We start from the raw sequence: 56,241 nt of genomic DNA on the forward strand, positions 1-56,241 counted from the left end.
GGATCACCACATCGACGCTGTGCGCGCAGTAGCGGCGCACCTCTTCGAAGCTCATGTTGAGCCCGGTGCCGAGCACCATCATCGCCAGCCGATCGATGGCCTTGAGCGCGGTGTCGGCGTGAATGGTGGTAAAGGATCCGCCGTGGCCGGTGTTGATCGTTTCGAGGAAGGTGAGGGCCTCAAAGCCGCGGAGCTCGCCAAGGATGATCCGATCGGGCCGCATCCGCAGGCTGGATTCCAGGAGCTTGGCGGGGGATTTTTCCGAGCCCGGCAGCCGGTCCGATTTCATGGAGACGGTGTTGGCGTGGGCCGGGAAGAGCTCGAAGGCGTCTTCGATGGTGACCAGCCGTTCGCGCGGATCGACCATGCCAAGAAGCGCGCGGGCGAAGGTCGTCTTGCCGGTGGAGGTGCCGCCGGAGATCACCACGTTGAGCCGGTCCTCGATGCAGAGCTGCATGGCTTCAGTCACCTTGCCCGCGCCGGTCAACTCTCGCACCTGCTGTGCTCGGTCGCGACGGCGCTTGTCGAGATCGACGAGCTCGCCATGCAGCAGGGCCATGTCCCCGATCTCGAACTTGGACTGCGAATACCGCCGGAAGCAGATCGAGGGCGCGCCTTCGATCACTGGCGCCGCCACAACCTGCGCGCGCAGCGGCGCGCCGCCATGCGTGATCTTGCCCGAGACGATCGGTTTTTTCGCCGAGAGCGGCACATCGACCTCCGAGGCGATCGCCTTGGCGAGGTCTGCGGCCTGGGCCGGCGCGAAGCTCAGCGCTTCGGCCCGCTGCATGTGGCTGTCGCCCTGCCGCTCGACCCAGACGCCGCCATCGGGATTGATCACCACCTCCACCACGTGAGGGTCTCCAAGATAGGGGCACAGAGGCACAAGGTAGCTCGCAAGGAAGGAGGCGCGCGGCGGAGCCTTGTTCATCAGAAGAACTCCAGGTCGCGGTCGACCATAACGGTGATGGCGCTGCCTTGCTCGACTGTGATGATCGGGGGCAGGGTGGCGTAGTCCGCCGCCGCAGAGCTGGTGGCATCGCCAAGATCCTCAGTGACATCGCGGGCAATGTCGGAGGTGGTGTCATCGTCGATCTGCGCGGCGGCAATGCTGGGCCCCGCGCCGATGAGCGAGATCAGCGCGGCATTGCCGAAGCGCGTGCCAAAGCGCGTGTCGACCTGCCCGCTGATGCCGGAGCGGCCCATCTGGTCGCCGCCAAAGGCGGAGAGCTGCACCGATTGGCCGCCCGGTGTCACGAGGCGGGTCCAGCCGATGAGGATGCGGCCCTGGCCGATGTCGATGTCCGAGCTGTAGGAGCCGAAGAGGCGGGAGCCGGAGGGGATCAGCACCTGGCTCTGATCGAAGGACCAGACCGGGTAGTTGACCACGGCCGAGACGGCGCCGGGCAGGGAGGAGTCGACGGCGTTCTCTAGGCTGGCCTGGATCATCGTGCCCTGCAGGACTGTGTAGGACGGATTGGCAATCTCCGTCGCCTGCTCGGTTGGCGTGGCACCGCCGGTGTTGCCAGTGCCGCCGGCACCGCCGGTGACAAAGGCGCGCAGCGCGCTGTCGCGCGACTGCCCGCGCGGGCTCAGCTGGCCGGCTGTGTCCCCGGGTCCGCCGCTCGCCGGTTCTGCGCTGCCGGAGCTTGCGCCGCTGTCGTAGATCACCGCCTCGGACTCGACGCGGGCCTGCAGCTCTTCCTGCTGCTGGCGCCGACGTTCGGCCAGCTCGGCCTCGCGCTCAGCTTGCCGGCGGCGCGCGGCCTCGGCGTCCTGAGCCTCCTGCGCGGCGTCATTGCTGGCGGTGGTGATCTCGGTCTGCAGCGCCAGATTCTCGCGGCGCAGCGACTCCAGCGTCTCTTCCTGCTGCGTCATGCGCTCTTCATTGGCCGCCTGCAGGGACTTCAGCTGGTTGGCGAACTCCTCGCGCATCTGCTGCGCCATTTGGGCATTCTGCTCCTGCGTTTCCTGCAGAGCGCGGGAGAGGTCCGCGACGACGGCGCTATCCTCACTGCCCGCACGACCGGACAGATCGGCGAGGCTCTTCTGCAGCTGCTGCACCTGTTCCTGCAGAGAGGCATTGCGCTCTTCGAGCGCGCTGCGCTGACTGTCGAGCTGGTCCTGGATGAGGCCGAAGTCAAACCCGTCTTCCTCGGGCTCTGGCGCCGCGGCGGGCGCGATATTGCCAAAGCCGCTGCCGCTCGCCCCGTCCTGGAATTCGGTGACATTGGAGGTTTCCACGGGCGCGCTGTCCTCTTCGCCCGCGACCATGGCGTAGGCCAGCACCACGAGCAGGCAGCCCGCGATAATGCCGGAGACCAGTTTGCCGGCGAGCGAGGTCAGCCCCTTCGCCGCGCGGCGGGGTTTGCGCTCAACGTGGTAGGCTTTCTCCTGCGGTGCGCCTTCTGCCTCGAAGTCGGTGTCCTCGAAAGACTGATCGTCGGTGCCTTTATGCTCGGCCATCTCAGAACTCCTTCCCGGCAAGGCTGCGGAGGATGAAGGGATCCACGGTCTTGCCGCCCGCCACGTGGCGGATGCAGATCACCTCGTCGCCGATCCGGATGGTGAAGGCCTCGGCCACACCGCCAACGCGCACGACCCGGCCGCGGGTCTGCGAGTTCACCGTGAGCTCATAGCCCTCGCCGTCGACCGCGAAGATCGAAGGGCGGACCCCCTGGCGGAACTCGAAATACGTCGCATGCCCGTCGTTCCAGACCGCCGTGGGCCGGGCCTGACCGCCGCCGGCGTATTCGTAGCCGGTGTCGCGGGTGCCGATCGCCTTGGGCGTACTCGCGGTCCGGGCCGGCTGGTCCTCGGGATATTTGACCGCGACGCGGTAGGTCGGGGTCTTGCTGCGGCCCTCTGTGAGGACAAAGGCAATCGCGCGGCGCGAGGTGTAGATGGTCATGTTGCTGTGGGCGCTGCCGATGACCGGTTTTACCGAGACCGTGTTGCGGTTGGACAGAACCTCGACATCGAAGGCTTCGGAATCCCCGAGAAGCACCTGCTCGATCCGCTCGCCGCGGCCGAGCTCGAGCGCGGTGTTGGTCCGCAGGTTGGTGTCCACACGGATCACATCGGAGGGGTTGTACCAGACCGAGCGCACGCGGGCGTCCTGGCCCATGGTCTGCGGCGCGCGTTCGGCCAGCGCGGGGAGGGGCAGGAGGAGAAGGGTGGCAAGGGTGAGAGCTTTGGCGTGTCGCATGATCAGCCTCCCAGCGTCTCGGCCGAGACATTGAAACTGGTCACCGTAAAGCCGAGCGGGTTTTCCCAGACCCGCGCGAGGGCGCGTTCCTCGCGCGGCTGAAACTCAAAGCCGATGACCGCGACGAAAGGACGGGTGACGCTGTCCTGCCGCGGCGTGCGCAGGGTCTTTTCATAGCGGACCTGGGCGACGGTCGGCTCGAGGAAGGTGATGGTCTTCACACGCACGGTCACCTCCGCCCCCTGCCCATAGAGGCGGGGCGGGTAGGTCTCGTTGTCGCTGTCGTTGCTCCAGAGCGCCACCAGCGAGCGCCGGGCGCCGCCGGCCGAGCGGCGCTGCACGCTTTCGAGGCGCTCCTGAATGCCGGCCATGAGGAAGAACTCGCGGTCCGAGACGTAAGAGACCAGCAGGCTTTCCTTCACCGCCTGCTCGTCTTCGATGCCGGTGGGCTGCACCTGCATGATGCGCTCCGCCGCGCCGGTGTCGCGGTCCACCAGCACGGTGAAGACCTCGGTCGTCTTGAGCGGCATCATCGTGGCGATGGAGAGGGCCATGAGGACCGAGATACCGGTGGACACACCCGCGACGATCCAGGCGCGCTTTTCGCTGCGGCGCGGGGCCATGATGATGTCCGTATCTAAGCTGTGTTCTTTCACCAAAACCTCCTTCGCGGGCCGATTACTTGCCGCCCTTGGCGACCGATTTCTGCGCCAGGGACACGGCGAGCCGGGCGGCCGCCGCCGCGCTGCCAGGCGCGCCGCCCGCGGCGCTCGAGATTGCCGCGCCGACCGCATGGCCTTCCCGGCGGGCGCCGGAGCTGATCCCGTATTTGGGTTCCTTGCGCCCGGTCATGCCCTCGGCCATGCCGCGGGCGCCGGCCACGGCGCCATAGCTGTGGGACTTGGCCTGCTGGTAGGTGCCGGAGGCAGCTTGCCCGAGGCCGATGGCGGTCGAGCCGAGGGATTGGGCAATGGTTGGGACCATGAACATGAGCCCGGTGCCGAGCATCATGACCACCACGAAGCCGATGATGTCGCCAATGGTCTCGGCGCTCGCGGGATCGGGCGCGAGCATCTTGCTGGTCGCAATGGTGAAGCCGGCCATAGCTGCGGTCAGCAGGGGCACGAAGGCGAACCCCAGGGCGAGCTTTGCGTAGGTCTCGAAGATCGGCGCTGACTGCTTGAAGAGCGTGCAGGCAATCGCCAGCGGCCCCACCACGATCAGCACCGCGATCATCAGTTTCGCGGCGCAGATGACGACGATGGAGATGGTCGCCATCAGGGCTGCGATGAGGAACATGAGCAGGCTGGCGAGGGCGCCGGAGATGTAGGAGCCGTTTTCCGAGACCGCTTGCCCAAGGTCGAGGGCCCGTATGTAGAGCGTATCGAGGCCGTCGTAGAGGTCGGTGACGCTGTCACCTGTCGTGGCTGAAAGCACGGTCCCGCCCAACTGGCTCGGGGTTTCTGTCAGAACGCCGTAGACCGCATCGAAATTGGCAAAGGAGGACAGGAAGATCATGACCAGGGCGATCCGCGTGATGAGGCTCAGCCCATTGCGGAGCGTCATCGGGACGGCCTGGATGGCCAGGTTGATCCCTGTCATCGCCACGAGGAGCACCGCGCCGACGCGGAACACCGGGATGACCGAGCCAGCCACCTCGTTGTAGGCCGCGGCACCAACAGACGCGGCCGTCGTATCAACCGCCGAGAGGACATCTGCAATGATGGCCATCAGGGCGCGTCCCGGCAGGATTCATTGCGGAAAGTTCGGTAGTCCCGATACACCGCGTTCTCGTTTGCGATGTTGTACTCGCGTAGCTTTGCCATTTCGGTCTCGGAGATGTCCTCGGGCATCACGCCAAGGAATTCGACAGAGAACTCTTCGAAGGACCGCGCGGCCTGCGGGCAGGTGCAGGTCTGCTCCTCGAGGCGCTGGACCTTATTGAAGGTCTGATAGGCGGTGCGGGCCGTGCCGAAGTTGAAGCCCGGTTTGGCGAGCAGCCCGACCTTTGGCGGCTCCCGGCGGCAGAGTGCCTCGTCGCCTTCGAAAAAATACATGCTGCGGCTCTGCATCTCCTGCATGATCGCCAGGAGCTCATCACCATCTTCAGCCTCCACCGCCGCAACGGCCGCGGCGCTCAGCTCCGGTGCGGAGGCGGCGCTGTAATCCTCGGCCCAGGCGACACCGCTCGCACCTGCCAGGACGAGGCTCGCCGTCAGGCCCGTGATCATCTTCGCAAACATATCGGTCTCCTCTTTCAAATCGCGTGTGGGGCGCCGCTCAGTCGGCGGTGCCCGAGTAATCAAAGAAGCTGCGCTCCTTGGCCTGCTCGGCGGCCCAATTCACGCCGGTCTGGCCCTGCGCGAGGCCGGCGGCGGCGTTGAGCCGCCACATCTGGCCGAGCATGAAGTTGGTCTCGGCTGCCATGCGGGTGTTGAGATCGACGCTCTCCTTGAGCGTCTCCTGATTGGCGATCTCATCCACGAGCCCGTTGACCCGCTCGAGGCTGGATTCCGCCTCCTCGTAGGAGAGCTGCGCCGCGGCAATCGCCGTCGCGCTGGTGCCGGCGGTTTGGGCGATGACCTTGTCTTGCGGGTTCTCCGAGGAGGAGAGCTGCGAGAGCCGGTCGGAGGTCAGCCCGGCCGAGGCCAGCGTCTCGCGCATCTGCTCGGCGGCGTGCTTTTCGCCCATGGTGACATCGCCATCGAGGAGATTGTCGAGCAGGGCGTCGAAATCCCCCATGGCCAGGTCATCGGCAAAGCCACTGAGATCGGTGATCTTGGCCGCGCGGTCCCGCAGGTCTTCGGCGCTGTTGTAGAGCGTGGCGATGTCATTGAAGCCGGTCAGCGAGTCCCCGATGAACTCGAGGCTGGTGATCTGCTCCATCTGCAACTCGATCTGCTTTTTCAGCTGCTGGATTTGCTCGATCTGGTATTCGGCATCCTGCAGCGCCTGCTGCAACTGCTCGACGTTCTTTGCAAGGTTCGAGCCGTCGATGACCGGCACGCCCTGCGCGAGACCTGGCGCGGCCAGGTAGAGGGTCGCGACGCTGGCGGTGCCGAGGCAGATGGCAAGGCGGCGCAGGGCCGTGCGAGCGGTCCTTTCACTCATCGCGATACTCCCAGAAATTCGTGGCCTGCAGCCCCTGCGCGGCGTCTGAGATGCCGCGGGCGGCTGCAACCTTCACCTGCGCGGCGCGCAAGCGCAGGGTCAGCGCCATGAGACGAGCCCGCTCGGCCATCATGTAGGTGTTGTGATCGACGGCCTGCTTTTCGGTCTCGGTCCTGGCATGCTGCAGGAGGCCATAGATGCGCTGCATCGCGTGATCGATCTGGCTGTTCACCTCGCTGGCGTAGCCCATGGAGGCATCCGACCAGTTGCCCCATTGCGCCGAGGCGCCATCGACCCCGGCCAGGGTTCCCGTCTGATCCTTGCCGGTGATGAGCGAGAGATAGCCATCATAGTAGCTGCGGATCCGGCGAACGTAGTTCTGGGTCTCATCGAAGGGCGGCACGCCGCCGTATTTGTCGACATTGCCGGGCCCTGCGTTATAGGCGGCGAGGGCAAAATCGATCCGACCATAGGACTTGAGCTGGGCGAGAATGTAGCGCGCGCCGCCGTCGAGGTTCTGCCAAGGATCGCGCGGATCCACGCCAAGATCGGCGGCGGTGCCGGGCATCAGCTGGCAAAAGCCCATGGCGCCTACATGCGAGACCGCGGCGTTGTTGAAGCGGCTTTCCTGCTTGATGAGGGACTGGAAGAGGATGCGCCAGGTCAGCGGGGTCAGGCCCGCCGCGCCGACACCCGCATGGCCCTCGTATTTCGCGGCCGTCCCGATGATCATCTGCTCGACGCTGGCATCGTCACCAAAGAGCCGCTGCGCATCGGCGCTGCTTTCCTCCGTCACCGGATAGGTCTCCGCGGCACCCGGGAAACCTCCCGCGCCGTCTTCGAAGCCCGAGACATCGGTCGTGCCAGTCGTCTGCTCGAGGAAGCGCGCGTAGGCTTCGAGCTGCTCCTGGTGCAGATCCTGTTGCGCTTCGCGGCGGCCCAGCTTGTCCTGCTGTTTTTCAAAGTCGCGCTCGCCTTCGGAGAGTCGAGAGATCGCATTGGCGAGGTTCGAGCCGTCGACGATCGGCACCCCCTGCGCCAGAGCGCCGGGAGCGGGGACTGCAGCCAGTATCAGCCCGGCCACGCCCAGTCCCGCCGCCCCGGTCTGCGATGCGGCTGATCTACGTGCGGAATTAGAGCGGGGAGAACTGGCAATCATCGCTCCCCTCCGCGGCAAAACTCATTTGGGACGGGGATGCGACGCCTCGGCTCACCACGGCGCCGCGCGTTGCGGTGGCCGGGATGACCGCGTAGCTACCGTCGGTCCGGAAGGCGCCGGCGCAGGGCGACTTGCGCCCGGTCGAGACGCCAGCCGCGCAGCCGGCGAGGGCCAGCATCAGGGCAGCGGTGGAGAGGAGCTTTGTCATGCCATGTCCTTCCAGAAGTCAGGGTTGCGGCGCCACTCGAAGGGCGCGCGGTCTTCGCCCTTGGCCCCGCCGCCGAGCACGGTGACGAGATCCGCGCCGAGGCCCGAGAGATCGAAATTGACGAAGAGGCTGTCGCCGGCCGAGCGCAGCAGCGCGAGACGTAGACCGCCGGTGCTTTGCGAGACAAACTCCGCCTCGCGGTCATTGAGCTTGAGGATGCGGTAGTCCTCGGGATGGGCCGCGGGGTTCGGAAACAGGATCTGCGTCGAGACCATCTCGGAGATGATTGACCCAACGCTCGACTGCGCGAGGTGGCCGGGCGTCTGGGTCAGCATCATCACCACGCAGTTCTTCTTGCGCATGGTGACCAGCCATTCCTGCAGACGCTTCACGAACATCTCGTCGTTCAGCATTTTCCAGGCCTCGTCGATGACGAGGATGGTCGGACGCCGGTCTTCGATGACCCGCTCGATCCGACGAAAGAGATAGGCCAGAAGCGCGGTGCGCTCGGTGCCGAGATCGAGCAGCTCGCTCATGTCGATGCCGACGACGTCTTCGCCGATTTGAATGCCGGTCTCGGCCTCTTCATCAAAAAGCCAGCCAAAGCGGCCTGCCGCGGTCCACTCGCGCACCCGGGCGACGAGATCACCATCGTCGTCGGTCTGGTTCACCGCCGAGGCCAGGGCCGAGAAGCTGCGCAGTTCGGGCTCGGCGGCCACCACGCGGCGGATCGCGTCATTCAGCGCCACGGTCTGGAAGGTCTCGAGCGGGCGACCGCTCCGCGAGAGAATGTCGGCGGTCCAATCGGTGAGCCAGGCCGCGCCGCGGCTGTCGGTCTCGGTGAGGAAGGGATTGAAGCCCGTGGGCTGGCCGATGCGGACCGTGCTGTAGGTGCCGCCCAAAGCGCGCACCGCCATCTCAAGACCGAGGTCCTTGTCGAAGACCACGATGCGCGCGCCGACGCGGCGGGCCTGCGCCATCAAAAACGCGGTGCCGAGCGTCTTGCCCGAGCCGGGGCGCCCCAGCACAAGCGTGTGCCCGCCGGAAGGTTCCGCGGTCCGCGATCCCGGCTCGTGGAAATTGAACCGGTACTGGCAGGATGAGACTGAGGGCAAAACCGTGATGGTCTCGCCCCAGGGCGACTGGTGCTTGTCGCGCCCGGGCGCGCCGGCATGGAAGGCGGCAAAATCGGCGAAGTTGGTCGAGGTGGTCAGCGCCGCCCGGTGCCGGTAGCGCCAGTTGCCCGGCGCCTGGCTGAAGAACATGGCGCGGGCGGCAAAGCTCTCGCGCACCAGCGTGGCGCCCGACTCCTGCCCGGCGCGCCAGACCTCGGAGGCAGCCTCTTCCAGGGCCTTTTCGCTATTGGCGGTGACCATGACGGTGAGCTGGTGCTTGCCCAGCACGCCGCGCCCGGAGGCGATGTCGTCGAGCAGATCGTAGAGCCCTGCCCGCAGGGATTGCGCAGCATCCTCGGTCGCCCCCATCTGCCGGGCGGTGCGGGCGATCTTTTCTTCGGCCTCGTTGTTCCGGATCGGCGTGAAGCTGTTGGTGACAACGATGTCGTAAGGCAGCTCCAGCGCGTCGAGCACGGTTGGCAGCGACTTGTTCGGCCAGGCCTTCACCCCGAAGATCGCGCCGAAGCGGCGGGACATGCCGTTGTCGATGGCAAAGCGCTTTCCCTTGAAAAGGTATTGCGCGTTGGTCATGGAGGCCGCGAGAAACTGGCCGGGATGGCCGTGCATCGGCTGAAACTCCTGACCCTGCACCGTGCCGAGATAGCCCAGCCAGTCGCCGTCCGAGACGCGCAGGCGACGGAAGCCCACGGCGTGATACATCGCCTGCAGCAGGCCCATGGCCTCGGCAATGCGCTCCTTGCGCAGCGCGAGGTCGGCCTCGAAACTCGATTTGACAGCCCGCCCCAGCCCCATCTTCTGGCTGGCGCTCGGGCGCATGGCGAGGGTGAGCAGCAGGACCCGGCGCTTGAGGGATTTGGCCCTTATTGTCTCGCGCCAGCGCCGGTCGATTTCCGCAGCAAAGCCGCCGTCGTCCATGGGGGCGAGATCGAGTGCTGCGGGGATGGTGATCTTGTTCACATAAAAGCCGAAGCGTTCGCCAAGCTGGCCGACGAGGGGGGCAAAGCCCTGCGTCAGCGCCTCGATCTCCGGCGCCTCGGCGGTGAAGCTGTCGATGCCGCCGATGACGGCCGAGGCGAGAAGATCACCCTGCCGCGTGAGGATGAGGTCATCCTCGGGGGCAGAGAGATAGGGCAGGTGGCGCGCCACCGGCTCTTCGGCAAAGAGGCTCTCGGGCAGTACCGAGCGCAGCAGGGCGCTGTCTTCGAAGAGGGCGGAGAGGCGGTTAAGAGACATAGCGATCGCCCCCGTTTCGCTTGTAGGTCCGGGTGCGCGGGGTGGTGGAGAGAACGCCCGCGACGATCTGGAAGAGATGCGGGTTCCGGTCGGCGACGAGCCAAAGGGCCGGGTAGGCGATCAGGGCAATGCCGAGGAACCGCACATCGTCGAACGCTACAAAGGGGATCACCGAGCCGAGCGCCAGGCTGATGAAATAGCCCAGCGGCAGCCCGAAGAACTTCGGCGGGCGTGTCAGCCCGAGAAACAGGGGGTGCTCTTGCATCGGCATGCGCTCCAACGAAGAAGGCCTCCCGCGCCACACGGGGCGGGGAGGCTCATGGCGTCAGGTGGCCGTGAAGCCGTCGATGATGGTTTCGGCGGAGAAGACGATGACAACGCCGACGAGAATGACGAGAAAGAGCGGCCAGTTGAGGCGGCCGGTGAACATCATGTAGCCGGACCCCACGAGGGCGAGGATCGCGATCAGTCGGCCGATGGGCCCCGTCAGCGCATCGACGATCGTGCCGAGCATGTTCTCGAGCGGGTCGAGGTTTTGCGCCAGCGCGGGCTCGGCGATGAGCGCGAAGATGGGAAAGAGGTAGAGCAGCCCTTTCCAGTTGAGGGAGGTGAGGCGGCCTATAAGCCCTTTGCTGATCGTGGTCATATGCGGTCCTTACCGATGGTTGCCAGGTAGACGTCGAGCACCTTGCGAACGTGCCCTTGTGTCTCCCGGTAGGGAGGAATGCCCTGGTACCGGGCGACGGCATCCGGACCGGCGTTGTAGGCGGCAAGCGCCAGGGGCACCGATCCAAATTCTTCGAGCTGCATGAGGAGGTAGCGGGCAGACCCGTCGAGGTTCTCGCGCGGGTCGTGCGGATCGACCCCGAGGACCTGCGCGGTTCCGGGCATGAGCTGGCCAAGACCGATCGCGCCCACATGCGAGCGGGCCGATTGCCGGAAATTGCTCTCGATGGCGATATTGGCCCGGAAGAGGGCGATCCACTCGACAGGGGAAATGCCCGCGCGGCGGAGGCCGGGATGGCGAGCGTGGGCCTGCGCAACGGTGGAGATCAGGCGCTCGACCTCAGCGGAGCCATGAAGGCGCGAGAGGCCGGGGCGGGAGGGCGCGACGGCGGCAGCAATTGCCTGCGTGCCCCCGGCTTCAGAAGAAAAATCCCTCGGCTTGCCGAAGTCGAGAACCGAGGCGGTGAACCGCCCCGCGTCTCGCGGGCCTCCGAGGTCGATGACCTCGGCATGGGCCCAGGATGCCATCGCCGCGAGCGCGGCGGAGGCACAAAACCGTCTAGTCCTTTGACGTGTCCTCATAGGTTTTCCAAACCGCGCGCTCTCCTACGTGACGCGGAACGGAAATGGGGGAGACGCCGAGGTCCATGCCGAAGGACAGGAGGCCTGTCAGGGTTCGGATGGTCCTCGTCTTGATATCCCTACCGTGGACAAGAAGCAGTCGGTGCGTTTGACCGTCAACCTCGGCAACAGCGTAGAACTTCCACGCGGCCTGGAATTGGTTGCTCACGCGCGCTGGCGCTTCGATGCACTCGACTTCAACTGTCCCACCGGCTTCCAGGGTTTCCCTCACTCCCGCAAGCGTAATCACTGGTGAAACTTCTCTCATTTTTTTGCCTCGTTCCTGGGGTCGTTCGATGTGTCGAGTGACATGGAGGAGGCATACACATTTTTTGGGTAGCGTGAAACAGAAGATGGTGCAATACGTAATTGGTAGATACTACAAGCGTAAAAAGTGCCACATAGTGATGTACAAGACATGATGCGGATGTTTGTGCATACCACCCGCTGCGCCGGAAGTGCTGCCTCTGGGGCGGCCTTGGTTGCGGCGAGTTTTGCAAACTCGGCCGTAGCGCAAACGACAGCGCTGGACTGTGTGCCGCCGCCGGTCCCCAGTGCCGACCTGCCGCAGGACGTCATCGAGGAGTACCGCGATGAGCTTGGACTGGAGTTCTCGAATTACTTCACCGAGGCGCAGCGCTACCTGCAGTGCCTGGAGATGGCGGAGGAGACGGCGCGGCAGGACATCGACGCCGCGCTTGAGGCCTACGCGCGCCTGCAAGCTCTTCATTCAGATCAGAAACATATTCAAGAATGATGGATCGAGCGCAAAACCCGCTGGACATCCAAAGAAGTGATGTGATTGGTTGCAGGCACACTTTTAACGGGAGTAGGGCGATGAAGCATCTCCTCGGCGCTGCGGCCACGGCTGCCGTGGCATTTGCCGGAAGCTTGGCCGTGACATCGCAGCCGGCGCGCGCCTACCAGATCGATTGCGCGATCCTGCTCTGTCTTTCCGGCGGCTGGCCCGCTTCGGCGCCCTGCGTTGCGTCAAAGACGGAGTTCATCCGCCGGATCACGCCGTCGCCGATCGAGCCGCCGCTGCAGATCTGGCGCTGCCCGATGCACGCGGCCTATCCGGGAAACGCGGGGCAAACGCCGGCGCAGCGCCTCTATGATGTTGCCTTTGACCGAGGCGCGCACCCGGTCCAATCACCGTCGCAATCCAGCGGGTTCCACGCTGGCATGGGTGAAGGTGCGGTGCCGCTGGACGCGCTCATCTCTGCGGTGCTGAATGAGGCTGGGGTAGGGGGCGCCCCGAGGCGCGCCCTCTTGCAGCAGATCGCCGACTACACCTCCGAAAATGGCGTGGCCGACATCGACATCAGTGATCCGGTCTTCGACTTCGTGCGCTCGATCCGGGTCTACAGCGTCGAGGTCATGCGCCAGCGCGAGCGGGGCAGCGACAATGACCATTGCGAGCGCTCGAGCCGCGTGCGTGTCGGTCGATATGGCTTGCAGGGCGATTTCTACTGGCGTGACAGCAGTCCCTCGGCGCTACCGGCTGCCTTTGTCGGCGATGAGGGCTGGGGTGAAAGCTGCCCTTACATCTCGCGCCGGTCGGTCTTCGTGGACTGGTCGGACTACCAGGGCAACTACGGCTACGAGCAGGTGAATTACTAGCGGACCGTTTGCCGCGCGAGGCCGCGGCTTGCAGAGCGGACCAAAAGAGGCAGGCCCGTCGCCACATGCGGCGCTTGGAAAGAAAGGAGCAGTTTTCCCACCCCCCAAATAAGAAACCCCGCGAAGGCGGCAACCTTCACGGGGGGAGCTCTTAGAACAAGGGTGTGCAAACCCTTGGAAGCAAGCCTCATCACTTGCGACTCTATCAGCCTCCCCCATTGGCAGACAAGGAAAAACGCACCTGTGCGAACGGGTAAATCTTGTCTGGCGCCGCCTCGCCAATACCGGACGAGGAATACAGACCGATGCATATGGCTGAAGCCATTTTAGAGGCCCGACAACACATCTCCTTCCCCTCTTTGCCGCAGGGCATGGAGCGCGACGGGTTCGTTGCGCTGATTGACGCCGTGGCGCCGCTGCTCGGGGTCAGAAGCGCTTCGCTCGCGACCTTCCGCATCATGGTCGCTGCCACCCGCCCCAGCGCCTTCAAGAGCGGCGAAGAGGAGCCCTGCTGTTATCTCGCGCAATCCGAGATCGCCAAGAAGCGGAAGGTCTCGCCGAGCCGGATCCGGGCGGACGAGGCGCAACTGGTCGCGGCCGGGCTGATCGAGAAGCGCACCATGGGAAACGGCGCGCGCTCGGGCTTTGTCGGATGCGGCGTGTACTTCTCCGTGGCCATCAAAAGGTGCCAGGAGTTCCTGGCGCTCCGCGAGGGCATCGAAGAGGGACGCCAGCATCACGCGAAGCTGCGCGGGCTTCGCAGCATCCACAAGAAGCACCTGAAGAGTTGCCTCGCCGAGCTGATCGCGGAGCATGGCCGGACGGGCGAGGTCGAGGACATTGCCGAAGCCTTCGAGGCCTGGCCAAGCGCGGACAAGCTGCACCGGATGCCCGTGGAGGAGCTCGAGGCGCATGTCGCCGAGGCGGACGTGCTCTGCACTGCGGCGCTGGATCTGCTGCAAGCGATGTCAAAAACGCACGGTCGACCGCACAAAAACGAGCGGTCCTATATACAAGATACAACTCAAGATTTTAACGAAGTACCTTGTAACGCCAGCGTTGATCAGCGGAGCGCGGGCAAGCCCGCGCACACGAATGTAGAGGACGCCTCGCCTAGCGGCGCGCCGTCTTGCCGAGAAGAAAAGGCTGGAGCGGGGGACGCCGAGCACAAGTCCAAAATCCTCACAAACATCCCGATCCAGACATTCATCCCGCTCGCTTCCGAGGAGATGCGCTTCTACTTGGATGCCCGCCGGCAGGGCCGGGGCGGCTGGTCGAGCCTGCACCTGCATGATTTCACCGTCGCCGCACTTTGTCGCCTGCCCGAGCTCGGCATCAATCGCTCCGCCTGGAACGATGCGGTGCGCAAGATGGGGGTGGAAGACGCGACCTGGTGTGTGTTCATCCTCGATGCCAGGGCCAGCGATCCCGAAACACCGATCCTCAGCCCCGGAGGGTATCTACGGGCCATGACGCGCCGGCACGAGGAGGGCACGCTGAACATCGTTGGTGGGCTCATCGGGCTGTCGATGCGCCAGAATGCACAGTAGCGGCGGGGTCGCTGCGATGCGGCAGGGCGGGCAGGGCGGCGGCTTTCCAGCGTGAGGAGGTGAGTTCGGGGCGTTGGCCGCTGGCGTTAGGGCAAGGCGCGTAAGTGACAGAAAACGCGCGCAATTGCGCCCGTGACGTGGAGGGTGAAGCCGTAAAATGGCCGCAGTTACGTAAGGTAAGCAAATTCCCGCTCAGGTTGAGCCATTCGCATTGCAGTCAACGTGTAAGCTCTTGTTACTTCCCGTCATGGCGCGACCGAGTGCGCCGCGAAAGACGGCAGGCCGCGTGTTGGTGGGGTCCGCCGGGAAAGGGAATGCAATGAACCAATTCAACCACTCCGCCTATGAACAGGAGATTGGATCGGTCGAGGAGGAACCTCGACAACGGACGCGACTTGAGACCCTCGCCAAGGCGGGCGTCCTATGGGCCGACCCCTTGGTGCCCAAGAAGCAGGTGATCGCGGAGACGGGCTTTGACGCACGAGAGTTGCGCCGCCTCTTCGGCAGGAGACGCCGCCCGCCCGTGTGCGACCTTTAGTTAGGCCCGCATCCTCGATGCAGTTCCTTCGCGCGCCAGCTCGTCGCCAGAGCGCGCGAACGGTTTGCGGAACAAGGCCTCGGAAACCTGTCGGCCGTCGTCGATGTGGGGCGGGCCGGCAGGAGATAGCGGATTTTTCAGGGGTCGGATTTTGGCACCCCCTCAGGGACTTCGAAGTTCGTGGCGTCTGGGGAACATGCGATATGCAAAGGTTGATCTTGCCATGAATACAGAAACTCAGGAGCTGCTGCGCGAGTTGGCCCAGAACGCCGAAAGTGTGTGCCGTCACTATCTCTCCGCCGGGCGGCGTGAAGGCGGGTACTGGCTGGTTGGCGACCTGCAGAACACGCCGGGGCGCTCGCTTTACGTGCGCCTCACCGGCCCTGATGAAGGCAAGGGCGCACGCGGCCGCTGGACCGATGGCGCGACCGGCGAATACGGCGACCTGCTCGACATCATCAAGGCGCGGACTGGGATCGCCCGGTTTCCCGATCTGCTGGCGGAGGTCCGGGCACACCTCGGGCGGCCCATGCCGGCGGCGCATCCGAGCACGCCTCGAACGCGCAAAAGCGCATCCGGCAAACGGATATCCGCAACGCGTCTCTATGAGGGGTCGGTTCCACTTTCCGGGAGCCTGGCAGAAACCTACCTCCAGCGCCGTGGCATCACCCGCGCGGCGTCCGCGACAGCGCTGCGCTTTCATCCGCGCTGCTGGCATCGCGATCACGACGAGGCCGGATCCAAGCCGCGTCCCGCGCTGATCGCGGCGGTGACCGACAGGGCAGGGCGCCTTCGCGGCGTACATCGCACCTGGCTCGCGGAGGACGGATCGGACAAGGCACCCGTCGAGGTGCAACGCCGGGCCATGGGCGAGCTTCTGGGCAATGCTGTGAAAATCGATGCCCCGGGTGAGTGCCTTGCGATCGGCGAAGGTCTCGAGACCATGCTGTCGCTGCGCGAGGCCCTCCCGGGGCTTCCGGTCTGGGCTGCGCTTTCGGCTGCGCATCTCGGCGCCGTCGATCTGCCCGAAGGAATCCGCCAGCTCTACATCGCGCGAGATCTCGACGATGCCGGCCAGGCCGCGGCAGACAAGCTGAGCGCGCGGGCCAGGGACGCAGGTATCTCGGTTTTGGTGCTCGAACCCCGCCTCGGGGATTTCAACGATGACCTGCAGGAGGATGGCGCAGCCGCGCTGCGGCAGCGGCTTCTTGGCCAGCTTGAGCGCGCCGATCTGGTCCGCGTTGCGCTCAAGAGTTGATGGACCGAAAGCGCTGAGCGCCATGAAATTGTCACCATCCACGCTGCCACGCGCGGCAATCGAAGATTGATCGCGGCGCGCCACCTGCTCGGGAGCATGGCGAAGAGGCTCCGACCTAGGGGCCACTCGTGGTCCAGATTTATTCGGTGGCGCATCTTGGTTTTTGTAGATACATAAACTATATTGAGGATGCAGGGTGCGCTCATGATGATCGTCTGGGACGAGCCAAAGCGGTTGGTCAATCTGGCCAAGCATGGGCTCGACTTTTCCGACTTGGACGAGGCTTTCTTCCTGTCCTCGTTGGTCGTTCCGGCGAAGGAAAACCGTCATATGGCGATCGGACGGCTTGCTGATGGAACGATCGCAGTCGTCTTTGCTGTTCTGGGAAGCGAGGGCGTTTCAGTGATCTCGATGCGCCCCGCAAGCCGGAGGGAAAGGGAACTGCTATGACCAAGAAGCCACTTAGTGAAGCCAAGGTGCAAGCTATGATCGCCAGCGATCCCGATGCTCCGGAGGCAACGGATGCACAGCTCGCGCAGGCAAAGCCCTTCACCGAAGCATTCCCGGCGCTTGCCGAGAAAATGCGCAAGAGTGCAGGCGGGCGTCCGAAGGCGGCGAACCCGAAGGTCGCGGTCTCCTTGCGCCTGGATCCTGAAGTCGTGGCGCGCTTCAAGGCAGAGGGCCCCGGGTGGCAGACGCGGATGAACGAGGCATTGCGACACGCTGCCGGGCTTAGCTGAGCGTTTATGCGGCGCCATGGGCATCTTGCATGCCCTGCGGGCCGGGACATACCAAAGTCCGCGGGTGTCTATGCGGGCAGTTCTTTGCCAGCGTAGGTGCGATGTGGACCAACAAGGAAAAGGTCGAGCTCTCCGGGGTCGGTAATCGGGAAATTCCGGGTGCCGACGGCCGCCGCGGTGTCGCGGATGTTGTCGCCTTGGGCAATCCCGATCCGACGATCCCGGCGCTTGCAAGGCGTAAAGCTGCGACAAGCAAAATCGACAGGCATCGTCACTTTGGCCCAGTCTCTTGCCTCGCATCGACGCGTTCACAGCCCTCGGGCGCGGTGTCCGAGGCCCCGCGTTCAAGAAAGTACTGTCGGGCCTTATCGCTGAGCCCGTACCGGCTGATGTATTCCGCGAGCACGTCGCTCAAGGAGACTGCATTTTCCATTGTGTGTGTCCTCCGTTTCAGCTCAGCGTGCCGCAGAAGGATGAAAGGAGCGTTAATTGCCCGGTAGATGTCGCGGCATTTTTGGGCCGCGACTGGCGAGGCAGCCAAAGATCACTCTTTTCAGCGTGCGCATCTGAGCAGCGCGGCGCTGTTGAACCGGCGCGACCGTCAATGTGGAGATAGTAGCTGGATGCGGGAGTGCGGCGACCCCAAGGGAGGAGGAGAGGGGCCGCCGCTGAAATGCAAGGCTCAGGGAGGAGGAGAGAGCCCGGCAAATTCCGCCAGCACTGTGCCGTGCTGTGACGTCTAGATAGGAATTGCTGCGGCGCAGCGCAAGCTTCCCTGGCGCAAACCTGTCCTGCGCCAGATGCATGGGACGCTCGGCGCCGAAGTTACCGGCATGGCCCGGGCTTTCGCGGCGTGCACGAAACCTTGCGTACCGGCCCCGCTCGCGATCAGCCTGTCTGTTCGGAGCGCGGACGCGGACCCGGGTGACGGGTATGCGGCATACGCATGCTGCTTCTTATTGAGAGGCTTTCATTTCGCCCATAGATAGGGCGCAGGGTTCGGATTTGAGCTGAAAAGCTCATCTTTCCCTACCTCCCTGTTGGACTTCGGCCGAGCTTGTCTCGGCCATTTTTTTGTCTGCAGGCTTTTTCCTGCGGCGATCTCAGCGGTGCCGCAGCGCCTGCCGCGCCAGCGCCGCGATCAGGTCCGTGCGCGTGACGATGCCGACAATGCGTCCGCGCTCGAGCACCGGGATGGCATCGACGTCCCCATCCGCCATCATCGGCAGCAGCGCGGCGACAGGGGAAGCGCGCGTCGCGCGCGGGCCGGCGACCTTCATGATGTCCGAGGCGGTCACCGGCGTCTCGCGGCCTAGATCGACGAGCCGCCGGAAGGCGGGCAGGAAGCCCCGCTCAAGCCGCTGCGCATCCTCGCGGGCGCGGGTGATCAGGTGGATCTGGAAAATCACCCCGAGAAACCTCTGCCCCGGCCCGACCACCGGCAGCGAAGCGAACCGATGCCGGCGGAACAGCTCGGCGACCTCGGAAAGGGTGGTGTCGCCGCCGACGGTGACCAGATCGCGCGACATGATGTCTTCTGCCGTGAGTGGGCCTGCATGGTGGCTCGCGGCTTGCAATTCGGCGGCGCCGATGAGCCGGGCCAGATCCTCGACCCCGAGGTTGAACGACTGCCGGTAACGCTCCAGCAGCCCGGAGAGCTCGGCTTCGGAGAGACCGAGACGCTCGGAGGGGGCACGGTCCTCGGTGCCGTGCTGGCCGGGGGCGTCGAACTGCCGGAGCGGGTAGTGCCGCCCGGTCAGCCGGGCGTAGAGCGCGGCGAGGACGACCAGCGCGGTGGTGCCCGCGGCGATGGGGGTCAGGGCGAACCAGAAGCCGAGATGGTCGATGGCCTCGGGGCTCATGGCGGCGGTCATCGCCACCGCTCCCGCCGGCGGATGCACCGCGCGGCAGACGATCGTCGCGGTGATCGCCAGCCCGACGGCAAGCGCGATGCGCAGCGCCGGATCGGCGACCAGCAGGCAGGTGGCAACGCCCACCAGCGCCGCGGCGGTATTGCCGACGATGGCGGACCAGGGCTGGGCGAGAGGGCTGTTGGGCACCGCGAAGAGCAGCACCGAGGTCGCGCCGAAGGGCGCGACGAGATAGAGCCCGAGGCTCAGGTCGACCTGCGGCGAGAGTAGGAAGAGCCCGGTGACGCCGAGGCCGAGCAGCGCGCCGAAACCGGCGCGGAGCGCCTCGCCGAGGGAAACTCGCGCCACGGCCGGCCCGAGGGAGCGGAGAATGTGCATGGGGGACTGCCTTCTGTGCCTGCCGCGCAAAAATTCAGCATTCTGCGAAAAGTTCAACCGTAGGCCTGCGCGAAGAAGACGATGGTGGTGACCAGCCCGACGGTGACGATGAAGGTCCGCAGCAACGACAGGTCCTGCACCCTGCGGGCCATATGCGCCCCGACGTAGCCGCCCGCGGCGCAGCCAAGACCGGTGACGACCAGCGCGCTCCACTCGATCAGCCCGGCAAGGCTGTAGGTGACGACCGAGACAGCCGACAGCACCAGCGAGGCCAGCGTCTTCAGCCCGTTCATCCGGTGCAGGTCGCTCATGCCGATGAGTTCGAAGGCGGCCAGCAGCAGGATCCCGAGCCCGCCGTTGAAATAGCCGCCGTAGATCGAGACGAGCAGCAGCAGCGTCAGCGAGACGGCATCGGGCAGGCGGCGGCCCGAGGCGAGCAGCCCGCGCAGCAGCGCGGGACCGGTGGCAAAGGCCAGCGTGGCGATCAGCAGTAGCCAGGGAATGACGCCGGAAAACAGGTCCTCGGGGGTGACCAGCAGCAGCAGCGCGCCAAGGATCCCGCCAAGCATGGCGGTGACGACGAGCGCGCCCAGGCTCGGCCCATCGCCTGTCTGGGTGTCGCGGCGATAGGCCCAGCTGCTTCCGGCATAGCCGGGCAGCGCGGCGAAAGTGGCGGTGGCATTGGCCATGATCGGCGGCACGCCGACCCAGACCAGCGCGGGAAAGGTCAGGAATGTGCCTCCGCCGGCGATGGCGTTGAGTGCCCCGGCGCCGAAACCGGCAAGGGCAAGGATGGTCGTGGTCAGCATCTGGGTCCTCCTCGAGAGGCGCGCGGTGTTGCATGGCATGGCATTGGTCTGCAAATTGGTCTGGGTTTGGCCCGGAGCGGGAGGCGCGGCATGACATCGAAGCGGGGGCAGGTGGTCCTGTCGGATCTGCGCGGGCTGGTGGCCGATCTGGCCACCAAGGTCGGCGCGCGCCTGCCCGCGGAGCGCGCGCTTGCGCGTCAGCTCGGCTGCAGCCGCGAGACGCTGCGCGCCGCCCTGCAGGTCCTCGAGCACGAGGGGGAGATCTGGCGGCATGTCGGGCAGGGCACTTTCTGCGGTCCGCGGCCACTCGGCCATCCGATCCGCGAGCAGATCCTCGTACAGGGCGCCTCGCCGATGCAGCTCATGCAGGCGCGGCAGACCATCGAGCCTTCGGTGGCCGCCGAGGCGGCGCGGCTCGCTACTGCAGAGCAGGCAGCCTATCTGGCGGACCTGGCGCGGCGTGGCCGCAGCGCGCGTACGCGGCCGGAGAGCGAGCAGCTCGACGCGGCCTTCCATCGGGGCATCGCCGAGGTGACGGGCAACCCGATCCTGCTGGGACTGCTTGATTTTCTTGCGGGGGTGCGGCGTCACGCGGCCTGGCAGTGCGAGTGGGAGCTGACCTATCGCAGGCTCGGCGTCAGCGCGTTCACCGAGCGCCACAGCGCCCAGCACGAGGCCATTGCGTCGGCGATCTCGGAGCGCGACCTGGAGCGCGCGGCGGCGGCGATGCGGGCGCATCTCGAGACCATCTCGGAGGCGATGCGCGGGGCCGGGCTGCCGGGGGCGGGAGCGCGGGACGCGGCGCCGCGCGCATGATCGGCAAGGCGGCGCCGGTCCGCGGAAACGATCGGACACGAGTGCGCCAGACCCCCTTGAGCCGGGTCCCCCGGTGCCGCAGGCTGGCCGCGATTGCCACGAGAGGAGGACACCCTGATGGTCGATTTCGCCCGGACTGTCGTGCTGCTTGCCGCGCTTGCCGGCGTTGCCGCCTGCGCCGAGGGCCCGCAGATTTAACCGCTGACCAAGGGCTTTGTCGAGGGCAGCTTTTCCGCGAGCGACGCGGCCGTGGGGGCATGCCGGGCCAAGCTGGCGGCGGAAACCTCGGGCAGGCTGAAGGTCGTTGGATCGCAGTCCTCGGGCGCGAGAAGCTCGGTCTACATGCGGATCGGTCCGAGCGGCGCCCCCTGGCGCTGCCAGGTGGGGTCTGATGGCAGCAACCCGACCGTCGGCTTCATGGGCTACGGCGGGATGGGCTGAATTCGAAGGCAAACCTCAATCGAGTGGCGCCTATGCGGTTTCGGGGCGGGGTAGTGCGACATTCAGTCGGTGGTGGGGCCTGACCAAACGTCTGTTCAGCGCAGGAAGCCGACATAGCGAAGGGACGACCAGTGATCGCCCCTCATGACCTGACCGGCCCACACCGGCCGTTGGCCAGGATCACGATTGCCGCAGCGCAGCTTCCCCATACCGGACCTCCATGGCATCAAACAGCAGGATCGGATGGGCGAAGGTCCGCAGTGCGGACATCGCCGATCTTCGAGCCGATCTCGCCGAAACGCCTTGAAGCGCATCTGGATTAACTGACTTGCCGCCGGCCCCGCAAGATCAAAATCGCCAGCGCGGCGAGGGCAAGGGCCGACAAACCAAGTGCCACGACCAAAGCGAGGTCGTAGCCAGAGAGGCGCCAAAGCAAGGCGGCCGCCTGAGGGGCGATGGCTCCGGCGATCAGGAACAGCACCGCCATGAACCCAGCGATCATGCCAAAACCGCGACGGCCGAGGACCTCTGCCATCACGACCGGCTTCAGGATGCTGATGACGCCAAAGCTTGCCCCGAAAAGAAGCGCAAAGGCAAAGCCAGCTTGCGGCATGGCAGGCACTATGAACAACAAAACGGCGATTGCGCATGTCACACCGACAAAAGACATCGCGGCCACCGTCACGCCTGTCACCCGGTGCCCCGCCGCCATCATCGCAAGACGGCCTACAACCTGCATCGGTCCAAATAGCGAGGCCGCCAGCACCGCCTGTCCAAGGGTGAGCCCGCGATCGGTCAGGATCGGCATGACATGGGTTATGATCATCGCATAAGCGAGGCCGATCAGCGAAAATGCCAGCAGGATCAGCCAAAATTCCGGTCGGGCACGTGCGGCAACAAAGGCGGCGCGATCCCCCGCTTTGCGCTCGGTCGACTGCTCGTCCTCAGGGCAGCACTCCAGCATCGTGGCCCCGGCGAACATGGCGGGCAGCCCGACCAAGGCCACCGCCCCGGCAAAGCACAGCACCGCTCCGCGCCAGCCCAGGGCCTCTGCCAGGAAGGCCCCCGCCGGATAGGCAAGGGTCGAGGCAAAGCCCGCCACAAGGGTGATCCGCGTGATGCCTCTGCGCGCGCGATCATGGGCGGTGCGGGTCACGAAAGCAAAGCAGGGCTCATAAAGGCACAGCCCCTCGGCCACGCCAAGACCCAGCCACGCGAGGAAAAAGACCGGGTAGCTTTGTGACCCGGCCAGCAGCAGCAGCGACAGGGTGCCAATCACCAGCCCGCCAGTCAGCAGCCAGCGGCCCCGGCCCGCGTCGATCATGCGCCCGGCAAATGGCGACACCACGGCCGCCGTCAGCGTGGCGCACATGAAGGCGAAGGCCAGCCAGCCCTTCCCGTAGGGCAAGGCCTGCTCCCAGGCCAGAAGCAGCGCCGCAAAGATATAGAAGAAAGCGCCGTATCCAACTGTCTGAGCCACGCCCAGCAGCCAGAACGCCAACCTTTCCGCCCGTTCAGGTTGGGCCAGGGAAAAACGATGCGGGTCCAGTCCAATCACTGCCAGGGCCCGATCAATCCCCGCCGCCAAGCCGGTCATCACACGGCCTTGGTCTGATTGACCCGGGCCGAGAGCGTCGCGTGGTCCTCGACCCGTTCGGAATAGCGGTCCACCAGATGGTCGCGGATGTCGCGGGTCAGGAGGGTGAACCTGACCAGCTCCTCCATCACGTCGACGATGCGGTTGTAATAGGGCGAGGGCTTCATCCGGCCGTCCTCGTCGAACTCGTTCCAGGCCTTGGGCACTGATGACTGGTTGGGAATGGTCAGCAGCCGCATCCAGCGCCCGAGGATGCGCAGCTGGTTGACCGTGTTGAACGATTGCGAGCCGCCGCAGACCTGCATCACCGCCAGCGTCTTGCCCTGCGTCGGACGCACCGAGCCGAGCGACAGCGGGATCCAGTCGATCTGGCTCTTCATGATGCCGGTCATCGCGCCATGGCGTTCGGGCGAGGACCAGACCATGCCCTCGCACCAGCTTACCAGGTTGCGCAGCTCGGCCACCTTGGGGTGATCGGTCGGGGCGCTGTCGGGCGCGGGCAGCTCGCGCGGATCGAAGATCTGCACCTCGGCGCCGAAACGGGTCAGGATGCGGGCGGCCTCTTCGGCGGCAAACCGCGAGAAACTGCGTTCGCGGAGGGAGCCATAAAGGATAAGGATGCGCGGGGCGTGGGTGCTGCGCGTCGTGTTGAAGAGTGCGTCCGCGTCGATCGGCACGAAAGCGGCATCGGTGATCTGGGGTGTATCGCTCATGAGCGGTTTCCGGTTTCGTCAATCACCAACTGGCCATCTTCCTTGTATAGCGGGCCGGGTGGCAGTCGGTCGAGCAGGTCGAAAACGGCCTCAGAAGGGCGGCACAAGCGCACGCCTTTGGGCGTGCAGACGATGGGCCGGTTCACCAGAATCGGATGTTCCAACATCGCGTTCAGGATCGTCTCGTCCGAAATACCGTCTGCCAAAAGCCCCATCTCATGCGCCGGGGATTTCGTTTCGCGCAGCGCCGCGCGCGGGGTCAGATCGGCGGCGGCAAACAGCGCCAGAAGCTGCGGGCGGGTCCAGCCTTCGGCCAGGTAGTCGATGACGACCGGTTCCACCCCGGCGGCGCGAATGAAGGTCAGCACGTTGCGCGAGGTGCCGCAGTCGGGATTGTGATGAATGACGATCATGGCTCAGGCTCCGTCTGCGACTTCGGGAAACCGCGCCCGGGTGCGATTGGCGAAAGCGACCAGCGACAACATCACCGGCACCTCGACCAGCACCCCCACCACCGTGGCCAGCGCCGCGCCGGAATTCAGGCCGAAAAGGCTGATCGCTACGGCCACCGCGAGTTCAAAGAAGTTCGAGGTGCCGATCATGGCGCAGGGCGCGGCGATCCGGTGCGGCACCTTCAGCAGGTAGGCCGCGCCGTAGGCCAGGGCGAAGATCCCGTAGCTCTGAATCAGGATCGGCACCGCGATCAGCGCGATGATGCCCGGGCGCGACAGGATTGTGTCGCCCTGCAGGCCGAAGAGGATGGCGACCGTGGCGATCAGCCCGATCATCGACAACGGCTTGATCCGCGCGGTAAAGGCACCGATGGCGGCCTCGGATCCTGAACGCGCGACGGGTGATCAGGCCCGCAACGAGCGGCAGAACCACGTAGAGCACCGTCGCGAGGACCAGCGTGCTCCAGGGCACCACGATCTCGGTCACGCCAAGCAGCAGGGCGACGATAGGCGCGAAGGCTACCACCATGATCAGGTCGTTCACCGACACCTGCACCAGTGTGTAAGTCGCATCGCCCCGGGTCAGCTGGCTCCAGACAAACACCATCGCGGTGCAGGGCGCGGCCCCCAGCAGGATCAACCCGGCGATATACTGCGCCGCATCTTCGGGCGCGATCCAGGGCGCGAAGATATGTTCAAAGAACAGCACCGCCAAAAAGGCCATGGTGAAAGGCTTGATCAGCCAGTTTACGACAAGCGTCACCAGCAACCCCTTCGGCTGCCGTGCCACCCCGGCAACTGCGCCGAAATCGACGCTGACCATCATCGGGTAGACCATCGCCCAGATCAGCACGGCGACGACAAGATTGATCGACGCCACCTCGGCCGCGGCAATGGCATCGACCAACTCCGGCGCCACGGTGCCGATGGCGATACCGGCCACCATGGCGATGGCCACCCAAAGGGTCAGAAGGCGTTCAAAGCGGCCCATCGGGGCGGCGGTGTCGGACATGGTCAAACTCCGGTCTGTCATCAATCTGTCATTTCGCCTATTTACGAATTGAGCGATAGGTAAGTCAGCACAGGCTGGCTGGTCAATACGCTTAATTTCGCGTAATGACGAAATATGGACCAGCCTTCCGCCATTGACGCTTTCAGCGCCCTCGCCCATGACACCCGGCTCGAGATCTTTCGGCTGCTGGTGCAGCGCGGGCCCGAGGGAACACCGGCGATGGAAGTGGGGCGGCTGCTGGACATCAAGCCATCGACCCTGTCGGGGCATCTGGCGACCCTGAAACGCGCCGGGTTGGTCAGCACCGAACGCCAGCACCGGGAAATCCAGTATGCGCCACGTCTTGACGCGGTGAATGGTCTGGTGCGGTTCCTGCTCGAGGATTGCTGCGGCGGCGATCAAAGCGCCTGCGCGGGCATCGGCCTGCCGGACTAAGGCCGATGCCAGGGGTGCGCGGGGCACCTTGAGGCGATTGCGTCAGATGATCGCGCGGCGGACCGCGGCCGAGATCCATTCGCTGACCACGACGGTCGCGAGGATCAGCAGAAGGATCACCGTCACCTGGTCCCATGCCAGCACCGCCATCGACGCGTTCAGCTTCAGGCCGATGCCGCCCGCGCCGACAAGGCCGAGGATGGTGCTTTCCCGGATGTTGATGTCCCACCGGAACACCGAGATTCCCCACAGCGCGGGCATGACCTGCGGGACAACGCCATAGGTCAGAACCTGGCCCGGGCCCGCGCCGGTGGCCCGGATCGCCTCGACCTGCTTGGGGTCGGTCTCCTCGATCGCCTCGTAAAGCAGCTTTCCGACAAACCCGATGGATCGCAGCGCAATCGCGATGATGCCCGCCAGAAGGCCCGGCCCGATGATCGTGACCAGCAGCAGCGCCCAGATCAGCGAGTTGATCGACCGCGATGCGACGATGATGAACAGCGCGACGGGCCGCAGGAAGGCCGCCGACGGCGTGGTATTGCGGGCCGCCAGCAAGGCCACGGGCAACGCAAGGACTACCCCGCCGACCGTGCCGAGGGTTGCGATGTTCAGCGTATCCCACAGGGGCCGCGTCAACTCTGGCAGATAACCCCATTCAGGGGGCAGCATCCGCCCGCCGATGTCGCCGGCCTGACGTGGGGCGTCCCAGACAAAGGCCCAAATGGTGGTTTCCGTCATAACCTGCCAGCACCAGACGAACAGCGCGACAAGGCCAAGCCAGCCTGCCCAGATCGCCAGTCGCGTCGCTCTGCTGCGATAGGACCACTCGGCCGGTATGGTGAAGGTATCGCTCATTGCAGGAACTTTCTGAGATAGCTGGAGCTGTATTCCGCCACCATCACGATGGCGATCACGATCAGCAGGATGGCTCCGGCGCTGTCGTATTCATAACGGTCGATGGCGGTGTTCAGCGTCGCCCCGATCCCGCCCGCACCGACGATGCCGATCACGGCGCTTTCGCGGAAATTGATGTCGAGCCGATACAGCGACAGGCCGATGAGACGCGGCATCACCTGCGGCTGGATGGCGTAGTTCAAGAGCTGGAACCAGCTTGCACCGGTGGCGCGGATCGCCTCGGCCTGGGTCTCGTCGATTTCTTCGATGTCGTCGGCCAGCAGCTTGGCGATGAAGCCAATGGTGGCAAAGGTTAGGGTCAGGAAACCGGCGAAGGGTCCAAAACCGAACATCGCAACAAGAAAGATGGCAACGATCACTTCCTGCAACGAGCGGCTGACCGCAATGATCGCGCGGCAGACCAGATAGACAGGGCGCGGCACAAGGTTGCGCGCCGCGCCGATGCCGATAGGGACCGAGAGTAGCACGCCAACGACTGTTGAGGTCAGCGTCATGGTCAGGCTTTCCACCAGACCTTGGCTAATGTCGCGCCAGCGGCTTGAGAAGTCCGGTTGAAGGAACCCCATGACGAACCGCTGGCCGCGTTCGAGTCCTTCGGAGACACGCTGCCAGTTGATGTCAATGCTGCTGAAGGCCAGCACGAGATAGACCAGTACCCCGATTTGCAACGCGATGCGCCACCGTCGGTTGGTGATGATCTGCGGCGGGCGCCGCCATGTGGTGGGATATTGGCCGCTCATGCGGAGACCTCGGCAAGCTGGCGCATCGCATCGCTTTCGGCTTCGGCTTGTTCGGTGTCGTTCTTGCGCATGGCGTCCCAATCCTCGGCCCCGTAGATTTGGGTCAGGGCGTCTTCGGTCAGGGCTTCGGGGGAATTGTCAAAGACAACCTGCCCCGCGCGCAGGCCGACAATGCGCTGCATGAATTGCCGCGCGAGCGGTACGTCGTGGATGTTGACGATGGCGGGGAGGTCCCGTTCTTCGCAGATTTCTGTCAGCAGGCGCATGATCTGGCGGCTGGTTTTGGGATCAAGGCTGGCGGTGGGTTCGTCCACCAGCAGCAGGTCTGGGTCCTGCGCAAGCGCGCGGGCGATGCCGACGCGCTGCCGCTGACCGCCAGACAGCGCATCAGCGCGCTTGTTGGCATGCTGAAGCAGGCCGACACGGTCAAGAAGCTGATATGCGCGCTGGATGTCCGCGGCGTCGAACCGGCGCAGGAAACTGCGCCAGAAGGGCACATAGCCCAGCCGGCCGGAGAGAACGTTTTCCATCACGGTCAGTCGCTCGACCAGCGCATATTCCTGAAAGATCATGCCGATCCGGCGACGCTGCGTCCGCAGGTCGCGCCGCCCAAGCGTCACGAGATTGTCACCGCCCAGCAGGATCTCGCCCGAACTGGGCTCGACCAGCCGGTTGATGCAACGGATCAAGGTGGACTTCCCGGCCCCGGACGGGCCGATCAGCCCGATGATCTGACCCTTGGGCACCTGCAGGGACACATCGGTCAAGGCGGCGTCGCCGGTTCGGTAGGTCTTGGACAGGGATTTGAGTTCGAGCATGGGCAGGTCTTTCAGAAGAAAGTCAGGCGGGACGATTCCCGCCTGACACTTGGTGCGACACAGGTTGGGCTAGCGTTATTGGCAGTCGTAGGCGACGCCGTTGGCTTCATCGATCTTGCGGATGACCGACCAGTCGTCCTGAAACGAGATTTCGATGAACTGCGCTTCGCCGTTCTTGCCAAATTCCTCTTCCAGCCCGGTGCCGGACCAGTCGAAGGAGAAGAACGCCTCGCGGATGCTGTCCTGCAGCTCCGGCGTCAGGTTGTGGGCCACGCCGTAGCCCGTCGTCGGGAAGGTCTGCGAGGTGTAGATGACCTTCAACTGGTCTTCGGACACCACCTCGCGTTCGATCATGCGGCCCTTGACCGAATTCGCGATCGCCGCCGCCGGGTAGTCCTTGTTGGCAACGCCGAGGATCGAGTTGTCGTGCTTGCCCGAGAATGCCGGTTCAAAGTCGCGGCCCGCTTCCATGTCGAAATCGGCCTTCAGGATCGCGGACGGCGCCTTGAAGCCCGAGTTCGACGTTTCCGAGGTAAAGGCCATCTGGCCGCCCTTGATGTCTTCGACCGTTGCAATGCCCGACTCGGGGTGGGTGATAATCTCCATCTCGTAGCCGAAGGAGCCGTCTTCGGCGGCCATCATTGCGAAGGGGCGGAAGCCCGCACAGGCCACGGCGAGCGGGTTGGAACCGGTGTTGAATCCGGCCACATGCAGACGACCGGCGCGCATCGCCTCGATCTGGGCTGCATTGGACTGGACCGGGAAGAACTGCACCTCCTTGCCTGTCACCTCGGCCATGTGATCCAGAAACTCGGACCAGACATCTGCATAGACGGCCGGGTCTTCGACCGGCGTATAGGCAAAGATCAGCGTCGAGGGGTCGATCTGATCGGCCGCGTCCGCGGGGATGTCTGCGACGAGATCTCCGTCGGCATCGGTAAAGCGTTCGCCAAGCTTGAATTCTGCATGCGCCTGGGCGGCAAAGACCATGGCGAGGGCGACGCCGGTAACAGTTCTGGGAAGAAAGGACATGATGTCTCCATTGGGTATGCGGACGATGCCGCTTGGGCAGAACGATAGTCGCGGCTCGGCTGGGTGCGGGAGCAAGTTCCGCGGCGACCGCATAAGTTTCGATAATTCATAAAACTATATTGGCGCAATACTCACTGCCACAGATCGCGACAGGAATGCCCACTTTTCACAAAAGCTTCATGTATTTCGGCCGTGGCTGCGTTCTTTCGGCTTTGTACCATTCACACCTTGGTAGCCTGCCACGTCGGCTCGCAAGAGCCGCGCGGACACTTCCTTTCTCAATGATTTAATATTTCATGAATATACAAATTTGTTACATACTCATCATAGCAGGACCCGGAGCTTACCCATTTCTGACAGGAGGAACTCTGCTCATGCGTACTGCCACCCTCACCGCCGTCGCACTTGTTCTGCCGGGCTTCGCCATTGCCCAGGACGCCGTTCAGGTCGACGGCTCGTCGACAGTCTTCCCGGTCTCCGAGGCCTTTGCCGAAGAATACCAGATCGCGACGGGCAACCGCGTTGTGGTCGGCGTGTCCGGCACTGGCGGCGGCTTCAAGAAATTCTGCCGTGGCGAGACGAGCTTTTCCGGTGCCTCGCGTCCGATCAAGACCGAAGAGGCCGAGCTTTGCGCCGAGAACGGCATCGAGTTCCTTGAGATGCCTGTTGCGATGGATGCGCTTGCTGTCATCGTTCACCCTGACAATCCGCTCAACTGCATGACCGTCGAAGAGCTGAAGACAGCTTATGAAACCGAAGCGCAGGGCAAGATCGACAACTGGAACCAGCTGAACCCGGAATACCCGGATCAAACACTGACACTGTTCGGCGCGGGGACCGATTCTGGCACCTATGACTACTTCACCTTTGCCATCATCGGTGAAGAGGGCGCGTCGCGCGGCGATTTCACCGCGACCGAAGACGACAACATCACCATCCAGGGTGTGTCGACGGACCCGGACGCAATCGGCTTTCTTGGACTTGCATATGTCGAGGAAAATCGTGGCCGCGTGAAGCCGCTGGAGATCTCCTATAACGGTGGCGAATGTGTTGCGCCTTCGACTGAGAACGCCGCCTCCGGCACTTATCAGCCCCTGACACGTCCGCTGTTCATGTATGTCAACAAGGCGCACCTCGATGACGTGCCGAACGTCGAAGACTTTGCCAAGTTCTTCTTCGATCCCGCCCATGCTGTCGATCTTGTGGCCTCGACCGGCTACCTCGCGCTGCCCGAAGCGGCCTTTGTTGCCGCGGAAGAAAAGATCGCCGCGCGCAAGACCGGCTCTTTCTTTGACGGCGGTTCCAAGGTCGGCGTGACGCCCGACGACCTTCTGGCTGCAAACTAAACTTCGCGTAGCTGCGGCGGGCCGCCGGGTCCGCCGCAATTCTCTTCAAGACCGAATGAGGACGCCCGTGCCCCCATCCCCCATCCCCAGTTCTGCCGAGCTGATCCAGAGCGGTTTCGTCAGGCGCCGCAGGTGGATAGCGCGCGGCATGAAGACCTTCTTGTTTCTTTGTGCGGCGCTGTCCGTCTTTGTCACGACAGCCATCGTCTTTGTTCTGATCCGCGATTCCTGGGAGTTCTTTGCGAATATCCCACTGGCCGATTTCCTGTTCGGCACAATGTGGACGCCGGTCTTTGCCAACCCGCAATTCGGGGTGCTTCCGCTGCTGGCCGCAACGCTTCAGACCGCGGGTCTTGCGATGGTGATCGCGGTGCCCTTCGGACTGATCATGGCGATCTACCTGAGCGAATATGCGAAACCCGCGGTGCGCGAGACGATCAAGCCTGCGCTCGAGATGCTGGAAGCGGTTCCGACCGTGGTCTACGGCTACTTTGCCTTGCTGGTCATGACGCCGTTCCTGCAGCAGATCGTTCCGGGGCTTAAAGGTATCAACCTGCTGGTGCCCGGCATCATCCTTGGCATCATGATCCTACCCTACGTCGTGTCCGTAAGCGAAGATGCGATGCGAGCCGTGCCCAACAGCCTTCGTGAAGGCGGATATGGGCTTGGCATGGCAAAATGGCAGGTGGCCACCCGGATCGTCATTCCGGGCGCATTCTCCGGCATTACGGCGGCCTTTATCCTTGGCATGTCACGTGCAGTTGGCGAGACGATGGTCCTGGCTGTTGCTGCGGGGCAGAACCCTAATCTGACGTGGGATCCGCGCGAAGGCGCCGCCACCATCACGGCCTATATCGTGCAGATGAGCCTTGGCGATGTGGCCCATGGATCGATCGCCTACCAATCGATTTTTGCAGTGGGTCTGCTGCTGTTCGTCATCACTCTGCTGTTCAACATCATCGGCTTCTACCTGCGCCGAAAATTCCGCGAGGCGTATTGAGATGACACTGACAACCGAAGGCAGCCTCGGCGCTGCCGTGACCACCGATCAGACCGCTTTTGACGCCGTCCGCAAGGCCAAGCAGAAAGACATTCTCTTCGCCACCGGCGGGCTGATCGTAATGGCCATCGCCATGACCCTGTTGCTGACCTTGATCGGCGACCTGGTCATTCGTGGGGCCGCCCGCATCGATTACGGCTTTCTCACGAGCTACCCCTCGCGGCTGCCCGAACGGGCGGGCATTCTTTCTGCTTGGGTTGGCTCGCTGCTGGTGATGCTGGTGACCGCCTTCCTCGCCATTCCCATCGGCATCGGCGCGGGACTGTACCTTGAGGAGTATGCCCGCAAAGGCTGGTTATCGAACTTCATTGAAATCAACGTGTCCAACCTCGCCGGTGTGCCCTCGATCATCTACGGCCTGCTGGCACTGGGCCTGTTTGTCTATGGCTTCAGCCTCGGCAAGACGATCCTTGTCGCGGGCATGACGCTGGCCCTGCTGATCCTGCCCATCGTCATCGTTTCCACCCGCGAAGCGGTGCGGGCCATCCCCCGGATCATCAAGGAAGGCGCCTACGGGCTCGGCGCGGACCAATGGCAGGTGATGTGGAACTACATCATCCCCGCCGCTCGCCCCGGCATCCTAACCGGTGCCATCGTGGGCCTGTCCCGCGCAATTGGCGAAACCGCCCCGATCATCACCATCGGCGCATTAACCTTCATTGCCTTCCTGCCGCCCGCGCCAGTGACTGGAGACTTCCCCTTCATCTCCTTCGCCTGGCTGAACGACGGCTTCACCGTGTTGCCGATCCAGATGTTCAACTGGGTGTCCCGCCCGCAGGAAGGGTTCCACATCGCCGCCGCTGCCACCGGCGTGGTGCTCATCGCGCTGACTTTCTCGCTCAACGGCATTGCGATCTGGATCCGCTATCGGCTGCGCAAAGGCTATAGGAACTGACCCATGACAGATACAACCATGACACTTGGCCAGAAGACACGCCAGCAGGCAACTTCCGCGTCCAAAGAGACCGAGATGCCGCCAGCCATCCGGCCTGCGGACGAGCGTGACCCGCTGCGCGCCCGGATCGAGAACTTCAGTTTCTACTATTCGAACGGCTTTCAGGCGATCAAACACGTCGACATGCCGATCCTTGATCGCAAGATTACAGCGATCATCGGCCCGTCGGGCTGCGGCAAATCCACTTTGTTGCGCAGCCTGAACCGGATGCACGACCTTTATCCAGGTAATCGCTACGAAGGCAAAGTGATCCTTGAACCGGAGGGAGAGAACCTGATCGGCCCCAATGCCGACCCGGTGCTGGTGCGCCTGCGGGTGGGGATGGTGTTCCAGAAGCCGAACCCCTTTCCAAAGTCGATCTATGAGAACGTTGCGGCGGGCCTGAGGGTTCGCGGCATCAAAAAGCGCGCCGTGATCGACGAGGCGGTGGAAAGCGCCCTGCGCCGCGCAGCCATCTGGGATGAGGTGAAGGACAAGCTGCATGGCTCGGCCTATGACCTGTCTGGCGGTCAGCAACAGCGGTTGTGCATCGCGCGAGGCTTGGCCCCCAATCCCGAGATATTGCTGCTGGACGAGCCGACATCGGCGCTCGATCCCATCGCTACGGCAAAGGTCGAAGATCTGGTTCAAGAACTGTCGGAGACGGTGACTATCGTGATCGTCACCCACAACATGCAACAGGCGGCGCGGATCTCGCATCGCACGGCCTTCATGTATTTGGGTGAGGCGATCGAGTTCGGCGAGACCAATCAGATCTTCACCAACCCCCGCCACCCCCGCACCGAGAACTATATCACCGGTCGCTACGGGTAACGCACCATGGCCTCTCATTCCCACCTACTGAAGTCTTTCGATGACGGGCTTGTGGGTCTGCGTCGCAGTTTCCGGCACATGGGGGACATGGCTGCCGAAAATGTCACGCAGGCGACTGCCGCTTACCTCGCCCAAGACGAGGCGAGGGCTCTTGAGGCCATCAATCGCGACCTGGACATCGACGCTGCGTTCGAGCAATTGCGCGCCGAGTGTTTCGATGTGCTGCTGCGGTTCCAGCCGGTAGCGCGTGATCTGCGGCTGGTCATGGGGATCGAACACGCGGTCGGCAATCTCGAACGCGCGGGCGATCATGCGAAGACCATCGCCCGCCACGTGATCTCAGCCGCTGGCGCGGCGAAGCCACAAAGCCCGGACCGTCAGATCAAGGACATGGCCGACATCGTGTCACACACGCTTTCTCTCAGCGTGACGGCACTGGTCACACAATCGCCTGAGTTGGCCAAGCAGGTGCTTGCCAGCGATGCCCGGATCGACGCCTACAAAGATGCGGTGTTCGATGCGGCGCTGACTTCACTCAAGAAGAACCCAGGACAAGCACAGGCTCACGTCAGCCGGTTGTTTGTGGCCACCGCGCTTGAACGGATCGGCGATCATGCCACCAACATCGCAGAAGAGGTTCTGTTCGTGTCGCGCGGTGTGCCCCCCGGTGCAACCAGAACCGGATGATGATCGGAATGAGTTGGACGCAAGCATTGATCGCCGCCGAACCAGTGTTGGAGTTCAATGACATCGTGCTTGAAATCGAATGTCTGCGCGTGTGGCGCGCCGGGGAACTGGTTCATCTTGGACCGATTGAGTTCGTCATGCTTGTTGCTCTTATCGAAGCGCCTGGCCACATCTGGACACGCGCGAAACTTGTCGAACGAGTTTGGGGCCGCGGTGCGCAAGTTGACAAGCGAACCGTCGATGTCCACGTGGCGCGGCTGCGCAAGGCGCTTCGCCAAACCAACAGGCAATATCCAATCCGAACGGTGCGTGGCGTCGGCTATACGGCGGGCTCAGGCTAAGCCTGGCTCTATTGCGGTTGTCGGACAAGTCTTCGAAGTGCTATTTGCTGAGCCTTGAACGAGCCGTGATGGCCCGCACGGGCAAGCCATCGTTCGGAAACTGCTTTAGAATTTGATCAGGCATGAGCGAAAATACTCAAATAGCGGCCTTGTCCGCGCTGGCTCACCCAGGGCGCATGGCCGTCTTTCGACTTTTAGCGCGGCGCATGCCGGATTCCGTCTCGGCCGGTGAAATGGTCGAAGCACTGTCGGTGAAAGCCAGCACACTTTCGGTTTACCTCAGCATTCTGACCCGCACAGGGCTTATTCAGCAAACCCGGCATGGGCGGTCTTTGCGCTACGGTATCGATCTCGCGCTGACTGGCTCTTTGATCGAATACCTCGTGAACGATTGCTGTCGGGGCCGTCCCGAACTTGTGTCCGGACTATCATCTTCGGGTAATCACAGTGATTTCGGTCGCGACGACAAGGTGTTCAATGTGCTCTTTGTGTGCACCGGAAACTCGACGCGATCTATTTTTGCCGAGGCCATACTGAATTCTGAAGGCGGGAAAAGGTTTCGGGCATTTTCAGCAGGCACTCGGCCCAGTGCGTCACTAAAACCTCTTGCCGAAGAAGTCTTACGACTCAATGGCCACGACGTGTCGCTATACTACCCCAAGAGTTACCATGCCTTTTATGAGGCCTCAGCTCCGCGCATGGATTTTGTCTTTACAGTTTGTGACCGTGCCGCCAACGAGGAATGCCCGCCGCTGATGGGTCAGCCTGTGACAGCCCATTGGGGCATGGCGGATCCAGGCAAGACCGAAGGCACCGCGGCTGAACGTGCTTTGGCATTCAAACTGTGCTTCGCAACAATGGAGCGCCGCCTGAAGGCCTTCTCGTCATTGCCGTTCTCTTCGCTCTCTCAGATCTCCTTGCAAAGAGAACTGGACTACATCGGGAAAATGCCGGAACAGGTAAGCTCAATCTGACACAGCGCTAAGTAGTCTTTAGTGGATTTTTCTGTCTGCATACGTTCCAGAAGCGCGATGTCAGGCGATCTGGCAACCGCCAAGCCTTGGCCAGCAAGCAAGCACACATTAACGGGGTCTGGTATACCACGCCTTAACAAACTCAAGAGCTGGAGCGTCGTCGCTGGTGACCTGCTCCCCGTAGGGTCCGCGTTCTTTAGTTCGCTCTGTTCAGGTTTTGGTCCTCTACTGACCGTTGGTGATACTCCCACGGGGTGAGCCCGTCGAGGCTCGTGTGGGGGCGGTGGTGGTTGTAGTCGTCGCGCCACGCCTCAATCAGGTCGCGGGCGTGGCGCAGATTGGCGAACAGGTGCTCATTGAGGCATTCGTCACGCAGCCGTCCATTGAAGCTCTCGACGAAGCCGTTCTGCATGGGCTTTCTTGGCGCGATGTAATGCCACTCGACCTTGCGATCCTCCTGCCATTTCAGGATGGCATTCGAGGTCAGCTCCGTGCCGTTGTCACTGACCACCATACATGGATAGCCGCGCACCCGAGCGATGCTGTCGAGCTCACGGCCAACGCGCTGCCCTGACAGCGATGTGTCCACGACCGCGGCCAGGCATTCCCGGCTGAAGTCGTCGATGACGCAGAGCACCCGGAAGCGGCGGCCATCCGAGAGACTGTCCGACACGAAGTCCAGCGACCAGCGCTGGTTCGGCCCCTGCGGGATCGCCATGGGCGCCCTGGTCCCCAAGGCCCGCTTGCGACCGCCCCGTTTACGGACTGTTAAGCCTTCTTCTCGGTAGATCCGGTAAAGCTTCTTCCAGTTCACCTTCCAGCCTTCGCGACCAAGAAGCAGGTGCAGTCGACGATAGCCGAAGCGCCGCCGTTCGCCGGACAACTCCTTCAACCTCTCTCGCAACTCGATATCTGCAGGCCTGGTTGATCCGCGCCGATAAACACGCGGGTCGATCCCGGCCAAGGCACAGGCCCGCCGCTGGTTGTAGCTCTTCTCTGTCATGGCCCAGTCCACAGCTTTCCGCCTTGCACCGGGCTTCAGAAGTTTTTTCCCAGCATCTCCTTGAGCGTGGCGACATCGAGCATCTGCTCTGCCAGCATCTTCTTCAGCTTCGCGTTCTCGGCCTCAAGCGCCTTCAGCCGCTTGGCATCCGACACCTCCATGCCGCCATACTTCGAGCGCCACTTGTAGAACGTGCCATCGCTGATGCCATGCTTCCGGCAGAGATCCTTGGCGCCTATCCCGGCTTGGTGCTCCTTCAGGATGCCAATGATCTGCTCTTCGCTGAAACGGCTTTTCCGCATCGTCTGTCTCCTCGTGTGGAGAACAGGCTAACCTCAAACCGCGGACTTTTCAGGGGAGCAGGTCACTGGAAACCCACATCGTCCAAGCTATCGAAAATAGCTCGGAGCGAAACTGGCCGCTCTTCAATGTCGGCTTTGGTGGGGACGAGCTGGTAGCAACGCAATCGCAGCGAACGTCCGCTCCCCGCCCTCTGTGCCGGCACCTGGCGTGATGCTGCGGCGAGCTCGGAGGGCAGCTCTAGGCTGGCACCTGCCGAATGGACTCGCAGCGAAGGTGCGGCACGGCGAGGGCAAGTCGGGCTCGGAGCCGTCCTGCGGTGCTGCAGCGGTCAGGGCAAGCCTCCACAACAGGGCACATGGCGTTACCGGCCCGGAACAGCCATGCGCTCTATCCTATCGAACGCGGCGTTCCTCAATCGGCGGCAAGAACCAAACGGCCAGTCCCGCCAGCGGCAGGAAGGCACAAAGCCGGTAAACCGCCTCAACCCCGTAGCTGTCCGCCAGCATGCCGAGCAGCGCCGCCGCGATCCCTCCGAGGCCGAAGTTCAGGCCGTAGAAGAGTCCGCCGATCAGCCCGATGCGGTTCGGCAGCAGGTCCATTGCGTAGATCAGGATCGAGGCAAAGGCGCTGGCCATGATCAGGTTGATCGCTATCGTCAGCACGCCGGTCCAGAACAGGTCGGCGTAAGGCAGGATTAGGGTCAGAGGCAGCGGTCCCAGCACCGAGATCCAGATGATCTGCCGCCGTCCGATTGCGTCGCCGACGATGCCTCCGATCAGCACGCCCACGGCCGCGGCCATGAGAAAGAGGAACAACATCATCTGCGAGGCGGGAATTGACAGGCCGAACTTCTCGATGAGATAGAAGGTGTAGAAGGACCGGAAGCTCTCGCCATAAGTGTTCTTGGTGAACATCAGGAAGGTGAGGACGAACAATCCCAAGGCGACCGTCGCGGCGCTCCGCTTCGATGCGGGGGCCTCGGCCTGCCTGCGGGCCGAGCGGTGGGTGAACTCTGCCCGGATCCGGTGCTGCTGGCTGCCGATCCAGGTCAGGAGCAGCATCGCGAGTAGCGCGAGCACCGCAAACCAAGCGAGGCTTGGCTGCCCCCAGGGCACGATGATCAGTGCGGCAAGGACCGGTCCCAGCGCGCCGCCCGCCTGACCTCCCACCTGGAAAATCCCCTGCGCCAGCCCCTGCCGGTCGCCCGCGGCATAGCGCGCCGTCCGGGTTGCCTCCGGGTGGAAGATCGAGGAGCCGATGCCGATCAGCGCGACCGCTACAAGGATCCCACCATAGCTTCCCGCGAAGGCGAGGCAGATCAGCCCCGACAGGGTGAAGGCCATGCCGACGACCGGCGAATAGGGCGCCGGATAGCGGTCGGTCACCATCCCCATGACCGGCTGCAGCAATGATCCGGCGATCTGGAAGGTCATCGTGATCAGCCCGATCTGCACGAAATCGAGGCCGTATGCCTCCTTCAGGATCGGATAGGCCGCCGGGATCAGCGACTGCATCAGGTCGTTCAGAAGATGCGTCGCGCCGAGCGCGGTGAGCACGACGAGGTGGGTGCGGGCGGGCGTAGTGGTGGTCAAGGCAATCACTTGGTGCTGGTTGCGGCGGAGTATGCCCCTAATGGCGGGCGCGACAAGGGTGTCGATGAAACGGCGGACTTGCGCAATGTTGCGATAAGGATGTCCTGGCCTCCGAAATCGTGTTCAGAAGATTGCAGAGTTTCAGAATGCAGTAGCGGGGGCGGAGCCGGTGTTCGAGAATTCGGCAATCAGGGATACCGCCGAGGTGCTGCAGGTAGACGAGATCAACCGTGTCGGCGGGCCTGAGGACTGGACTTGGGCCCCTGAGCGCAGCGACCAGTGGGGCATCGCCCCGCCGAAGACCGTGGCGTGCAAGACGGCACGGCTTGCGGTGCCGGTCCTCTGAGCATTTCTACAAGACGCCGACCCCACAGGAGTCCGGCAGTCTTGGCGCCAAGAGAGAGGTCCAACGAAATGGCGCTTATGCGAATCCGGCGCAGGATAGGTAGGTCGCCCGAGCATCCGTCCGCGGCGCGACAAGCCGGCCCTTGAGCCCGTGAGAAGCCCGATCTTGGGGACAACGGTGGACGCTTGCCGAAGAAGCTTTGGGCCGACGGGCTGGTTGCCCGTCGGAGCCGGGTGTGTCCTAGCTTTTGACCCTGCGCTCCAGATCTCGCTTCTGGAGACTGTCCGGAATTCTGTGCCCCGGCGTGGTAACTCTGAAATGAGGAGACCCACGTATGAGCATCGACAAAGACCTTCTGGACCAGCTGATGAAAGGCCGATCGGCCGGGGACCTTTTCGGCAAGGACGGCGTTCTCGCCGAGCTGACCAAGGCGCTGGCAGAGCGCGCCTTGAGTGCCGAGCTGGAAGAACATCTGACCGAGGAACGAGCTGACCCACCAGCGGAAGGGGCGTCTCAGGCTCCGAACCGGCGTAACGGTAGCAGCCAGAAAACGGTCACCACCGACAGCGGCAAGGTCGTGTTGGACATCCCTCGGGACCGCAACGGCAGCTTCGATCCCGTGCTGATCGCCAAGTACCAGCGCCGTTTCCCGGAGTTCGATACCAAGATCATTTCCATGTATGCGCGCGGGATGACGACCCGCGAAATCCAGGGACACATTGAGGAGATCTACGGCATCGAGGCCTCCCCGAGCTTGATATCGGCGATCACCGATGCGGTGATGGACGAGGTCACGGCTTGGCAGAACCGTCCGCTCGAGCCCTGCTATCCGGTGGTGTTCATGGACGCGATCCGGGTCAATATCCGCAGCGATGGCGCGGTCTCGAACAAGGCAGTCTTCGTCGCCCTGGCTATCCTCCCGCCCTCTCGTGACATTTGCTGTGCAAATGCACTGCCGGGTGGCAGACGGCACGAGGGACGTGCTGGGGCTATGGTTTCAGGCCAATGAGGGCGCCAAGTTCTGGGCCAAGGTTCTCAATGACCTGCGCAATCGCGGGGTGCAGGACATCCTGATCGCGGTCGTGGACGGCCTCAAGGGCTTCCCCCAGGCCATCGAGGCAGCCTTCCCACAAACCCAGGTTCAGACGTGCATCGTGCATCTTCTGCGCCATTCTATGAGCTTCGCCAGCTACAAGGACCGCAAGGCCGTGGCAGTGGCGCTGAAGGCGGTCTACTCCGCCGTCGACGCGGCAGCCGCCGAGGCCGCGCTGACCGACTTCGAGGAGAGCGATCTGGCCGCCCGCTACCCGGCAATCGCGCCGAGCTGGCGACGGGCCTGGACCGAGGTGATCCCGTTCCTCGACTATCCACCCGAGGTCCGCAGGCTGATCTATACGACGAATGCCGTAGAGGCGCTGAATTCGAAGATCCGCCGGGCCGTCCGCACACGGGGGCATTTCCCCAGCGACGAAGCGGCGGCGAAATTGATCTATCTGGCCCTGAATGCTACTTCTCAGGAGTGGAAGCGCTCGGTGCGCGAGTGGCACGCAGTGAAAAGCCAGCTCGCCATCATGTTCGAGGACCGCTTCCCAATGGCGTAATCCAACGCGCCGGGGCACAGAATTCCGGACAGTCTCCGCTTCTGCAACCGATAGCCCTTCGGGCCATTTCGCCAACTGGTGCCCCTCTCTCTGTGATCAATGCCTGGGGTCAATGCGATCCGCCGGCGCTGCGTCGAAACTCCACCTCAAGCCTACACCTCGATGGCCACCCGGGATCACACCGTCAGCGGCGTCGAAACTACACCAGTTCCTCGGGCACTAACGGGATTGCCCGAATGGATGAGGGCGCTGCTGAAAGTCCGATCGGGACGCCTAACCTGTGGGGATGCGGTGGCGGGGCTGTCTACCACATCGCCGGAAGGCATCGCAAAGCGCCTATTGGCGCTTGCGTGGCTACTTAGGCAGCGTTGCTCAGGAAGCTGATAACGGTCACCAGGACTGCGGCTCCGATGATTAGCTCGAATGCCTGGGCACGGATCCAGCGGCGGGATTTCTGCTGTGCGGCGCGTTCGATTTCGAGCTGGCTCATGGTGTCGTCCTCCGGGTCTTCCTGGATTTGCGAGCAGGTCACTTGCTGTCCCGCTCTGAAAACATGGATACCGCGCGGCATCGCGGAGGAGCAGCCCCGCACCGGGCTAGATCAGGGCGAAAAGGGAGGCACTCGATAGCGCGGACGGAGAGGGACCAGCCCGCGGGTATCTCGAACCTATCCTTTAGGATTGGTTTTCGGAGAGGCCGCGGGCCGCAGACCGGCCGGTTCCGCGCGCCGCGGCAGGCCGCGCGTGCCGCATGGCGTGCTGGGCTATTGGCAAGAGCCTATTTTAAGGGGAACTTGACGGCGGGGACAGCCGGCGAGGGCTCGCAAGGGTTGCCTGCCAACGAGTGAGCCGCGCCACCAAGCCTTCCAACGAGCGGTCAGCGCCGGGGGAGGCGGCAACTAGAAAGTCTGCCAAGGGGGGCTGAACTGCGGACCGCGGAGGGGTGCCCGCCCGCAGGTAAGGTCAGCGCAGGGCCTCGGACAGCGCGCGGCGCGAGGCCGGTGTCGCCATCTGATCGTGAAGCTGCTGGAATTCGGCGCGGGCCTGTGCCTTCTGTCCCGAGTTCAGGTAGGCGTAGCCGCGCAGCAGCGCGAGATCGCGGCGCACCACGCCGGTAACGCGCTCAAGCTCGTCGAAATAGGCAATGGCGCGACCGTAGTCCCGGCGGTTGTAGGCGGCGACGCCACGCTTGTCGAGAATTTGGCTTTCGATCTCAAGCCGCTGATCCGGGGTGAAATGCGTCGCCGCCGCGACGCCCGCGGCTTCGTCCACCATGTTCAGCTGCAGCATGACCAGCGCCTGCCCATAGCGGGCATCGCGGCGGCCCTGCGCGGACGGCGCGCGGCTGGCGGCATCGGCGAAATCTGAAAGCGCCTGCATGGGCCGGTCCGCGTTGAGCGCGCACCAGCCGCGCTGCGCAACGGTCTCGGGATTGCGCGCGGTGGCAGTGGCGGCTAGGCAGCTGGCCCAATCGCCGCGCTCGGCGGCGCCGCGCGCCTGCGACAGCCCGGCAGAGGCGGGCGCGGTGCGGGTGGTGCTCGGTGCCGGCGACTGCAGCGCTGCGGCGCGCTGCGGCCGGCCCACCGGGCGCAGGCTGACGGCCGGGGGGACCCCCGCCGCGCCGGGCGCGCCCGGCGCGATCTCGAGCGGGGTCAGGGGATCGAGCGGGCGCGCGCCGGTCTCGGCCTGCGCCTGCGCCAGCATCCCGGCGCGGAGCCTGTCCTCGATCGAGGACAGGCGGACGGCGGCGGCGGGGGCCTGTTCGCGGGTGAGATCGGCGAGCCGCTCGAGCTGCGCGAGGCTGGCGATATCCGCGGATTTCTCCAGCGTCGCGACAAGGATGTCGGGGTCGGAGCAGCTGCGGGTGATGCCGGTGTAGACCCCGAGTGCCGAGGTGACATCGCCGATGGACTGGTATTGCTCGGCCAGAAGCCAGGCATTGTTGACCCGCTCGCAGCGCAGCAGGGCGGAATTGTTGCGCGCGACGCGGATGGCTACGTCGGGGTTGTTCGCGGCGACCGCGGTATCGAAACTGGCCTGCGCCTCAGAGAGCGCCAGGGTTTCCAGCAGCTCCGCCGAGGGGGCCCAATTGGGGTATTCCCGGCTGATGTCGGCGATGGTCCCGCGCGCGGCTTCGAATTCCCCGGCTTCGACCTGCCGGTAGATGCGGTCGATCATCTCGCCGGGCACGTTGCGTTCGAGCTGGCCCAGATCATCGGGAACCACCCAGCCGGGGTATTGCAGCTGCAGCCGTCGGATCTCGGAGGTGACCGCCTGCTGGTTGTTCTCGGACATGTAGAAGCGCAGCGCCTGAAGGTCGGCGTCGGTGGGAGACTGCGACAGCGCCGGTGCGCCGGTGAGGCAGCAGGCAGCGACGAGCGAAAGACCTATGTGCCTGAGTTTGCTCATATCGGGATACACATCGGCGAGGCTTCGATCTGGGCGATCATGGTAAAAAGTTGCAGCGTTCCCGGATAGTAGGGCGATCCGGTCGAGAAGGGCGGGATCTGAGAATCCGACGCTCTGCCGCACAGTGCATTTGGCGAGCGCCGAGATCGCCTTGTAGCCCGGATCGTTGCTGGTCGAGAGCGCGCGCCCGGTCTCGCGGTCAATAACCGTGGCGACCAGGCCCGGGGCTACCTGCTCCTGTGCCTCGGCGTAGCGATATACGGCGGGGTGATCGCGCAGCCCGGACCAGATCAGGTAGAGCGGCAGACGCATGGCCTCGTAGCCGGAATCGAAGGAATACCCCTCGGCGGCGCGGATGCCGCTGGGTGTCACCTCGACCCAATCGGGCACGACGCCGTCCTGCGCCAGTGTCCGCGCCACCTCGACGGCACCGCGGGCGGCCTGCGCGAGGACAGGCGCATCGAGGTCGGTGGCAAGCTCGGTCATGGCCAGCGGCATGGCGTAACACGGGTTGTAGATGAAGCCGGTGTCGGTCTCGAACCCCTGGGCACCCGGGATCAGCAGCGGATCCAAGCCTTCACCGCCGGGATGCGGCGCGATGCAGGACGCCACGATGTCGGCGACTATGAGCCGCGCGGTCTCGCGGTACTCGGGGACGTTGAACCGGCGCGCGGCGCGCAGCAGCGCCCAGGCCCGGAAGAGATCGCCGTCGCTGGCGTTGTTGAGGTCGGGCACCTTCACCGGATCGTCGGGGAACCAGCGCCAGGCCATCAGGTTGTCCGAGCGGATGGCGAGGTTCAGCCGCGCCCAGGTCTCCATACTGTCGAATGAGCGCTGGTCGCCGAGGGTCGCCGCCAACAGCATGCCGTAGCCCTGGCCCTCGGAATGGCTGGCTCTGCGCTGCAACTGATCGACGACGCGGCCGGTCGCATCCAGGTTCGAGGACCGCCACGCCAGCCAGACATCTTCCAGCTTCGCCTCCAGCCCGAGGGCCTGGGCCGCAACCTCCGGGGCAGCGCCATTCAGCGCGGCCAGGGCTGCCATTCCCGAAAGCAAACTGCGCCGGTTCATGTCTTTCTCCGTCGGCTCACGATCAGGAGCCCCATTGCCGACAGTGCGCAGCCGATGGCGAGCAGGAAAAGGGGGGCGATGTACCTTCCCGGCGAGAGTGTAACATAGTTGCCGACAACGGCGCGGGCGTTCCGCAGGGTCAGCGGCTCCAGCAGGCTGAGCGGGCGGTTGGCCGATCTCCAGACCTGCCACTTGCCGTCGAAGCCAAACAGCGAGACCTGTCCCTTCGGCCCTTCCGAGCGGTCATGCATGTCCACCAACGAGGCAACCAGTCGCTCGTAATCTGTGTTGGGGCGCACCACCAGCCACAGGTCTTCGGGGGTCTCCATGCTCGGCTGGATCAGCATCGCCTCGGCGGAGCGGTCCAGCAGCCAGCTGTCGAGATCGGATTCGGGGCCGCGCCAGAGCGAGGCGATCTTGCCCTTCAGCTCGCGCAGCCGGCCGATGGCCTCGCGGCGGTCGACGAAGACCCGCCACCAGCCGCGCTGATCGACGGTGGCCCAAGGGTCCAGGCCCTGTCCGGTGGGCGCCGGCGCCGAAAGCAGCACCTCCTCGAGCATCGAGACGTTCTTGCTGACGATATCGCCGGGAATGCTCGACAGGTCGGCGGGGATCCCGATCCGGATGCTGCCGATCCGCGGCAGGCCATTCTGCGCCGCCGCGCCGCGCTCGTCCGGGGCGTAGATCGAGGCGATCTGCGGCAGTAGGCCGATGGGCAGGCTGCGCTGCGCCGCCTCGCTCATGGAAATCCGCGAGACGTCGAGCGAGGCAAGGGTGCGGTCGATCCGCGGCAGCGTCATGCTCGGGCTTGCCGGGACATCGAGCCGGGTGGTGTCGAAGACCTGGAAGACCGGCTCGGATCTGGGCGCGCAGGCGGCATCGGCGGGCTCGCCAGGCACGAGCGCCTCGAAGCTCAATTCGTTCACCCCGGGCTGCAGCTTGCTGGCGGCGAAGGGGATCGGCAGCGGATCAAGCCGCCGTCCGGCCTGCGCGGGATCGTCCAGCGGCAGCAGGCGCACGGTCTCGCCGTTCAGCTTCACCAGCAGCAGCGAGCCGGCGGGCAGATCCTCTGCAAAGGCATAGTCCAGCCGCAGGCGCGCCTCTTGCGAGGCGAGCACCAGCCAGTCCCACGGCAATCGGAACGAAATCGACTGGTCGATGTAATGCCCGCGCCCTTCGAGCGTGCCGACGCCGAGATCAGACAGGGTCTGCGGCGCACCGGGGGTCGCTTCGGGCAGGGTCTTCTCGTAGCGCAATTCGCCGAGCGCGCCGGTCAGCAGCGCCTCGATCTTTTCGGCCTCGCCGCTGTTGGTGAGCAGCACGATGGCGCCGTCGCCGCCGTGGCGAAACGCCGGCAGGTCGGGCATCGCGTATTGCTCGGGCAGGGCGGTCACCCGCGCCAGCGTGGTGCCGGGCGGGGCCACGGAATAGTAGTCGTCGACGGTGATCTCCGGCGGCAGCCCGCCGAACAGGCTTTCGATCCGCGCCACCGACGGCGAGGCATTGATCACCTGCACGAAATTCGCGTTCGCCAGCTCGAAATTCCCGCCCTGACCGAGCTGCGCCGCGATGGCGGCCATGAAGCCCAGCGGGTCGGGGCCAAGATCGGACCGTGGCACCGTGATGCCGCTGCGGTGCGCGATGATATCCGTCCAGAGCCCAAACGAGGCATCCGGCCCGCAGAGCACCCGGTGGACCTGTTCGAGGCGCAGCTCCACAAGGTTGCGCCCGGCCTTCAGCACACCGTCGGGAACGGCGAGCGGTGCCGTGCCCGCCGCCGAAAAGTTGTCGAGCCGGATGGTGCCGATCTCGGTGCCGTTGACCATGACCGTGGCATGCGAACGCTCGGGCAGCAGGTTGATCGAGCTCAGCGTCGCCACCTCCAGCATCGCGCCGTCGATCTGCCGAGGTAGAAACAGCCAGAAGCCCTCCGCTGGGTATTCGCCCTGCATGCGGTGGCCGGCGGTCTCGCCGTCCTGCGGGCTGCGCGGACGCAGCGGCAGCAGCACATCGCTGGCCTGCTCGCTTTCGCCGAGGGCCGGTCCGGCGGCTGTGTCGGGGGCGGGCCATTGCTGCCGGCTGGCGGGCCCGTCCGGAAGCCCGGGCTGCGGGCGCAACGGGGCATCGCGCGAAGTCCCGGCGGGCGGGAACGCATCAAGCTGGATCTGCTGCGCGCTGGTCCAGGAAGTCTGCAGCGCGAGGGCGGGAAGGATCGCCAGGATCAGTCGTCTGGTCGCATGCATGGCGCTACTCCTCGACCCTGAGGTAGTCGTCGGGCTGCGCGGCAATCGCCGGAACCGTCACCGCAACGGTCGCTGGGACAGCCGCCCGCTCGGTGGTCCTTGCGGACGCTGTGAAGGCATCCTCGAACAGGGTTTCATCCGCTTCGGGCTCGCCGCTGCGCCGCGTCAGCTCGCGCGCGAAGTCGAAGATGGTGCGCGGCAGGGCGATCGCACTCTTGGCCAGAACATAGAGCAGACCGGCGACCAGCGTGCTGCTCTGCGCGTGCAGCTTACGGAAGAACTGCCACCTGCGGCTGTCGCCGTAGACCACATGGGCCGTCAGCCGCGCCGCCTGTACCATCTGCTCCGGGGCGACCCTGAGTTCGATCATGGTGCCATCGACCCCCGCGCGGACCTCTGAGACGGTCAGCGGCAGGGCGGTTTCGAGGTCGGGGGCCTTGGGCAGGCTCGGGTAGAGCGTGACCTTGGCGCCGATCTGCTCGGCGCTCCAGGCCTCATGTGCGGGGTCCTTGACCTGCAGCTGCAGGCGCTCGGGGCTGGCGGAAACGATCGCCACCTGATCCTCGCGCTGCGCCTCCGGGGCGCCGTATTCGGCGCTGAGGTTACCAGCAGGATCGGCAGTGAGATTGGCGCTGCCGGCGGGTTCGGCCCGGGTGATCCGCCCCGAGGCGGAAACCGCGGTGCGCGGCCGCAGCAGCCGGCGCGGGCGCTCGAAGACCGCGCGCAGGGCAAAAGCCGCCAGCACAAAATTGTAGAGCGCCCACGCCCCGACGATCTGCACGACCGAGCGGTCGCCGGGGAAGGCGTACCAGCGGTAGGCCCCGGCGGCGAGCCCCGCCAGCAGCAGCAGCACCAGAAGCGTGAGCGGGCGGTAGATCGGCGACAGGAACGCATGCTCGAGGCTGCCGTCCTTGGCGGTTACCTTGAAGGTCGCCGCGCGCGGGCGCAGCACGGTCTCGACCAGCGCTTTGAGCAAATAGGGGGTCTGCGCGATTTCGTAGACCTCGGAAATCTGCGGCCATCGCACCTCGGAGAAAAGCGCATTCTGCACCATGAAGCCGATCAGCAAGTAGGGCAGAATGTAGACGAAGACCTCTTCGGGCTCGACGACAAAAATCTCGAGGCCGAAGAACAGGTAGAACAGCGGGCTGAGCAAAAAGATCGTGCGGACCAGTGGGAACAGCCAGAAGCCCATGGAATTGAGGTAGCATAGCCGCTGCGGCAGCGAGAGCCCGCTGCGGAAAATCGGGTTCTTGAGGATCAGCATTTGGATCATGCCCGTCGCCCAGCGGCCGCGCTGCTGGATGAACGAGGCGAAGGTCTCGGGTTGCAGACCCGCGATCATGGCGTGATCGAGATACATGCTCTCCCAGCCGCGGGCATGGATGTCGAGCGCGGTTTCGGCGTCCTCGGTGATGGTCTCGCCTGAGATGCCGCCGACCTCGTCGAGCGCCCGGCGCCGCAACAGCGCGGCCGACCCGCAGAAGAACGCGCCGCCCAGCCGGTCGAGCCCCCGGTGGATCTCAGAATAGAACATCTCGTTCTCCGAGGGGCAGTTCTCGGGAAGGGCGAGGTTGCGTTCGATCGGGTCGCGGTTGGTGAAGAAGTGCGGGGTCTGCACCAGAAACAGCCGCGGGCGTTCGGCGAAGTAGCCGACGGTTCGCGCAAGGAAATCCGGCGTCGGCACGTGGTCCGCATCGAGGATCAGCACAAGCTCTCCGCTGACCTTCTGCAGGGCTGCATTGAGGTTGCCGGCCTTGGCGTGCTCGTTCTTTGGACGGGTGGTGTAGACCACGCCGAGCTCGCGGCAGAGCGCCTGCAGGTTTGCCCGGCGCGCCTGCGCCTTTTCAGAAATCGCCGGATCGCTATGGGCGCAGCGCTGATCGGTGCCGCCGTCATCGCAGAGCACGACGGTCTTCTTGTCATCGGGGTACGAGATGCGCTTGGCTGCGGCCAGCGTGACCGCCAGCAGCTCGGGGCTCTCGTCGTAGCTCGGCACAAGGATATCGACCGTCGGCACGTCGCTGAGCTTGATCGGCGCGGGTCGCGGGTGGGTGACAGGATCGGCGGTGACCAGCGCGGTGAGAAAGAACAGCCCGACGGTGAAAGTCTCGGCCCCGAACAGGATCAGCGCCGCGATCAGCGAGACCGGATCGTCCGGCGACGGCAGCGTCTCGAAGGCGCGCCAGAGCCAGTAGCGCAGCACGAACACTCCGGCGATCGACATCACCACGAAGCGTATCGAGATCCGCGTGCCGACCAGCGGTTTTAACGCGTAGATCAGCACACAGGCGATCAGCGCCAGCAGGCCCTGCGTGCTGACCGAGATCGGCACCGAGGCCAGAAACAGCAACGGCACGGTAAGCACCACCCAAACTCCGAACAGCAGGAGCGAGGTGGCGGGCTGCGCATTGGATGACTTCATGGAAGCGGGCCCGCCAGTGGTGAAAGCATTTGTGGGGCAGCGACGGGACCTAGCGGGCTTGCGGCAAATCCGACCGCTGCGGGCCCGATCGGGGCCAGCGCCTCTTCCTCGCTGCCATGGAGACAGTTGCGCAGCATCATGTCCATGGCCGGCGCGCCGCGCAGCACGGTGCGGCTGGTGGCCTCGAGACGGCGGAACGCCAGCACGCAGTTGAGCCCGGCATTGTTGGTCCAGCGCGCCCAGCTCATCATGCCGAGTGCGTCCTCGGTGGTGCGGAACGTCAGCTCCTCGAAGCGCTCGAAGGGCGTCGGCGTGCCCTGCGCCGAGGCCAGCAGATCGGCCGGACGGAAGCGCCCGCCAAGCGAGAGCGGCGAGCGTTCGGACTGCAGCAGGATGAAATTCTCACCGCGCATGGCGGTCAGATTGGGCAGTAGGATGCGCTGCTCGGTGATAGAGCGGTAGCGGCGCTCCAGCACCATCTCGGCCTCCGGCACCGAGATCCACGCGCTCGACAGCGGCTGTGATTGGTAGGGTGCGCGGTCAAGGCGCGCTTGAAACTCGGTGTAGCTGAGCGGAAAGCTTGCACAGGCACCCAGCACTAGGAACGGGACCCCGAGCCTGACTGCGCGCACCATCAAGGCAGCTCTTGCCAAGTTCTTGTTATTCTGAAAGTGCATCAACCTACAACCAAACCTAGCATCAAGCTTCGCAAGATAACCTGAGGGCAGCAGACATCGAGTTCCATAGGCGAAGTCTTGCCGCGTGACCATGCGTTGCGGTTTTGATACGCGCCAGAAAATGTCCACCCTTAGCCTTACCCAAACAGCGGACGGACAACTGGATTGATCACGAGGTGTCCGGCATGATCTATGCTGGCTGGTCTCCGGAATAGCCTAGCTGCGAATTAGCTCTCCCCCATCGATCATTTGCTGAGCGGCTGCCTAATAAGCTGTCGTTTGATCGAGATGCAGCATTGGTTGAAATGGGCTCGGTGCGGCCTTGGTGCAGTGCAGCGGCGGCGCCTCGGAGACAATCTTCTTCACCGGTCATTCAGGACATCGCTTAATATCTCGGGGTCACGTGATGTCGACGCCTGGGCCGGGAGGGACGGATGGAGAAAGTCTCATGTCCAGGATCCAACTCCCCGCCATCAAGCCTAAGCGACGCCCTTGGAACCGTGGTAGGCTCGTTGGCCAGAAACGGCCTCTGCTGCCGAAACAGGTCCGGGCGATCCGTAGGCGCCTCGAACGCGCGGGCAACCTTCGCGATCTCGCGCTGTGCAATCTCGCAATTGACAGTAAGGTGCGGGGCTGCGACCTCGTCGGTCTGGGGGTCGCCCAGCTCGTTGTCGGCGATCGTGTCCGCGAACGCGTGTCGGTCATCCAGAGCAAGACGCGCCGCCCCGTTCAGTTCGAAGTCACGGAAAACACCCGAGCTTCGATCTCGGCGTGGGTGAAGCGGCCGGAGATGATCGGCTGCGCCTTCCTGTTCCCGAGCCGGTTTCATGCCAGGCCGCACATTTCGACGTGACAATACGCGCGGCTCGTCCGAGAGTGGGTGACGGCGATCGGTCTCGAGCCGAGCGGCTACGGCACGCACTCGTTGAGGCGCACCAAGGCTGCACAAATCTACCGCAAAACGGGCAATCTTCGCGCAGTCCAACTCCTGCTCGGTCACACCGAGGTGGACAGTACGGTCCGCTACCTGGGCGTTGAACTTGAGGATGCTCTTAGCATCGCGGAGTTGGTCGATATTTGATACGTTTGGCGAACAGCGCACGCCGTTCGCCAACCAAGACCGGACGTGCGGGGATCTACGTGTTGACGTGGGTTTCGAGCCCTCACCTTCCTGATGCTGCGCCGCGAACGAACGGCGGCTTCGATGGCGCGAGTGGCGAAGATTTTTCCGTTTCATGCCAATCAGAGCCGGATTGGGAAGCTTGTGGTGTGCTTGGTCGGTTGCCGGGCATCACCTTGCTTTTTTTCTTGGTCCCCCCGATGCTAAGGGCTGAATGCAGTGCCTCCACAAATGGATTGCCAATGTCTCATCGTTTTGAACTTGTCGGCGTCGCTGCGCTGGCCGCTCTTCTGGTCTCACCGGTCTTTGCTCAAGGTCACGATGGCCCGCCGCCGATGTCGGAGGAGAATCAGGCGCTGAGCGAAACGCTTCAGGAGCGCATGGGCGACACCAGCACCTTGATGGAGACAGTGCCGATCCCGGACAGCGCTGCCGAATGCGGAGACACGCCGGGCTATGACCGGATGCTTTGCCTGATTGATCTGCTTAAGGCGGACGTGTCGGAGGATGTCCTCGAACACCTGCAACTGGAGTATTCTCGCACCGAGGCGGAATACTGGAGCAACTTGCCTGCGGGAGCCTTCCCCAAGCGTCCGGGTGTTCTGCTGGGCGAGCTGAACACCAAGCAGCGCGGGCTGGTCAAGGCGATCATGATGGAAGCCACGAGCCGTGAAATCGACGAGGGCTGGGACGAGATGATCCAGACACTCAACGCCGACGACTACATCAACACCGTCAGCACCGACTACAAGGCCGGCTATTCCTCTTTCAACACCAAGTTCGCCTTCCTGGGCACGCCCGGGCCGACCGGTGTCTGGGAGCTATACTACGGCGGGCACCACATGGCCTTTGCCAATACCTTTGTCGATGGGGAGTTGGCTGGGGCCACGCCGTCCTTCCGGGGCGTCGAACCTTTCCCCTATTTCGAAATGAACGGCCGGGTTAACCAGCCCCTGACGCAGGAACGTGACGCCTTTGCTACGCTGCTCAGCGCACTGTCGGAGGATCAACGCGCAGTTGCCGAACTGGAAGGAACCTACCGCGACATCCTCGCCGGGCCGCAAGCCGATGACGCGATCCCGGACAGCTTCGAGGGCCTGCCGGTCTCCGAATTGGGCGAGGATCAGACCGCCCTGCTTCTGGCCGCGATTGAGACCTATGTCGGTGATATTTCCGACACCGAGGCCGCAGCGTACATGGAAAGATACACATCCGAATTGCCCGAGACCTATCTCGGTTATTCCGGCACGCCGCAACTGAGTGCGGAGGATGATTACGTCCGGGTGCATGGGCCGTCGCTCTGGATCGAGTTCTCGCTTCAATCGAACAAGTCCACTGACAAGGTGGGGAACCACCCGCATTCTGTCTGGCGCGATCTGGCGGACGATTACGGCGGACAGAAAGAGTGATCTGGCGGTCCGGCCTGCTCGCGCTTGTGGTATTTATTGGCAGTATCGGGGCTGTTCTGGCACATGCCTTGCCCGGCAGCGTTCTTCTGTTGCGCCAGCAAGGATCCGCATTGCAGTTGACGATCCAATTCCCATTGGACGATCTCATTGTCGCGGCGCCGGAACTCTCTGCGTTGGAGGAAGTGGCGGCAGGCCAACCGTGGCCGCAGGAACTGACCACGGCCTTAGCGCGCTATCTCGAGCGTCATCTTCTCTTGACAGATGAGGATGCGCCCTTGGACCTGACAATGACCGATGCGCGCATTCAGTCCACTTACCATGACCACCTGGGTCAATTTTCCTTGGTCGTCAGCCAGTGGCACGTGACGGGCTCCGTGGATCGCTCACCCCGTCTGGTGCTAACCTATGACGCTGTGATGCACGAGGTGCGCAATCATCGTGCCGCGGTTCTATGGGGTGAGCAGAACGGAGAATTGCGTCCGATTTCAGAGTTCGGCTACTTCGGCGCAGCCGATGGCGTTCCGCTCAATCCGACCGCGGCCGGTCCGGAGTGAGCGAGTTCCAGAACCAGCTCCGATAGAGGTGGCCGGTGGAATCTGAACAGCCGGGATAAGTGGATTTTCCGCGCAAGAGCAGCATGATGCTGCGAGCGAGGAGAAGACCGATGGCAAGACGACCGCGCCGGAATCATAGCCCGGCGTTCAAGGCGAAAGTGGCAGTGGCTGCGATCAAGGGCGAGAAGACCCTGGTCGAGCTGGCGCAGGATTTCGATCTGCACCCAAATCAGATCAAGCAATGGCGAGACCAGCTCCTGGAAGGTGCGACCGGCGTATTTGGCGAAGTCCCGAAAGGCGATGCCCAGCCCAAGATCGACGTGAAGACCTTGCATGCGAAGATTGGAGAGCTGACGCTGGAGAATGATTTTTTGTCCGGCGCGCTCGGCAAAGCGGGCCTGCTGCCGAGCGCAAGAAGATGATTGATCGAAAAGCAAAGCTCAGCCTGTCACGTCAGGCCAAGGTCCTCGGTATTAGCCGCGGCAGCGTCTACTATCAGCCTCAGCCGGTCACGGATGCCGACCTCAAGCTCATGCACCGGATCGACCAGTTTCACATGGAGTTCCCGTTCTCAGGCAGCCGGATGCTGAAGGGGCTGCTGGCCCAAGAGGGGTTCATCGTAGGGCGCCTGCACGTCGCTACGCTCATGAAACGCATGGGTATCGAGGCGCTGTATCGCAAGCCCAACACTTCAAAATCGACGCCAGGCCACAAGAAATATCCATACCTGCTCAGGAACCTGCCCATCACGCGTCCCAACCACGTTTGGGCGATAGACATCACTTATATCCCCATGGCCCGCGGCTTCATCTATCTCGCGGCGGTGGTCGACTGGGCCACGCGCCGCATTTTGGCATGGCGAGTGTCGATCACACTGGACGCGGGCTCTTGCATCGAAGCGCTGGAAGAGGCCTTGGCCAGACACGGTCAGCCCGAGATCTTCAACAGCGATCAGGGCAGTCAGTTCACATCGACCGACTTCATCAAGGTTCTGGCAGCCCGGAAGATCAAGATCAGCATGGATGGCAAAGGGGCATGGCGCGACAACGTCTTCGTTGAGCGCCTTTGGCGGAGCATCAAGTACGAAGAGGTCGACCTCCGGGCATACGCCAGTGTGTCCGAGGCGCGCACAGGTATCGGCCGCTACATCGGCTTCTACAATCCTGCTTCATTGCGCCCATCTCTCTATGCCTCTGAAGTAAATAGGTTTTGCTGATCGGGGTGCGATCCGGTGGGGTATTTGGGGTTCTGCCGGGCGCGCTGGGTGATTTGCTGGGCTGGCGGTTTGCCGAGTTCCGCGCGGGCGAAGATCCACGGACCGTCCGGTAACGGATGAACGCCCTCGATGCTGCCGGCTTCGACGGCCAGTCTTAGTGTCTTGGTCGTGACGCCGAGCAGGCGCGCAGCGTTGGTCAGGTTGAGCCAGGGTTCGGTGCCGTCGGGAGCCGGGCGGAACACCGGGATCTTGTGATGCGACCTGAGTGCGGTGACGCGCTCCCGGGTCCATCGGTTGCCATGACCGGTCAGCAGACCGTTTCGATTTAGGATGCCGGCGATCAGATCGTCGGTGGCCAGGAGAACGAGCTGACGTACCGCCGCGATGATCTCTGGTGCTGTACTGTTGCGCTGGCCTCGACGCCGCTTCGGCAGGCGCAGTTCGGTATGCACGCCGCCGATCCAGTGGATCAGAAGGACGATCTCGGAGGCGTCGTCGTCGATGTCGGCGACCACCTCGAGGATGACGGTGCGCACGATGCGCTTCTTGAGCCGGGCATCGGTCGTTGGCGCCTCCCAGACAGTGCGAAGGTCCGTGCCGAGCGCGGCGGCATCCAGCGCCGCCAAGGAGGAAGGCCTGGGGGTTGCAGAATCATGCGCGGCGATCTTGGCCTCAATCTCGGCGGCGCGTGCGAGGGCGCGGTTCCACCGCGCTTCGAGTTCTGCCGCCACAAGTCGGTTCTCGGGATCGGCTGCATCATACTGGCGGAAGGCGCGGTCGGCACCGTAGCGGGCAGCTTCGAGGTCTCGCGCCAACGCGTCGCGAACCTGATCGCGGCGACTGGCGATCTGCGCCTCGGCCTCGGCGGTCGCAGTGATGGCGCCCGGCTCGACCACCCGCAGCAGCGCATCCTTGATGGCATCGTCGACCCGCAGGCCACCGAAGGCGATGCAGCGCGGCTCGCCGTTGTCGAGCAGACCGCGCCAGCAGGAATAGCGCGGGATGTCGTGCTTGGCCCCAGTGTAGCGGACCGTCAGCTTGCGGCCACAGCGCCGACAGCGCAAGAGACCGGCGAGCAGGGCATCGCCGTGCTTGGGCGCCCCATGGTGCCGGCTCGTGGGGGTGTTGTCGCTGACCATCGCGCGGATCGCCTCTGCCCGTTCCCAACTGATATAACCTTCGTGTGCGCCGGGCTTCAGCGCCAGCCATTCAGCGCGCGGTTTGCGGCGGCTGCCGGTTCGCGGAACGGCCGCGCCGTGTCTCGGCACAACTCGGGTCTTACCATAGGCGTAGGCGCCGCCGTAGACCGGGTTCTCGATCATGCGGTGGATGGTGGCATAGGTTGGCCTGCGCAAGATCACGTCGCCATTGGCGTGTCTTGCGGGCAGGTCCAGCCCGTGCTCCAGGAACCAGAGCAGGGCCTGCCGGGCGCTGCCGAGCTCGGCCACCTTGTCGAAGACAAGGGTGATGGCCTCCTGGACGCGGCGGTCGGGGTCCTTCTCGAGCCTGTCGCCGGCCTTCACGAAGCCGACGGGAGCCGCGACGATCAACTCGCCGCGCCGGGCCTTCTCGTAACGGGCGGACAGCGACCGTTGCCGCAGCAGATCGAGCTCGTACTCGTTGAGACTTCCTTTCAAACCGAGCAGTAGACGGTCGTTGCCTTGGCGTGGCGCATATACCGCCTCTTGGTCGACCAGGACGGTGTCGACGACCCGGCACATCTCGATCAGCTGCTGCCAGTCGCGGCTGTTGCGCGCAAAGCGCGACACTTCCCGCGCCGCGACCGCACCGACCTTGCCCAGGCAGACCTCGGCGACCATCCGGTCGAAGCCCGCCCGCGCAACGCCGCCCGCCGCGGACCGGCCAAGGTCGTCGTCGATCGTCTCGATGCAGGACCAGCCGAGCGTCGCCAGCCGGTCGCGCATCGCATATTGCAGAGCGCCGCTCTCGCGGTTGTGCAGCACCTGGTGGGCGGAGGACTGTCGCACGTAGAGGATCGCCTTGCGCTCCAGGTGGTGCGAACTGATCTTCTCATGCTTCATGTCGTGCCTCCGTCCGGCGAGGCGCCTGAGCGCCGGCGGCGTGGTCGAGGATCAGGCGGGTCATCAGTTCGGTCAGCGTTACCCGCGCCTCCTCCGGCAACGTCTGCCAGTGCGGCGCCGGGACCAGGTCGGCGTCGCTGGGGTGAGTGAACAACTCGAGCTGTTGTGGTGCTGGTCGGCGTGGCATCGGCATCTCCCGGAATTGCCTGCTGGGAGCTCGATGTTGCGCTCGAATCTGGCATTTGCGATGCGCCATCACGAACGCCGGCCGCATCGTGCAGCAATGCCGCCAGAGCTCGCAAAGCCGCCACTGAGGCAACCGGCGTTACCGCAACTTGCCAGCACTGGCAGGCCGCCCGATCGAACATCCAGACGGGAACCTCCAGCCGTCGGTCCGACGAGATACCGCTCAGGCTACAGCGAAACGCAGCCCAGCCCGCCTTCGCGATCACCTCGTGTACGTGAACAACTCGCCCCGTCCAGGGGTGCCAAGGGTAGAGCACCTCGCGCTCCTCGGTCCCGTGGGTGTTCTGTGATTGAGTTGTACAACGGACACCGACCCCATTCATCCCTTGACGGCAGGACGCCCGATTAAGCCTACTTCAACCCGCAGCTGCCCGATCTGGCAGCTGCGTAACCAAGGCGGAAAACCACTTAGAAAACGCCCAAGACCTGTTCAGACAAACCGAACCACCTCTCACGACACCAGCCCGTGAGCCTGATGCAAGCGCGGAAACTCTAAGGACGGCCGAGGGCGCGTCGGGTAGCACATCAAAACCTGAACAGAGCGAACTAAAGAACGCGGACACTCAGGGGAGCAGGTCAGCCCTGGTGCAGTCGACCCTGACCGGAGTCGAAGAATTCAACACCAAGCGCTGTGAGAAACGAATTCTTTGCGAACATTGCGAAACGCAC

The 56,241-nt window shown here is 64.1% G+C and carries 51 protein-coding genes, 1 tRNA gene and 4 pseudogenes; 24 read left to right on the plus strand and 32 right to left on the minus strand.

All coding sequences use genetic code 11. From position 1 onward, the window contains the following. The 10 genes from ACXAD2_RS00005 to ACXAD2_RS00050 form a co-directional block, all read right to left on the minus strand. A partial coding sequence (locus tag ACXAD2_RS00005; protein WP_475165285.1) for an ATPase, T2SS/T4P/T4SS family occupies positions 1–931 on the minus strand: 931 nt, incomplete at its 3' end. Further along, positions 931–2,466, minus strand: a complete 1,536-nt coding sequence (locus ACXAD2_RS00010; RefSeq protein WP_475165286.1) for a TraB/TrbI/VirB10 family type IV secretion system protein — start codon at positions 2,464–2,466, stop codon at positions 931–933. The genes ACXAD2_RS00005 and ACXAD2_RS00010, both read right to left, overlap by 1 nt. A gap of 1 nt (position 2,467) precedes the next feature. Next, positions 2,468–3,208 (minus strand): TrbG/VirB9 family P-type conjugative transfer protein, encoded by a 741-nt coding sequence (locus tag ACXAD2_RS00015; protein ID WP_475165288.1) that lies wholly within the window; start codon positions 3,206–3,208, stop codon positions 2,468–2,470. 2 nt (positions 3,209–3,210) lie between these two features. Continuing rightward, positions 3,211–3,864 (minus strand): VirB8 family type IV secretion system protein, encoded by a 654-nt coding sequence (locus ACXAD2_RS00020; RefSeq protein WP_475165290.1) that lies wholly within the window; start codon positions 3,862–3,864, stop codon positions 3,211–3,213. Positions 3,865–3,886: 22 nt separating this feature from the next. Continuing rightward, entirely contained in the window at positions 3,887–4,939 is a 1,053-nt protein-coding gene (locus ACXAD2_RS00025; protein WP_475165292.1) for a TrbL/VirB6 family protein, read from the minus strand. Next, the gene (locus ACXAD2_RS00030; RefSeq protein ID WP_475165295.1) at positions 4,939–5,451 is read right to left on the minus strand and encodes a hypothetical protein; all 513 of its coding nucleotides are present in this window, start codon (positions 5,449–5,451) and stop codon (positions 4,939–4,941) included. The genes ACXAD2_RS00025 and ACXAD2_RS00030 overlap by 1 nt, the downstream gene beginning before the upstream one ends. A gap of 37 nt (positions 5,452–5,488) precedes the next feature. After that, positions 5,489–6,319, minus strand: coding sequence for a type IV secretion system protein (locus ACXAD2_RS00035; RefSeq protein ID WP_475165297.1), 831 nt, complete (start codon positions 6,317–6,319; stop codon positions 5,489–5,491). Next, a complete protein-coding gene (locus ACXAD2_RS00040; RefSeq protein ID WP_475165300.1) occupies positions 6,312–7,478 on the minus strand; it encodes a lytic transglycosylase domain-containing protein in 1,167 nt (388 codons plus the stop codon). Before ACXAD2_RS00040 ends, ACXAD2_RS00035 begins: the two co-directional genes overlap by 8 nt. Next, entirely contained in the window at positions 7,453–7,686 is a 234-nt protein-coding gene (locus ACXAD2_RS00045; protein WP_475165301.1) for a hypothetical protein, read from the minus strand. The genes ACXAD2_RS00040 and ACXAD2_RS00045 overlap by 26 nt, the downstream gene beginning before the upstream one ends. Continuing rightward, entirely contained in the window at positions 7,683–8,951 is a 1,269-nt protein-coding gene (locus ACXAD2_RS00050; protein WP_475165304.1) for a VirB4 family type IV secretion system protein, read from the minus strand. Before ACXAD2_RS00050 ends, ACXAD2_RS00045 begins: the two co-directional genes overlap by 4 nt. On the opposite strand from ACXAD2_RS00050, the gene ACXAD2_RS00055 reads away from it, so the two are divergent. Beyond that, a tRNA-Phe gene (locus tag ACXAD2_RS00055) sits at positions 8,910–9,011 on the plus strand. The two genes, ACXAD2_RS00050 and ACXAD2_RS00055, sit on opposite strands and share 42 nt — an antisense overlap. Here ACXAD2_RS00055 and ACXAD2_RS00060 read toward each other — a convergent pair. The 4 genes and pseudogenes from ACXAD2_RS00060 to ACXAD2_RS00075 all read right to left on the minus strand — a co-directional run. After that, positions 8,967–10,055: pseudogene (locus ACXAD2_RS00060) on the minus strand (VirB4 family type IV secretion/conjugal transfer ATPase); the annotation flags it as partial. The gene ACXAD2_RS00055 and the pseudogene ACXAD2_RS00060 sit on opposite strands and share 45 nt — an antisense overlap. Beyond that, positions 10,045–10,320: a VirB3 family type IV secretion system protein gene (locus tag ACXAD2_RS00065; RefSeq protein WP_164213867.1), complete on the minus strand. Its 276-nt coding sequence runs from the start codon at positions 10,318–10,320 to the stop codon at positions 10,045–10,047. The gene ACXAD2_RS00065 and the pseudogene ACXAD2_RS00060, both read right to left, overlap by 11 nt. Before the next feature lie 60 nt (positions 10,321–10,380). Then, positions 10,381–10,701, minus strand: a complete 321-nt coding sequence (locus tag ACXAD2_RS00070; protein WP_475165307.1) for a TrbC/VirB2 family protein — start codon at positions 10,699–10,701, stop codon at positions 10,381–10,383. Further along, a complete protein-coding gene (locus ACXAD2_RS00075) occupies positions 10,698–11,309 on the minus strand; it encodes a lytic transglycosylase domain-containing protein (protein WP_475165309.1) in 612 nt (203 codons plus the stop codon). The genes ACXAD2_RS00070 and ACXAD2_RS00075 overlap by 4 nt, the downstream gene beginning before the upstream one ends. 178 nt (positions 11,310–11,487) lie before the next feature. Between ACXAD2_RS00075 and ACXAD2_RS00080 the strand changes: the two genes are divergently transcribed. From ACXAD2_RS00080 to ACXAD2_RS00110, 7 genes are all read left to right on the plus strand, one after another. Next, complete coding sequence (locus ACXAD2_RS00080; RefSeq protein WP_164197529.1) at positions 11,488–11,658, plus strand: hypothetical protein; 171 nt, start codon at positions 11,488–11,490, stop codon at positions 11,656–11,658. Between the two features lie 171 nt (positions 11,659–11,829). Further along, positions 11,830–12,159 carry a hypothetical protein gene (locus tag ACXAD2_RS00085; protein WP_475165311.1) on the plus strand — a complete coding sequence of 110 codons (330 nt, stop codon included), beginning with the start codon at positions 11,830–11,832 and terminating at the stop codon, positions 12,157–12,159. Between the two features lie 80 nt (positions 12,160–12,239). After that, positions 12,240–13,025: a hypothetical protein gene (locus ACXAD2_RS00090; protein ID WP_475165313.1), complete on the plus strand. Its 786-nt coding sequence runs from the start codon at positions 12,240–12,242 to the stop codon at positions 13,023–13,025. A 311-nt stretch (positions 13,026–13,336) separates the two neighbouring features. Continuing rightward, positions 13,337–14,575: a replication initiation protein RepC gene (repC, locus tag ACXAD2_RS00095; protein WP_475165314.1), complete on the plus strand. Its 1,239-nt coding sequence runs from the start codon at positions 13,337–13,339 to the stop codon at positions 14,573–14,575. Between the two features lie 761 nt (positions 14,576–15,336). Beyond that, positions 15,337–16,371: a DUF7146 domain-containing protein gene (locus ACXAD2_RS00100; RefSeq protein WP_475165316.1), complete on the plus strand. Its 1,035-nt coding sequence runs from the start codon at positions 15,337–15,339 to the stop codon at positions 16,369–16,371. A gap of 204 nt (positions 16,372–16,575) precedes the next feature. Continuing rightward, on the plus strand, positions 16,576–16,821 hold the full coding sequence (locus ACXAD2_RS00105; RefSeq protein WP_475165318.1) for a BrnT family toxin: 246 nt from the start codon (positions 16,576–16,578) through the stop codon (positions 16,819–16,821). Further along, positions 16,818–17,111 carry a BrnA antitoxin family protein gene (locus ACXAD2_RS00110; RefSeq protein WP_475165319.1) on the plus strand — a complete coding sequence of 98 codons (294 nt, stop codon included), beginning with the start codon at positions 16,818–16,820 and terminating at the stop codon, positions 17,109–17,111. Before ACXAD2_RS00105 ends, ACXAD2_RS00110 begins: the two co-directional genes overlap by 4 nt. A gap of 1,103 nt (positions 17,112–18,214) precedes the next feature. On the opposite strand, the gene ACXAD2_RS00115 is transcribed toward ACXAD2_RS00110, so the two are convergent. Together ACXAD2_RS00115 and ACXAD2_RS00120 are read right to left on the minus strand one after the other, a co-directional pair. Further along, positions 18,215–19,360 carry an HPP family protein gene (locus ACXAD2_RS00115; protein ID WP_475165320.1) on the minus strand — a complete coding sequence of 382 codons (1,146 nt, stop codon included), beginning with the start codon at positions 19,358–19,360 and terminating at the stop codon, positions 18,215–18,217. A gap of 53 nt (positions 19,361–19,413) precedes the next feature. After that, positions 19,414–20,169 carry a sulfite exporter TauE/SafE family protein gene (locus ACXAD2_RS00120; protein WP_475165322.1) on the minus strand — a complete coding sequence of 252 codons (756 nt, stop codon included), beginning with the start codon at positions 20,167–20,169 and terminating at the stop codon, positions 19,414–19,416. A 90-nt stretch (positions 20,170–20,259) separates the two neighbouring features. On the opposite strand from ACXAD2_RS00120, the gene ACXAD2_RS00125 reads away from it, so the two are divergent. Together ACXAD2_RS00125 and ACXAD2_RS00130 are read left to right on the plus strand one after the other, a co-directional pair. Then, the gene (locus ACXAD2_RS00125) at positions 20,260–20,985 is read left to right on the plus strand and encodes a FadR/GntR family transcriptional regulator (RefSeq protein WP_475165324.1); all 726 of its coding nucleotides are present in this window, start codon (positions 20,260–20,262) and stop codon (positions 20,983–20,985) included. Positions 20,986–21,234: 249 nt separating this feature from the next. Further along, on the plus strand, positions 21,235–21,426 hold the full coding sequence (locus ACXAD2_RS00130; protein WP_475165326.1) for a hypothetical protein: 192 nt from the start codon (positions 21,235–21,237) through the stop codon (positions 21,424–21,426). A 319-nt stretch (positions 21,427–21,745) separates the two neighbouring features. Here ACXAD2_RS00130 and ACXAD2_RS00135 read toward each other — a convergent pair whose 3' ends face one another. From ACXAD2_RS00135 to arsB, 4 genes and pseudogenes are all read right to left on the minus strand, one after another. Further along, positions 21,746–23,023 carry an MFS transporter gene (locus tag ACXAD2_RS00135; protein ID WP_475165328.1) on the minus strand — a complete coding sequence of 426 codons (1,278 nt, stop codon included), beginning with the start codon at positions 23,021–23,023 and terminating at the stop codon, positions 21,746–21,748. Further along, the gene (gene arsH / locus ACXAD2_RS00140; RefSeq protein WP_475165329.1) at positions 23,023–23,736 is read right to left on the minus strand and encodes an arsenical resistance protein ArsH; all 714 of its coding nucleotides are present in this window, start codon (positions 23,734–23,736) and stop codon (positions 23,023–23,025) included. Before arsH ends, ACXAD2_RS00135 begins: the two co-directional genes overlap by 1 nt. Further along, entirely contained in the window at positions 23,733–24,149 is a 417-nt protein-coding gene (locus ACXAD2_RS00145) for an arsenate reductase family protein (RefSeq protein ID WP_475165330.1), read from the minus strand. The genes arsH and ACXAD2_RS00145 overlap by 4 nt, the downstream gene beginning before the upstream one ends. Before the next feature lie 3 nt (positions 24,150–24,152). Continuing rightward, positions 24,153–25,179, minus strand: a pseudogene (arsB, locus tag ACXAD2_RS00150) (ACR3 family arsenite efflux transporter). A gap of 135 nt (positions 25,180–25,314) precedes the next feature. Here arsB and ACXAD2_RS00155 point away from each other — a divergent pair. Beyond that, entirely contained in the window at positions 25,315–25,635 is a 321-nt protein-coding gene (locus tag ACXAD2_RS00155) for an ArsR/SmtB family transcription factor (protein ID WP_475165333.1), read from the plus strand. 42 nt (positions 25,636–25,677) lie between these two features. Here ACXAD2_RS00155 and phnE (ACXAD2_RS00160) read toward each other — a convergent pair whose 3' ends face one another. From phnE (ACXAD2_RS00160) to phnD, 4 genes are all read right to left on the minus strand, one after another. Then, positions 25,678–26,490 (minus strand): phosphonate ABC transporter, permease protein PhnE, encoded by an 813-nt coding sequence (gene phnE / locus ACXAD2_RS00160; RefSeq protein WP_475165334.1) that lies wholly within the window; start codon positions 26,488–26,490, stop codon positions 25,678–25,680. Beyond that, positions 26,487–27,290: a phosphonate ABC transporter, permease protein PhnE gene (phnE, locus tag ACXAD2_RS00165; protein WP_475165337.1), complete on the minus strand. Its 804-nt coding sequence runs from the start codon at positions 27,288–27,290 to the stop codon at positions 26,487–26,489. The genes phnE (ACXAD2_RS00160) and phnE (ACXAD2_RS00165) overlap by 4 nt, the downstream gene beginning before the upstream one ends. Further along, positions 27,287–28,108, minus strand: a complete 822-nt coding sequence (gene phnC, locus ACXAD2_RS00170) for a phosphonate ABC transporter ATP-binding protein (RefSeq protein ID WP_475165338.1) — start codon at positions 28,106–28,108, stop codon at positions 27,287–27,289. The genes phnE (ACXAD2_RS00165) and phnC overlap by 4 nt, the downstream gene beginning before the upstream one ends. A gap of 75 nt (positions 28,109–28,183) precedes the next feature. Beyond that, positions 28,184–29,098 (minus strand): phosphate/phosphite/phosphonate ABC transporter substrate-binding protein, encoded by a 915-nt coding sequence (phnD, locus tag ACXAD2_RS00175; protein WP_475166041.1) that lies wholly within the window; start codon positions 29,096–29,098, stop codon positions 28,184–28,186. 338 nt (positions 29,099–29,436) lie between these two features. Here phnD and ACXAD2_RS00180 point away from each other — a divergent pair, with 338 nt between their 5' ends. The 7 genes from ACXAD2_RS00180 (at position 29,437) to ACXAD2_RS00210 (ending at position 35,316) form a co-directional block, all read left to right on the plus strand. Then, entirely contained in the window at positions 29,437–30,486 is a 1,050-nt protein-coding gene (locus tag ACXAD2_RS00180; RefSeq protein ID WP_475165339.1) for a PstS family phosphate ABC transporter substrate-binding protein, read from the plus strand. Between the two features lie 148 nt (positions 30,487–30,634). Then, positions 30,635–31,486 carry a phosphate ABC transporter permease subunit PstC gene (pstC, locus tag ACXAD2_RS00185; protein ID WP_475165340.1) on the plus strand — a complete coding sequence of 284 codons (852 nt, stop codon included), beginning with the start codon at positions 30,635–30,637 and terminating at the stop codon, positions 31,484–31,486. A gap of 37 nt (positions 31,487–31,523) precedes the next feature. Continuing rightward, the gene (pstA, locus tag ACXAD2_RS00190) at positions 31,524–32,441 is read left to right on the plus strand and encodes a phosphate ABC transporter permease PstA (RefSeq protein WP_475165343.1); all 918 of its coding nucleotides are present in this window, start codon (positions 31,524–31,526) and stop codon (positions 32,439–32,441) included. A 75-nt stretch (positions 32,442–32,516) separates the two neighbouring features. Continuing rightward, entirely contained in the window at positions 32,517–33,314 is a 798-nt protein-coding gene (gene pstB / locus ACXAD2_RS00195) for a phosphate ABC transporter ATP-binding protein PstB (protein ID WP_475166043.1), read from the plus strand. A 6-nt stretch (positions 33,315–33,320) separates the two neighbouring features. Continuing rightward, entirely contained in the window at positions 33,321–34,001 is a 681-nt protein-coding gene (phoU, locus tag ACXAD2_RS00200) for a phosphate signaling complex protein PhoU (protein ID WP_475165344.1), read from the plus strand. Continuing rightward, the gene (locus ACXAD2_RS00205) at positions 33,998–34,342 is read left to right on the plus strand and encodes a winged helix-turn-helix domain-containing protein (protein ID WP_475165346.1); all 345 of its coding nucleotides are present in this window, start codon (positions 33,998–34,000) and stop codon (positions 34,340–34,342) included. Before phoU ends, ACXAD2_RS00205 begins: the two co-directional genes overlap by 4 nt. Positions 34,343–34,464: 122 nt before the next feature. Continuing rightward, a complete protein-coding gene (locus ACXAD2_RS00210; RefSeq protein ID WP_475165347.1) occupies positions 34,465–35,316 on the plus strand; it encodes an arsenate reductase/protein-tyrosine-phosphatase family protein in 852 nt (283 codons plus the stop codon). 196 nt (positions 35,317–35,512) lie between these two features. Here ACXAD2_RS00210 and ACXAD2_RS00215 read toward each other — a convergent pair. Together ACXAD2_RS00215 and ACXAD2_RS00220 are read right to left on the minus strand one after the other, a co-directional pair. Continuing rightward, positions 35,513–36,621 (minus strand): IS3 family transposase gene (locus ACXAD2_RS00215; protein WP_475165348.1). Its coding sequence is split into 2 segments (ribosomal slippage): positions 35,513–36,372 and positions 36,372–36,621, totalling 1,110 coding nucleotides; the frame shifts between segments, so codons are not numbered across the junction. A 393-nt stretch (positions 36,622–37,014) separates the two neighbouring features. After that, a complete protein-coding gene (locus tag ACXAD2_RS00220; RefSeq protein WP_475165350.1) occupies positions 37,015–38,214 on the minus strand; it encodes an MFS transporter in 1,200 nt (399 codons plus the stop codon). Positions 38,215–38,419: 205 nt separating this feature from the next. On the opposite strand from ACXAD2_RS00220, the gene ACXAD2_RS00225 reads away from it, so the two are divergent. Together ACXAD2_RS00225 and ACXAD2_RS00230 are read left to right on the plus strand one after the other, a co-directional pair. Beyond that, positions 38,420–38,560, plus strand: a complete 141-nt coding sequence (locus tag ACXAD2_RS00225) for a hypothetical protein (RefSeq protein WP_475165351.1) — start codon at positions 38,420–38,422, stop codon at positions 38,558–38,560. A gap of 334 nt (positions 38,561–38,894) precedes the next feature. Beyond that, positions 38,895–40,161, plus strand: a pseudogene (locus ACXAD2_RS00230) (IS256 family transposase). A 358-nt stretch (positions 40,162–40,519) separates the two neighbouring features. On the opposite strand, the gene ACXAD2_RS00235 reads toward ACXAD2_RS00230, so the two are convergent. The 5 genes from ACXAD2_RS00235 to ACXAD2_RS00255 form a co-directional block, all read right to left on the minus strand. Beyond that, complete coding sequence (locus ACXAD2_RS00235) at positions 40,520–40,651, minus strand: hypothetical protein (protein ID WP_475165354.1); 132 nt, start codon at positions 40,649–40,651, stop codon at positions 40,520–40,522. Between the two features lie 472 nt (positions 40,652–41,123). Next, entirely contained in the window at positions 41,124–43,640 is a 2,517-nt protein-coding gene (locus tag ACXAD2_RS00240) for a glycosyl hydrolase family 8 (RefSeq protein WP_475165356.1), read from the minus strand. Beyond that, positions 43,637–45,883 carry a cellulose biosynthesis cyclic di-GMP-binding regulatory protein BcsB gene (locus tag ACXAD2_RS00245; RefSeq protein WP_475165358.1) on the minus strand — a complete coding sequence of 749 codons (2,247 nt, stop codon included), beginning with the start codon at positions 45,881–45,883 and terminating at the stop codon, positions 43,637–43,639. Before ACXAD2_RS00245 ends, ACXAD2_RS00240 begins: the two co-directional genes overlap by 4 nt. A 4-nt stretch (positions 45,884–45,887) precedes the next feature. After that, positions 45,888–48,308, minus strand: a complete 2,421-nt coding sequence (gene bcsA, locus ACXAD2_RS00250) for a UDP-forming cellulose synthase catalytic subunit (protein ID WP_475165359.1) — start codon at positions 48,306–48,308, stop codon at positions 45,888–45,890. Next, a complete protein-coding gene (locus tag ACXAD2_RS00255) occupies positions 48,305–48,943 on the minus strand; it encodes a hypothetical protein (protein WP_475165360.1) in 639 nt (212 codons plus the stop codon). The genes bcsA and ACXAD2_RS00255 overlap by 4 nt, the downstream gene beginning before the upstream one ends. A gap of 490 nt (positions 48,944–49,433) precedes the next feature. Here ACXAD2_RS00255 and ACXAD2_RS00260 point away from each other — a divergent pair. The 4 genes and pseudogenes from ACXAD2_RS00260 to ACXAD2_RS00275 all read left to right on the plus strand — a co-directional run bounded on the left by ACXAD2_RS00260 (position 49,434) and on the right by ACXAD2_RS00275 (position 53,284). Beyond that, positions 49,434–50,066, plus strand: a pseudogene (locus ACXAD2_RS00260) (tyrosine-type recombinase/integrase). Between the two features lie 281 nt (positions 50,067–50,347). Further along, complete coding sequence (locus ACXAD2_RS00265; RefSeq protein ID WP_475165362.1) at positions 50,348–51,514, plus strand: DUF3500 domain-containing protein; 1,167 nt, start codon at positions 50,348–50,350, stop codon at positions 51,512–51,514. Beyond that, positions 51,511–52,068 (plus strand): hypothetical protein, encoded by a 558-nt coding sequence (locus ACXAD2_RS00270; protein ID WP_475165364.1) that lies wholly within the window; start codon positions 51,511–51,513, stop codon positions 52,066–52,068. The genes ACXAD2_RS00265 and ACXAD2_RS00270 overlap by 4 nt, the downstream gene beginning before the upstream one ends. A gap of 110 nt (positions 52,069–52,178) precedes the next feature. After that, positions 52,179–53,284, plus strand: a protein-coding gene (locus ACXAD2_RS00275; protein WP_475165365.1) for an IS3 family transposase whose coding sequence is annotated in 2 segments (ribosomal slippage) — positions 52,179–52,442 and positions 52,445–53,284 — 1,104 coding nt in all. Because the reading frame shifts where the segments join, the coding sequence is not laid out codon by codon here. Here the strand turns inward: ACXAD2_RS00275 and ACXAD2_RS00280 are convergent. Continuing rightward, a complete protein-coding gene (locus ACXAD2_RS00280) occupies positions 53,254–55,326 on the minus strand; it encodes a recombinase family protein (protein ID WP_475165368.1) in 2,073 nt (690 codons plus the stop codon). The genes ACXAD2_RS00275 and ACXAD2_RS00280 overlap by 31 nt on opposite strands. Positions 55,327–56,241 lie beyond the last annotated feature (915 nt).

The sequence above is a fragment of the Salipiger sp. ABN3_019 genome, assembly GCF_056158605.1.

Coding starts and splice junctions, on each gene's coding strand:
- ACXAD2_RS00010 (WP_475165286.1), bottom strand. CDS start 2,466: ATGGCCGAGCATAAAGGCACCGACGATCAGTCTTTCGAGGACACCGAC.
- ACXAD2_RS00015 (WP_475165288.1), bottom strand. CDS start 3,208: ATGCGACACGCCAAAGCTCTCACCCTTGCCACCCTTCTCCTCCTGCCC.
- ACXAD2_RS00025 (WP_475165292.1), bottom strand. CDS start 4,939: ATGGCCATCATTGCAGATGTCCTCTCGGCGGTTGATACGACGGCCGCG.
- ACXAD2_RS00030 (WP_475165295.1), bottom strand. CDS start 5,451: ATGTTTGCGAAGATGATCACGGGCCTGACGGCGAGCCTCGTCCTGGCA.
- ACXAD2_RS00035 (WP_475165297.1), bottom strand. CDS start 6,319: ATGAGTGAAAGGACCGCTCGCACGGCCCTGCGCCGCCTTGCCATCTGC.
- ACXAD2_RS00040 (WP_475165300.1), bottom strand. CDS start 7,478: ATGATTGCCAGTTCTCCCCGCTCTAATTCCGCACGTAGATCAGCCGCA.
- ACXAD2_RS00045 (WP_475165301.1), bottom strand. CDS start 7,686: ATGACAAAGCTCCTCTCCACCGCTGCCCTGATGCTGGCCCTCGCCGGC.
- ACXAD2_RS00050 (WP_475165304.1), bottom strand. CDS start 8,951: ATGTTCTTCAGCCAGGCGCCGGGCAACTGGCGCTACCGGCACCGGGCG.
- ACXAD2_RS00065 (WP_164213867.1), bottom strand. CDS start 10,320: ATGCAAGAGCACCCCCTGTTTCTCGGGCTGACACGCCCGCCGAAGTTC.
- ACXAD2_RS00070 (WP_475165307.1), bottom strand. CDS start 10,701: ATGACCACGATCAGCAAAGGGCTTATAGGCCGCCTCACCTCCCTCAAC.
- ACXAD2_RS00075 (WP_475165309.1), bottom strand. CDS start 11,309: ATGGCATCCTGGGCCCATGCCGAGGTCATCGACCTCGGAGGCCCGCGA.
- ACXAD2_RS00085 (WP_475165311.1), top strand. CDS start 11,830: ATGTTTGTGCATACCACCCGCTGCGCCGGAAGTGCTGCCTCTGGGGCG.
- ACXAD2_RS00090 (WP_475165313.1), top strand. CDS start 12,240: ATGAAGCATCTCCTCGGCGCTGCGGCCACGGCTGCCGTGGCATTTGCC.
- repC (WP_475165314.1), top strand. CDS start 13,337: ATGGCTGAAGCCATTTTAGAGGCCCGACAACACATCTCCTTCCCCTCT.
- ACXAD2_RS00100 (WP_475165316.1), top strand. CDS start 15,337: ATGAATACAGAAACTCAGGAGCTGCTGCGCGAGTTGGCCCAGAACGCC.
- ACXAD2_RS00105 (WP_475165318.1), top strand. CDS start 16,576: ATGATGATCGTCTGGGACGAGCCAAAGCGGTTGGTCAATCTGGCCAAG.
- ACXAD2_RS00110 (WP_475165319.1), top strand. CDS start 16,818: ATGACCAAGAAGCCACTTAGTGAAGCCAAGGTGCAAGCTATGATCGCC.
- ACXAD2_RS00115 (WP_475165320.1), bottom strand. CDS start 19,360: ATGCACATTCTCCGCTCCCTCGGGCCGGCCGTGGCGCGAGTTTCCCTC.
- ACXAD2_RS00120 (WP_475165322.1), bottom strand. CDS start 20,169: ATGCTGACCACGACCATCCTTGCCCTTGCCGGTTTCGGCGCCGGGGCA.
- ACXAD2_RS00125 (WP_475165324.1), top strand. CDS start 20,260: ATGACATCGAAGCGGGGGCAGGTGGTCCTGTCGGATCTGCGCGGGCTG.
- ACXAD2_RS00135 (WP_475165328.1), bottom strand. CDS start 23,023: ATGACCGGCTTGGCGGCGGGGATTGATCGGGCCCTGGCAGTGATTGGA.
- arsH (WP_475165329.1), bottom strand. CDS start 23,736: ATGAGCGATACACCCCAGATCACCGATGCCGCTTTCGTGCCGATCGAC.
- ACXAD2_RS00145 (WP_475165330.1), bottom strand. CDS start 24,149: ATGATCGTCATTCATCACAATCCCGACTGCGGCACCTCGCGCAACGTG.
- ACXAD2_RS00155 (WP_475165333.1), top strand. CDS start 25,315: ATGGACCAGCCTTCCGCCATTGACGCTTTCAGCGCCCTCGCCCATGAC.
- phnE (WP_475165334.1), bottom strand. CDS start 26,490: ATGAGCGATACCTTCACCATACCGGCCGAGTGGTCCTATCGCAGCAGA.
- phnE (WP_475165337.1), bottom strand. CDS start 27,290: ATGAGCGGCCAATATCCCACCACATGGCGGCGCCCGCCGCAGATCATC.
- phnC (WP_475165338.1), bottom strand. CDS start 28,108: ATGCTCGAACTCAAATCCCTGTCCAAGACCTACCGAACCGGCGACGCC.
- phnD (WP_475166041.1), bottom strand. CDS start 29,098: ATGGTCTTTGCCGCCCAGGCGCATGCAGAATTCAAGCTTGGCGAACGC.
- ACXAD2_RS00180 (WP_475165339.1), top strand. CDS start 29,437: ATGAATATACAAATTTGTTACATACTCATCATAGCAGGACCCGGAGCT.
- pstC (WP_475165340.1), top strand. CDS start 30,635: ATGAAGACCTTCTTGTTTCTTTGTGCGGCGCTGTCCGTCTTTGTCACG.
- pstB (WP_475166043.1), top strand. CDS start 32,517: ATGCCGCCAGCCATCCGGCCTGCGGACGAGCGTGACCCGCTGCGCGCC.
- phoU (WP_475165344.1), top strand. CDS start 33,321: ATGGCCTCTCATTCCCACCTACTGAAGTCTTTCGATGACGGGCTTGTG.
- ACXAD2_RS00205 (WP_475165346.1), top strand. CDS start 33,998: ATGATGATCGGAATGAGTTGGACGCAAGCATTGATCGCCGCCGAACCA.
- ACXAD2_RS00210 (WP_475165347.1), top strand. CDS start 34,465: ATGAGCGAAAATACTCAAATAGCGGCCTTGTCCGCGCTGGCTCACCCA.
- ACXAD2_RS00235 (WP_475165354.1), bottom strand. CDS start 40,651: ATGAGCCAGCTCGAAATCGAACGCGCCGCACAGCAGAAATCCCGCCGC.
- ACXAD2_RS00240 (WP_475165356.1), bottom strand. CDS start 43,640: ATGAACCGGCGCAGTTTGCTTTCGGGAATGGCAGCCCTGGCCGCGCTG.
- ACXAD2_RS00245 (WP_475165358.1), bottom strand. CDS start 45,883: ATGCATGCGACCAGACGACTGATCCTGGCGATCCTTCCCGCCCTCGCG.
- bcsA (WP_475165359.1), bottom strand. CDS start 48,308: ATGAAGTCATCCAATGCGCAGCCCGCCACCTCGCTCCTGCTGTTCGGA.
- ACXAD2_RS00255 (WP_475165360.1), bottom strand. CDS start 48,943: ATGGTGCGCGCAGTCAGGCTCGGGGTCCCGTTCCTAGTGCTGGGTGCC.
- ACXAD2_RS00265 (WP_475165362.1), top strand. CDS start 50,348: ATGTCTCATCGTTTTGAACTTGTCGGCGTCGCTGCGCTGGCCGCTCTT.
- ACXAD2_RS00280 (WP_475165368.1), bottom strand. CDS start 55,326: ATGAAGCATGAGAAGATCAGTTCGCACCACCTGGAGCGCAAGGCGATC.